Below are 56,599 nucleotides of genomic sequence, written 5' to 3'. Positions count from 1 at the left end.
AACTACGTCAATGACGCAGAGGTGCTGGTTCAACGGCGACAGACTGGCGGCTGGGAAGCGGGCTTTCAACACCGTGCGGTGTGGGGAGGCGCCGTCACCGATGTTGGCCTGAACTACCGACGTGGCACGGGTGCGTTCAACGCGCTGCCAGCGCCAGAAGAGGCTTCGGGCACTGGCACCTCCCGCATGGCCGTCATCCTGGCTGATGCGCAACTCAACCAGTCTTTTCGGTTGGGTGGCATGCCGCTGAGGCATCAGGCGGTGGCGCGCGTCCAGTGGAACCGCACCCCGCTGAGCTCACCGGATCGCTTCGGCATTGGCAGCCGCTACACCGTGCGTGGGTTCGATGGGGAATCTCAGTTGGCGGGCGAGCGTGGCTGGCTCGTGCGGCAGGACCTGGGCTGGGCGCCGACGCCTGCGCCGCATGAGGTCTATGTCGGCCTGGACCACGGCCGGGTGGGCGGCAATGTGTCGGGCTCTGCGCAAGGCCGAAGCCTCACCGGCGCAGCGTTCGGCCTACGCGGCGCAGTGGCTGGCATCGCCTATGACGTCTTCATGGCTTGGCCCCTCCGTGCCCCTCATGACGTTCGACCGCCAGGCAGCGTCGGCGGCTTCAGCCTTCAAGGCGCGTTCTGATCAGCGCCAGACCATTCAATCAGCAGAGGTTGGGAAATGAACAAGCATTGCCATCGCGTGGTCTTCAACGCGGCCCGAGGCGTCTACATGGCCGTGGCCGAGGTGGTCCGGGTCAACGCGGGGGGCAGCCCGAGCCGCAGCAGTCGGGGCCGAATCCGCGCGTCCGCGACTGCTTTCGCCCTGTCGGTGCTCGCAGGTAGCCTGGTTCAGGCGCAAATCGTGGCCGATCCCGCCGCGCCCACAGCACAGCGCCCGGTGGTGCGGTCTGCTGACAACGGCGTGCCGGTGGTCAACATCACCGCTCCGACGGTTGGTGGTGTGTCGCGCAACCAATATCAGCAACTGGACGTGACACGCAGCGGCGTGATCCTCAACAACAACCGCTCTGACTCGCTCACCCAACTCGGCGGTTGGGTCCAGGGCAACAATGCTCTGACCAGCGGTTCTGCTTCCGTCATCCTCAATGAGGTTACATCAGGCACTCCTAGCCAGCTGAGGGGCTTCATGGAAGTGGCCGGGCAGAAGGCCCAAGTGGTCGTAGCCAACCCCGCTGGCATCACCTGCGACGGTTGCGGCTTCATCAACGCATCGCGCGCCACCCTCACCACCGGCACGCCGCTGATGCTCAATGGGCATCTGGATGGCTACCTCGTGCGCGGCGGCGGGGTTCGCATCACGGGAGACGGCCTCAATGCGCTCAGTACGGATTTCACAGACATCCTGACACGTTCGCTGGAGGTGCGCGCCGGCATCTGGGCCAACCGGCTGAACGTCGTGACCGGCCAGAACCGCATCAGCGCCGATGCGGCTGTCGTGACGCCTGCGCCTACGCAGGACGCATCCGCAGGTGAGACGCCTGCGTTTGCCGTGGATACCGCCGAGCTTGGGGGCATGTACGCGGGGCACATCCGGCTTGTCGCTACCGAGTCAGGGGTCGGGGTGCGGCATCACGGTGGGATGCTGGCGACGGTGGGTGATGTGGTGATTGACGCAGCTGGCATGCTGACTTCTCAGGGTAGTGTGTACGCCAAGCACGACGTCGTTGTTTCCGCACAGTCACTTAGCAACACCAGCGGGGGGATGTTTGCCGAGGGGGGGCTGCACATCTCGGTCAGTGGTGATCTTGTCAATAGCTCCGGATGGCTGAGCGCCCTCAACGACGTATCGATCCGCGGTCATCACATTCTGAACAGGTTTGGCTCCATCTATGCCGGCGCCATGTTCCTGGACGACGTGGTTCGGGAAGGCAGTCTGCGAATTTTGATGGGGGGCGGACTGCTCAACGAGTTTGGCCTTCTGCAGGCGACACAAGACATCTCAATCAACGCATCGACCACCCGTGAGCCTTACGCGGTCCCATGGGACGGTTGGGTTGGCTACAAGCCGGATATTTATACCTTCGGTGGGTCCATGACTGCGGGGCGTCTGCTGCAGATCGGTGTGGGTGATGCCCCCGATCGGTGGCGAAGCCTGGAAGTCTCCGATGCGACCCTGAGTGCGGGCGCGGGTATGTCACTGCAGGTTGAAAGCTTGGTCAGTGGCCTGAAGAGATGGGGTTCACCTTACGACCCAGACCTTAACAAGAGCGGCAACGTGTACACAGGCGGTTCCCTGGATATTCGCGCCAGCCATCACATGGACTTTTCTGGAAGAATGATGGCTGGCCGAGATATCTCGCTGAGACTCGCCGACCCTACCGGTCCTGGGTCCTCATGGTATAGCCAATTCAACGGCGAAATGTACGCTGTAGGAAGCGTCACGATTCGCTCTGACAGTTCCTTTGAGCTCCAACGTGGTGCACAGGTTGTCGGAACGTCGGTTGCATTCGTTGGCGGAAGTCGTTTCACGAGCTTTGGCCACATCGAAGCCGACGATGTACACATCAGCCTTGACCGTGGTCGCGTCTTGGGCTACTGGATAGAGGTCGACGGAGAAGGTCCACAGTACTTTGAGGAAAAAATCCTGTCCCGGCTGGAGAACTTGGGCGGGGGCACCATTCTGGCCAATGCGATCACGCTTTCCGCAGATCACATCTGGAATAGCTATCCCAAAGGCGCGGACGTCGGCGGGCCCTACGCTGGCAGCATCATCGCCAGAGACAACCTCAGCATTGCAGCTGACCGTTTTGAGAACGGGCCAGCAGGTACGGCAATCAGCTATGGGGCGCTTGCCATCGGGGCGCGTATCTCAGAGGCGGGAGAGGTGGTCGGACGCTCGAAGTCCATTCTCAACGAGGGGGGGCTGATCGAGAGCGCGGGCGACATGCTCCTCAGCGCAGATCAGATCCTCAATGAGAATCCCTACTTCTTCGAGGGGTTGCTTCCTGTCGGAGACCCAGAAAGGCTATCGTTGATCCAGCCGAAAGGGAGCACGGCGCGGATACCCGTCCAGAACCTTCGGTGGCAGAGGTGGGAGCGGGCTGGGCAATATCGATACGACCTCTCGCCCGACCCGTATGAGGGTGTACCTGCGCGGCTCGGTCAAACCCCGGTTCCGCTTCCTGATCAGGTCGACTGCGACGACCCGGATGTGGAATCGACATGTCGTGCGGTTCCTGACGCGGCTTATCTCAGGGGTGATCCAGCATGGGCCTACTTCAATGTGGTGCAACCAGATCCAGAGCCAGAGCCGTTCGCGTTGCAGAGCCCGCAGGCTCCGACCCTAAGCGCCCCGGTCGATCCCGGCCCCGATGCTGAGCTGTCCTTACGCGAAGCGTTCAATGACGCCAAGCAGGCATTCGATGCCGCTTGGGCTGATTATCTGCAGCGGGTGGTGGCGTACGAGCACGCCCAGCAACAACATGCAGCGGCCGTGTCAGCGTGGCAAACGCAAACGTCACAGCGTTACGACGAACTAACCGACAGCATTCTGGCCTACAACGCGACCTTCGAAGACGATGTCATCCGCGAGTGGACACGCTATGACTTCACTCGAACCACGCTGCGCACGTCCGTACTCGGCAGCCGCCCCGGCCAGATCATTTCCGGCGGCAACATGGTCCTGGATGCTGCCGAAGTTGTGAACGACAAAAGCCGCATCGTGGCGGGCGGCTCTCTGGTGGCTGATCTGGATCGCCTGGATCATCGGCCTGCGACGGGCCTGCTCATCCTTCGGGATCAAGGCTCTGTACGCCAGTCTTACACCGAGCGGCGTAGAAACAGTGTTGTCAGCAAGAAAAGAACGTACCGGGAGTGGACAGAGGCCGCCACCTACGAGCCGCTGGACGATATCACCGAGATATCGCTCGGGGTCGGGGAGCTGCTTTATGGGCGTGCGTTCTCTCCGTCAGACGTTGAAGTTGCGGCGGCAGAGGTTCCAGCAGTCGTGCCAGTCGTGCCGCTTGAGGCGTTTCAGCTGAATGCCAGTGATCTGGCGCTGCTGCCGATCTTCAGCGTGGCGGCCAACCCCGACGCCCGCTACGTGCTCGAAACCAATCCTCGCTTCACCGAAAACAAGTCGTGGACCAGCAGCGACGTGTTGTTTGAAGCCATTCGCTTTGACGGCGACGCCACGCTGCGGCGCCTCGGTGATGGCTTTGCAGAGCAACGGTTGATGCGCGAGCAGGTTCTGGCGCTCACGGGCCAGCGCTATCTGGGTAACCACCGCGATGACGACAGCCAGTATCTGGCCTTATTGACTGCCGCGGCCACCTTCGCCACGCAGCATCAGCTGCGGCCCGGCGTTGCGCTGAGCGCACAGCAGATCGCCGCACTGACCACCGACATCGTGTGGCTGGAAGAGCAGCGCGTCACATTGCCTGATGGCCGCATCGTGGCTGCGTTGGTGCCGCGCGTTTATCTGGCTCCACGCAAGGGCGATCTGGCGGCCGATGGCGCCCTCTTTGGCAGTGCGCTTGTGGGCCGGACCGTCGATCTGCACGTCGCTGACCAACTCACCAATGGGGGCAGCATTGCGGGCCGCGACCTGACTGTGGTGCGGGCCGGCAACGTGTTGAACGATGGCGGCAACATTTCAGGCAAGGCCGTGTTCGTGTTGTCAGACCAGGACATCGTGAACCGAGGCGGCACCATTGCAGGCAAGGAGGCCGTCGTGCTGGAGGCTGGGCGTGACGTGGTGATCGAATCCACGACCCGGCATGATCAGAAAGAAACCACGACCGTGAAGCCGGTTCGCCAGTTGTCGATGATGGTGATGAGCGTGACGGGCCACGATGCGTCGGGGCAGGTTGGTGTGCCGCCCAAACCGGCGCCCAAGCTTGGCCCTACCGCCAGTTACGAACAAACCAGCATCGCACGGATGGCTGGCGTTTATGTAACCGGTCGAGATGGTGTACTCGTGGCCAGCGCAGGTCAGGACATCTCGGTGATTGGCGCCCGCATGCGCAGCCAGGGCGATCTCGTGATGGTGGCCGGGCGCGATGTGGATCTTGGCACGGTAGATACCAGTGGCAGCCAAACCATCCGTTGGGGTACCAAGCGCAGCTTGACCGAGTCGTGGAGCGAAGAGGTCGGCGCGAGCCTGCAGGCCCGCAACGACATCGTGATCCAGTCGGGGGGGCAGGTCAGCGCCCGTGGCGCAGAAATCCTGGCTGATCTGGGCTCGCTGGAGGCCACAGCCGCCGGCAACATTTCTCTGGAAGCGCGAGAAAGCACAGAGTTTTTCGATGAGCGCCGCCAGAAGACAGATCGCGGCCGGCTCAGCAAAACGCGCACGACCGAGCGCCTGACCTACAGCGCCACGCAAGCCCATGGCAGCACACTGAGCGGAGACGAAGTCTTGCTGCAGAGCGGTCAGGACGTGACCTTGGTGGGTTCATCGGTGGTCAGCACCCGAGGTGTGACGGTTCTCGCGCAAGGCGATGTGCGTCTTGATGCGGCAGCGGAATCGCTTGAGGAGTTGAGGCAGAAGGAGGTCAAAAAGTCTGGCGTGTCGTCAACGGGTGGGTTTGGCGTGTCGATTGGCACGCAGAAGCGCAGCGATCGCGCGTCTGAGGTGGGCGAACTGGCCGAAGCCAGTACCCTGGGTAGCCTCAGTGGCGATGTGACCGTCGTGGCCCGTGGCCGCTACAGTCAGACGGGGAGCGACGTGATCGCGCCCAGCGGCGATGTGCGCATCAGCGCGGCCGAGGTGGATGTGGTGGACGCGCGCCAGCTCAGCCGCAGCGAGCTGGAAACCCGCTTCAAGCAAAGCGGCTTGACGCTGAGCCTGAATAACGCCGTGGTGGATGGCGTACAAACCCACCAGCGTGTGCAAGACGCCCGGGGCCAGACCCAAGACAGCCGCACGCAGGCGCTGGCCACCATCACGCAAGTGCTCAATGCGGGCCAGATGCTCGATGCTTACCAGAAGGACAAAGCCACCGATGTGAGCGTGAGCCTGATGCTGGGTAGCAGCCAAAGCCAGAGCACCACGCGCAACACGGGCGACACCACACGGGGCTCGACCGTGGCGGCCGGGCAAGACATCAGCCTGCAGGCCACTGGGGTAGAGGGCCAGGCCGGCACTGGCGACCTGCTGGTACGCGGCAGCCGCATCGTGGCCCAAGGCGACGTGGTGCTGAGCGCCCAAGACGCGCTGACCCTGCAAGCCGCGCAAGACCGCTACAGCGAGCGCAGCGAGAACAAAAGCAGCAGCGCGGCCGTGGGCGTGAAGATTGGCAGCGAAGGGATGGGGTTCTCTGCCTCTGGCAGCGCGGGCCGAGGCCGGGGCGATGGCGACGACGTGGTGCAGGTCAACACCCAGGTGCAGGCCGGCCAGACGGTGGGCATGAGCTCAGGCGGCGACACCACGCTGCAAGGCGCGGTGGTGCAAGGCCAGCAGGTGCAGGCCCACGTGGGCGGCGACCTGACGGTGCAAAGCCTGCAAGACACCAGCACCTACAGCAGCCGCCAGCAAAACGTGAGCGGCAGCGTGACCATCGGATCCGGCGCAGGCTCGGGCGGCCAGGCCAGCTACAGCAGCAGCAAAGTCAACAGCGACTACGCCAGCGTGGTGCAACGCAGCGGCATTGAGGCGGGCGACGGCGGCTTCCAGGTGAACGTGCAAGGCCAGACCACGCTGCAAGGCGGCGTGATCGCCAGCACGGACAAAGCCGTGGACGAAGGCCGCAACAGCCTGAACACCCAAGGCCTGAGCCTGAGCGACATCGACAACCGCGCCAGCTACGAGGCCAAGGCCGTGAGCGTCAGCGTGGGCACCAGCGCCGGGCAAAACAGCGCGGGCATCGGCCAGGCCAGCGACAGCGCGGCCAGCACCACCACAGCGGGGGTGTCGGGCCTGGCGGGCGACCACAGCGTGCGCACGGGCGATGCCTCGCAAGGGCTGGACCGGATCTTTGATCGCGAGGGCGTGACGCAAGACGTGACGGCCCAGGCCACGGTGATGGCGGAGTTTGGGAAGCAGGCGAGTAAGGCCGCTGCTGACTACACGCAGCGCAAGCGCGAAACCCTCAAGCTGGAGGCATGGCAGGCCGAGCAAGCAGGCGACGACGCCAAAGCGGCCAGCCTGCGGGCCGATGCGGCACAGTGGGATGAAGGCGGCGACTACCACCTGCTGATGCAGGCCTTGGTGGGCGGGGCCTCGGGCGGGCTCAGCGCGGCGCTGGGGGCTGCCGCTGCAGCCAAGGCCGGCCCCTGGGTAGAGCAGATGACCTCAGAGCTGCCCTTGAGCGAGCCGCTGAAGGCCGTGGCGGGCATGGTGCTCAGCACGGCACTTGGATGGGCCGCCGGGCAAGACCTGGGGGCGGCTGCGGCATTCAACGTGGACACCAACAACCGTCGCCTGCACAGCAGCGAGAGGAAAATGGCGATCGAGTTGGCCAAGGCCAGTGGCGGGCGCTACACCGTGGCAGAGATCGAAGCACAACTGCGCCTGATGCCCAATCTGGCCCTGGGCGCTGCAGCCAAGCCAGAGGTCTACACCAACATGCAAAATCCCGAAACACAAGCGCGCTGGGCACAAGACCGCCAGCACGACGATGGCTTTGAGGTGACCGTGACGAACAACACCGTGGTCGAGAAAACCAGCGCAGCCCGGGGAGACGTGCAGGCCTTCATCGTGGGCGCCACCAGCATCCAGGGCGGCACCATGGACGGATGGTCGCCCTACCTGATGAGCAAAGAGGCGGCGGCAGACTTGCTGAAGCAAGCCGCGCAGAGCGCCACCCCCAGAGACGACGCAGGCCCGCGCCACCATGCCTGCGCCAGCACGGATTGCTTGCTGTACCAGGCCAATTACAACCCGAATCACCCGCAAAACCAGGCCGAGCTGAAACGCATGGAAGAGGCGCTGAAGGCTGCCGGGGTGGTGGTGGGCGCGCCCGCGCTGGCCTTGGCGCTGACCACGCCGGCCGGTCAGTTGGCCGTGAAGACTTTGCTGTGGAACCAAACCTCAGCCGTGTCGGGTTTGGCCGGGGGCTCGGTGAATGTGGGGGCGCAGCTGGTTAAAACAGGCGAGGTGGACCTGAAAGAGGCGGGCATGGCGACGGTGACGTCGATGGCGGGTGGGGGCGTCGTGGGCGCTTCAAAAACAGCTTTCGAGTCGGGCCGAACGATGCATGCCGTTGGTTTGACGGGTGTCTTGGCGGCCAATGCCGCTGGCGCGGTGGTGACGGGTAGTCCGCAGGGGGCGACGGCGGGTGGTGCTGTAGCGGGTTACGCAGCGGGGCAGTTGCCAGGCCCCATGGGTGTTCTCGGCGGTCCAGCAGCACAAGAGTTCGTGACTTGGGTGTTTTCGTTGATCGGCAGAAGTCCTCAGCAAAACGCAGGTTCAGGCAGATAAGGCTGATGACGGATATGCATTCGTTCGCAGATTTCTGGCGTGAGATTCGGCAGGATTACTTCCGTGGACTACTGAAATCTTTGGTCTACGCGTCTATAGCTGTTTTCGTAGTCATCGCCGTCTTGCTTGGTGGAGAGTGTCTTGGCTTGCTCTCCGAACTTGGGCTTAAAGAGTCAGCATGTGCAAACCTCCGGCAGCCTGCAGAATTGCTCTCGCGCTACTTGCTTGGATTGCCTGTGTTTTGGATGGTGTTGACGGCGTTGTCTACGGGCGTTATTTACCTTGAGTGGGACAAGTACAAGAAAGACAAGCCCTCCGGCTTCACGCATGACAAGGGTTGCGAGGGACCACCCGGCTATGTTCGCCGGCTAAAAGAGGTTGAAGCGGATTCATGGGTGCTTGAGGGCCGAGCCTGGCCGCTACAGCCCGTTGTCGAGGGGCGATACCGCTGCGAAGGCGACTACTCGGAAGAGGCCTTGGTCAAGCAGATCCGCAGCAAGTTTGTTCGACGTGAAAACAAGCCTGTGACGGATACGGAGCACGACACCTTGTGGCGCATACGCCAGAACAGCGGCACTGAGGTGCATGTGCATCTAAAGCGCGTGGCGGCTGAGCCTGGAGAGTTGCACATGCAGGTTCAGTTCTTTGAGTGGGCGGGACGCCGCCAACCGCCGGTGCTTGCGAAAGATGTTGTGTTGGAGTTCAAGCCATTGCGGTCTTGACCGCACCTGTTGTGCCGTTGGCCGTGAAGACCATGCTGTGGAGCCGGGCATCGGCGGTATCGGGCCCGGAGGCTCGACCCACTAAAGCAGCAAAGTCAACAGCGACTACGCCAGCGTGGTGCAACGCAGCGGCATTGAGGCGGGCGATGGCGGCTTCCAGGTGAACGTGCAAGGCCAGACCACGCTGCAAGGCGGCGTGATCGCCAGCACCGACAAAGCCGTCGACGAAGGCCGCAACAGCCTGAACACCCAAGGCCTGAGCCTGAGCGACATCGACAACCGCGCCAGCTAAGAGGCCAAGGCCGTGAGCGTCAGCGTGGGCACCAGTGCCGGGCAAAACAGCGCCGGCATCGGCCAGGCCAGCGACAGCGCGGCCAGCACCACCACAGCGGGGGTGTCGGGCCTGGCGGGCGACCACAGCGTGCGCACGGGCGATGCCTCGCAAGGGCTGGACCGGATCTTTGATCGCGAGGGCGTGACGCAAGACGTGACGGCCCAGGCCACGGTGATGGCGGAGTTTGGGAAGCAGGCGAGCAAGGCGGTGGGGGACTATGCGCAAAACCGCATGAAACCTGTCGATGAGGCGCGCGAGAGACTGGCGTTGGAGCAAGATCGCCAAAGAGGACAGCTCACGACTGAGCAGGCCCGACGCTTGGAGAAGCTGGACTCTCAGGGAATGACGGTCGATCAGGCCAACGCCAACCTCCAGGATGCGCAACTGTTGGCTGATCACGAGCAATGGAAAGAAGGCGGCAGCTACCGCGTAGCCCTGCACGCCGTGGTGGGAGGCCTGACCGGCGACCTGGGCGGGGCGCTGGGGGCCGGCGCCAGCGCAGCCGCGGCCCCTCGCATTGACGATCTGCAAGCCCAACTGCAAAGCAGCCTGCAGAAGGCTGGCTTGAGCGACAGCGTGGCCAAGGGCGTGGCCGGCCTGGCCGCCGGTGGCACCGCTGCCGTGCTGGGTGGGGCCGTGGGCGGCAGCGCCGGTGCGGCGGCGGGGTTTAACCAGGACACGAACAATCGGCAGTTGCATCCGAGTGAGAAGCAACGCATCCAGGAACTGGCCAGAAAGAAGGCGCAAGACACCTGCCGGGGTGATGCGTCGTGCCTGCAGCACGCCACCCTGTACTGGAGCGATATGCTTGAGCGTGTGGCCGAGGGCCGGGTAGACACCCAAGAGGCGATCAAGAACCAAGCCATGTACGAACAAATCATCGCGGCGGCAGGCCACAAGGGCAGCCAGGCCTCCATGGGCATGGCCGAGAGCTTCTTCGAGCACCTGGGTGAGGCCCGGCGCCTGTTGGCCGCTGACGCGGGCAAGCCGATCTTGGACGGCCGTGGTCGCGTGGTGTTGGGTACCGACGGGCAGCCGCAAACCTACTTCAGCGCCACGCAGGCCCAGCGAGACAACCCTTACGGCAACATCTTCCCCGGAGGCTCGCCCAGCAGCCAGGCGTCGGTGATGCCGGGCAAAGAGCGCCGAGAGCAAAGCCTGCTGGAGGGCATGAACGCCCGCAGCGGCCAAGCCACGCCTGACACCACGTTGGAGGAGTTGCTGATCGGGGTACGGGTGCCCGCCAGAGGCGCTGGCTCGGTGGTGAAAGTGACTGAGCGCAGCCCGGGAGGCGCCTTGCCCGGGACGGCCAAGGCGGCCGAAGAGGCGCTGTTGCGCTCAGGCGGGGCGTTCGACAAGGCAGGCAATCCGCTGCTGGACATGAGCAAGCTGACCAACGAACAAAAAAGGGTCATCAGCGAGCAGCTGTTTGCACCGAACACCGTCAGGCAGATCCTGCCTGACGGACAGCAGATTGCACGCGTGCAAGGCCAGGGCCACACCGGGATTGACGAGCTGTACAAGGTCAATCGCCCTGACGTGGACTATGTGAGTGTCGAGATCAAGTTTGTGGGACAAGACCACAAGACTGGGGCACAGGTGTTGAAAAACACGGATGATGGTAAGCAGGGAAGCACCAGCTGGATTGGGGGGTCTGGGCGGATTGAGAAGGCGGTTGGAGTTGAGCAATCTCGAGATGTTTACAACGCATTGAGGGCTGGGCGGGTAGAAAGCTGGGTGGTGACTGTTCGTCCTGATGGTTCAACCGCGGTGCAAGTGCTGGATTCGTTGGGGAAGCCAAAACTGATAGACGCATCAAAGATCTTGCCCCGGAGCCTGAATCCGTCGGGAGCGCAGAAATGATCCGATCGAAGCTAGGTGATCGGGATTACTGGAGCAAATGGATTCGAAAAGATGAAACGTGGTTGACTGAATCTATTCAACGAGTAAAAACAGAACCCACGAAGAATCCGATATACGAGCCGCAGTACGTATTCAACTTGGTGGTGGATTCGACTCGGATCATGCTGCGTCTCTACTCCTCCGGCGCCCCCATCCGCGACTTGCCCCAGCACTTCCCTGGCCTGCTGGACGCCTGGGAGCTGTCCAACCGCCTGAGCGACGAGGTCTGCCAAGCGCATGGTCTGCCAACCTGCCGAGACTGGGATTTCTCGCTGTCAAACCTGAACCACTACAACTGGTGCTTCTGGCTGGTTGGTTTGGCGCTGGCACTGGAGATACCCGATGAACAGTGGCAGCGCTTGATCGATCTGGTGGGCGGCGAAGGCGATGATGTGCTGCTGGATCGCGTGATCGCCAGCCGGACGCCATCGCGGCGCGTTGGCGCCAAGCTGCTGCATGCCAAGCCCTATGCGCGCCTGCTCACGGCGGTGGACGCCCCCGCAGATCAGCAGGCGGCCTTGTTGCGAGACTTCGTTGACCACTGGTACCCCGAACTCAAGCGCCCCGCCCCCAAGAACAAAAAGGCACCAACCATCGAGCCCTTTTGGTACATCTATGGCGACCCTGATCAACACCCGCTGGAGATGGGCAGCTACTTTGGTCGCTGGTGCATCGAAGCCGTGGCAGCAGTCAAGGCCTTTGGGCTGGACGACAGCCTGTGCCTGGGGCATGAGCACTATCCCGGCGACTTGCTGCGACCAGATGGCCCCAGCACCCATCCAGCTCGTGCAGACGAAAAGCGCGGCTGGTTGGCCCGGCTGCTTGGACGGGGCTGATGATCTGTGGCCCGTGGCCCAACGCAAGACCGCTACAGCGAGCGCAGCGAGAACAAGAGCAGCAGCGCGGCCGTGGGCGTGAAGATTGGCAGCGAAGGGTTTGGGTTCTCTGCCTCAGGCAGCGTGGGCCGAGGCCGGGGCGATGGCGACGACGTGGTGCAGGTCAACACCCAGGTGCAGGCCGGCCAGACGGTGGGCATGAGCTCAGGCGGCGACACCACGCTGCAAGGCGCGGTGGTGCAAGGCCAGCAGGTGCAGGCCAACGTGGGCGGCAACCTGACGGTTCAAAGCCTGCAAGACACCAGCACCTACAGCAGCCGCCAGCAGAACGTGAGCGGCAGCGTGACCATCGGGCCCGGCGCCGGCTCGGGCGGCCAGGCCAGCTACAGCAGCAGCAAAGTCAACAGCGACTACGCCAGCGTGGTGCAGCGCAGCGGCATTGAGGCGGGCGACGGCGGCTTCCAGGTGAACGTGCAAGGCCAGACCACGCTGCAAGGCGGCGTGATCGCCAGCACCGACAAGGCCGTCGACGAAGGCCGCAACAGCCTGAACACCCAGGGCCTGAGCCTGAGCGACATCGACAACCGCGCCAGCTACGAGGCCAAGGCCGTGAGCGTCAGCGTGGGCACCAGCGCCGGGCAAAACAGCGCTGGCATCGGCCAAGCCAGCGACAGCGCAGCCAGCACCACCACGGCCGGGGTGTCAGGCCTGGCGGGCGACCAAAGCGTGCGCACGGGCGATGCCTCACAAGGGCTGGATCGGATCTTTGATCGCGAGCGCGTGACGCAAGACGTGACGGCCCAGGCCACCGTGATGGCGGAGTTTGGGAAGCAGGCGAGCAAGCTGATTGGCGACGTGGCCGACGCCAAGCTCAAAGAATCGCTGGATCTGCGATCAAAGGCTTTGCAAGCCCGCGAGCAAGGCGATGCCGCCCGCGCTGATGCATTGGATGCGCAAGCCCAGGCCTTGGACGCTGCCTGGGGCGACCAAGGCACCATGCGATTGTTGGCACATACCGTGGTAGGCGGCCTGACGGGCAACGTTGCCGGGGCGGCAGGCGCAGCGGCCAGCACCGCGGGCAGCCCCCTGTTGTTGGATGCACTGGCCAACGCGGGCCTGGACCCTGATCTGGCGCGCGGCCTCGCAGCCCTGGCCAGCACCGCGCTGGGGGCGGCCGTGGGTGGCAGCACGGGCGCCATGGCCGCCTTCAACGAAGTCAGCAACAACTTCCTGAATCACCAGCAACAGCGGCAATACGCGCAAGCTCTGACGGCCTGCCGCACGGACAGCGAGTGCGAGCGACGCGTACACGAGCAGTATCAGCGCCTCAGCCTTCAGAACAACATGGCCTTGCTTAAAGCACAGGCCCTGTGCGAGAAGACAGGTGACTGCGAAGAGCGCGACCGACTGTACGCCAGAGGCACGGGCTGGGGCGAAGGGCTCAAGCAGGTGCAGACGGCGACAGATCCCGAGGCGGCCCTGGTCACCCCCGCTCTGGATCGCATCAACGCCAAGGAGGTAGAAGCGCTCGTCCTTAGGATGCTGACGCAAGAGGTCGTCCGCCTTGGCCCGGTGAGTACCTTTGATGCCTTGGGCAACGTCAGCATCGACCCGGCGCGTTACGTATCAGCCATAGATAACCGCAATGCGCTGACGGCGATGGGCGTGGCGATGGCGCCCACCCTGTTGTTGCCCGGGCCGGAAGACCTGGTGGTGGGCGCAGCACTGGCGACCAAGGCTGGGCAGAAGATTGCCGAAGTGGTGATGCAAAGCGGCCAGAAGGTCTGGCGCTTTGTGGATGGCAGCACGGCCAGGGTGGGCTCGCAAGAGGCTGAACAGATTGCCAGGGCGCGGGTGGAGAACAATGTGTTCAGAGATGGCTCCATCGCAGCGCCAGACAAGACCATGTCGCCCACGGGCCCGTGGAAGCCAGCACAATTGCTCAGCCCCGCCGAGGCGGATGCACGTGTTCAGTCTCTGTTGCCTCCAGGAGCGATCGTGACGAGCAAAGAAAGTGCAGATGCGCTGAATGCTGCTATTCTCAAGGAGAACCTTAACTTCAAGCCGCCGTATATTGCCAATACTGAAGCGGTGATTTTCAAAAATAGCCAGCCGACCGATTTTGTACGGGTGTACGTTGAGGGCGGACGATCTGGGCAGGCTGATACATGGGTGATGCCTGCGGCTGAAATCAAGGGTTTGAGTGCAGAACAAATTGCTAGCAAGTATGCTTTGCCACAAGTGCCCACACACATCACGGATGTGAAGGTGCCTGCTGGAGTGCAGATGCGTGCGACTTCGGCTGGTGTATCAACATCTTCCCCAGCAGCAGCTTGGGTGGCAACGGTGGAGGTGGCGGTGTGCAGTTTGAGGTGTTGAGCAAGCTGGAAAGCTGAGTGATTTTGAACGATGGTTTACCAATGCGAGGCCGCTGAAATGAAAGGAGAGGTGCTGCAGGACTTGCAGATTCAAATCTACCGAGAGGTCAGCATGCCAAATGGGGATCGAATTGTTCAAGCTGAACCGATACTCGATCATTGGGCCTCAATGGATTTGGCGAACCACAACATCTTTCGTCTGGATGCTCTCAATAGGGTGGTCTGGCGGGTGAAGCGGGTTGAGGATCAGTATGTGAACTGGGAGGTGCGTCATCAGCATGCGCGTGAAAAAGATCCTGGCTGCGAAGGCTACTTCGATCCCTTTTACAACATGAGCACGCGATATTTCGAGCGGCGTCTCTTGCCCGACAAGGGGCCCTTCCATCCGACGGAAGAGCTTGTTTGGTTCGATGACTATGCGCCTGGCCGCTTGCTTAGTATCATCACGCATTGGTGGGCGTACGATCTCGATCCGGTTACTGGTGTCGCCGTCTGCACAGGTGAGCAAGTGAAGTAGATCTACGACTGCATTGCAAATGCAGACTTGTTGTTAAGGTGACCTGACGGTGCAAAGCCTGCAAGACACCAGCACCTACAGCAGCCGCCAGCAAAACGTGGGCAGCAGCGTGACCGTAGGCGCTGGGGCCGGAGGCTCGGCCAGCTACAGCAGCAGCAAGGTCAACAGCGACTATGCCAGCGTGGTGCAGCGCAGCGGCATCGAAGCCGGCGACGGCGGCTTCCAGGTGAACGTCCAAGGCCAGACCACGCTGCAAGGTGGCGTGATCGCCAGCACGGACCAGGCGGTGGACGAAGGCCGCAACAGCCTGAACACCCAGGGCCTGAGCTTGAGCGACATCGACAACCGCGCCAGCTACGAGGCCAAGGCCGTGAGCGTCAGCGTGGGCACCAGCGCCGGGCAAAACAGCGCCGGCATCGGCCAAGCCAGCGACAGCGCCGCCAGCACCACCACGGCCGGGGTGTCAGGCCTGGCGGGCGACCAAAGCGTGCGCACGGGCGATGCCTCACAAGGGCTGGATCGGATCTTTGATCGCGAGGGTGTGACGCAAGACGTGACGGCCCAGGCCGCCGTGATGGCGGAGTTTGGGAAGCAGGCGAGCAAGGCGGTGGGGGACTATGCCGGGTTCAAAGAGCCGACATTTGTGGAGGGAACCCACAAGGTCGTGGCGGAGCGCCCATACGACCGGGGCGCGATCTGGACACCAGGGGAAGACGGACGACTGGTGCAGGTGATCCCCCCGCAGCCTTCGGCGGCATTGATGGCGTTCATTCAGGCCAACACCGGTGCGACCTACAGTTGGCCCTCGCCGACGCCAGCGCCTGCGTTGCCCCCGAACGCACCACGAGACAGACTGACGAACCTGCCGCTGGATGAGCAGGGCCGGTACAGCCGCACCGTGGTGTTGGATGGCAAGGCCTATGCGCCCAAGTACCATGCCTGTGCGACGGCACAATGCAGCGTGGACGGCGCCAACCTAGACATGACCGACCCGCAAACCCAGGCCTATGTGAAGGCGTTGGACAAGAAGTTGCTGAAGGACATCGGTACGGGTGCCACGCTTGGTTCGTTGGTGACGCCTGTGGGGGCGGGTGGGACTGCGTTAGCGGTTTTGGGGTGGCTCGCCTCAGGTGGCCAAGTTCTTCAGAGCGATACGCCGTTTGAGAGCGGTAGAGATGAGGTCTTGAAGGCTTTGTCAGAAAAGGGCGGGGAGAACTTCTTCCGCCATGTACTGGGACACACCCCAGCCAACGCCGCTCGCGCAGTCGCCCTTATCAATCTTTCCGGCGGGTGGGATGCCTTCGTGAACCGCGTGAAGATTGATTTATTGGAGATTAAGCCAGATGACACCAAAAAGTAAGGCGCTTTGGGTGGCTGGGGTCACTTGCGTATTGACTGCGCTGGTGACCGCTTTGCGTGAGTTCGAGCCGGGTAACGTCAAGGCCATATGGTTGATATGGGCAGGACTCTCGTGGAACTACTTCGCCTATGGCTTTGATAGAGGAATGATGCCGACGGTTTTTGTCGAGCTGGATGGCGGCGGCAAAGGCAATCCTGTCGCACGAGGCTTCGTCTTTTGGCTTACTGCTGTCATTTACCTTGCATTCATCGCCACGGCCGCTTTCGCTGACATTGGGTGATCCAGGCGCGAGGCTTACCTGGCATCTGCATACGGTTCCTCACCGCACCTCACCCCCCCGCCACCCCCTGCCGCCGCGACGCCGCCAGATACCCCAACAAGCGCCGCGCCTTTTCGTTGCCGATGGTGGCCTCGGCCAGCAGGAAGCCGCCCACCTCGCCGATGCCCACCACCAGGTCGGCGCCCGCGGCCTCGAGGTAGGGGCGCTGGGCCGGATCAAGCAGTTCGGCGATGACCCGCGCGTGCGGTGCGGCACGGCGCGCCACCAGGCAGTTCACCGCGGTGAGCGCATCGGCATGTTGCCGCTCGGCGTAGTTGGCCAGCACCACCACGGTGGCGGCCTGGGCGAGGCAGCTGCGTTCGATGGCCTCGCCGCGCACAGGGTAGGGCGCGCGCGTGAACATCAGCAGCGGGTCGTCCATGGGCTTGTGCTCCAGATCGGCCATCACGAGGATGGGGCTGTGAGCGTGGTCAGGGTCGTCTCGCAAGGTGCGCACGATTTGCGGGCCCTTGAGGTTCCACCCCATGATGACGATGTGCTGGTTCAGTCGGTGCATCTTCAACCCCATGTCTTCCTTGACCTTGCGTTCGATGAGCACAGCGGCCGCCAGCGCGCAGAGCAGGGCAGTCAGCAGTTTGGAGACGATCACGGCCAGCCCCATGACCATGCGGCCACCAGCGGTGGCGGGCTGGACGCTGGCGTCGCCCGACGTGGTCATGGTCACCAGCAGCGCATACACCGCGTCGCCGACGCTGTGCACGCGGGGGCTGTGGCCCACTTCGAAGGCATAGACCAGTAGCGCGCAGGCCAGCCAGAACACGACGAACCAGGTCGTGAGCTCGGCGATGAAGCGGTAGCGGGCCACCGACATCAGGCGGATGAAGGTCATCAGCCATCCTGAGCGCGTCGCCAGCATGCTGGCCTCCTGCGTCACGTCACGATGGCTTCAGTCTATGCCTGCGCGGTGCTGCTGGGGTGCGAATTAATACACCTCGGGCACGATCATCGAGCCCGGCACGGGTTGTCGGAAGTAATCGGGCTGGCGCTGCCGTTCGGGCAGCGTCACCGACTCATGCGGGATCTCGTGATAGGGCAGTTGCGACAGCAGGTGATGGATGCAATTGAGTCGCGCGCGCTTCTTGTCCACAGCCTGCACCACCCACCAGGGCGCCTCAGGGATGTGGGTGCGCTCGAGCATCACTTCTTTGGCTCGGGTGTAGGCTTCCCAGCGGCGACGGCTTTCCAGGTCCATCGGGCTGAGCTTCCATTGCTTGAGCGGGTCGTTGATGCGCGAGAGGAAGCGGGCGGCCTGCTCTTCGTCCGAGATCGAGAACCAGTACTTGATGACGCGGATGCCGCTGCGCACCAGCATCTTCTCGAACTCGGGAACCGAGCGGAAGAACTCTTCGTAATCCGCGTCGCTGCAAAAGCCCATCACGCGCTCGACACCAGCTCGGTTGTACCAGCTGCGGTCGAACAAGACGATCTCGCCAGCGGCCGGCAGGTGGGCCACATAGCGCTGGAAGTACCACTGGGTCTTTTCTCGGTCGTTGGGCGCTGGCAGCGCTGCGACCCGGCAAACGCGCGGGTTGAGCCGCTGCGTGATGCGCTTGATCGCGCCACCCTTGCCGGCGGCGTCGCGCCCCTCGAACAGCACGACGATGCGCTCGCCGGTGTGCACGACCCAGTCCTGTAGCTTGACCAGCTCGCCCTGCAGCCGGAACAGCTCGCGGAAGTACAACCGCCGCATGTCCTGCGTTTCAGGTGGGCGGCCGGCCTGCAGGTCGAAGAACCGGTCGTCGAGCTCTTGCTCAAGCTCTTCGTCGTAGCTGTCCAGCAGGTCATCCTGCAGCCGGCGCAGCAGGTCGGGGTCGATGTCGTAAAGCGGTTTGTCCATGTCGCGCGCGCCATCGGCGCAATGAGCCAGTTGATCAGCTTGTGCTGACCGTGTGACGGCGCGATGACAAAGGCGCGAACGGCTCAGGCCAGCATCAGGATCTCGGATGGAGGCAAGTGCCGTGCCCAGTCCTGCCTTGGGGCCGCGCCGACGATCTGCCGCCCACACGCGCGCGTGGTGCGGCAGCGCACCAGTTCGGCCAGCGGCGCGCCTTGGCGGTCGCTGAGCAGCACCACGTCGGGCGCACTGGGATCGACCGATCGGCGCACGACGACGGCCTGCTCGCCGGTGTACAGCGCCACCAGGCAGCCCGGCGGATACAACCCGAGTTCGCGGATGATGGTGGCACCGAAGTAGCCGGCGCTGCGCTGGCGGAAGATTTCGGCAGCCGCCCGCGGTGTGAGCAGGCCTGTGCGGCCGGCGCGGGGGCTGATCTTGGCGCCAAACACATCGCAGGTGCGCAGCGCATCGGCCAGCTGATGCGGCTGGTTCAGCCCCTGTGGGTAGCCGCTGCCGTCGGCCTGCTCGTGGTGCTGGGCGACGGCAATCAGCCAGTCTTCGTCCGTCACGCCGAGCTGACGCAGCATCTGCCAGCTGGCCAGCGGGTGCGCATGGATGGCGGCTTGTTGCGCATCCGTCAGCGGGCTGGTTTGCAAGGCCAACTCGGTCTGCAACTCGGTGATGGAGAGGTTCATGGTCAGCGCGGCCTGGACGCCGCTGAGCGTACGGGCGTCGCCCCAGTCCTTGCGCAGCCCCACCAGTGCCATCAGCATCGCCACGTGCATGGCGTGCAGCACGCTGTAGCGGTGCACCTTGTCGTCGGTGGCGTGCACCATGTGAAAGATGCCGATGTCGGGATCTTGCCGGGTCAGTTGCATGACCTGGCTTGCGGCCACACGGATGTCGTGCAGAAAGCCGCTGCACCCAAGGGGGTCCTGCAGCACGGGCGCCAGTTCGTCGGCCAGTTCTTGCCACAGCGCCCACCGATGACATGCCGCGGTCGAAGGTGGCTGTACCTCTTGCTGTGACGGCAAGAGCGGGTCGGAGGCAACGGAGGGCATGGTGGCGGCCTGCATGGGGACTCCTGGTGCGCGGGCCTTCTGCCGGGATGGGCCGATGTGCCACGTCGTGTGTTTACCTTACGTGGCTGTGGCAGGACCGCAAGAGGGGTGCCACCGGGCCGTCTGTGGGCGGCGTGACGGTGTGCACATCCGGGCGTCTCTCATGATTGCTGCACATCTGTGCACATAATCGCGCCTTGTTGTTTCCGCTGGCCGCGCGCCCATCACATCATGAAAGCCATCAAGGCCGTCTTCGCCTGTCTGGTGCTGGTTCTCAACATTCTGGTCCACATCTCCTTGCTGCTGCCGGTTGCGCTGATCAAGCTGCTGTTGCCATGGCGCCCCGTGCGCCGGGTGGTGGACGCGGTGCTGGGCGCCATTGCCGAGAGCTGGATCGGGGTCAACAAGTTCTGGATGTGGGCGGTCGGCCGCACGCGCTGGCAGATTCAGGGAGCCGACGGCCTGCGTGCCAAGGGCTGGTATCTGGTGAGCTGCAACCACCAGAGCTGGGTCGACATCCTGGTGCTGCAATGGGTGTTCAACCGCAAGATCCCGCTGCTCAAGTTCTTCATCAAGCATGAGCTGATCTATGTGCCCATCATGGGCCTGGCCTGGTGGGCGCTCGATTTTCCGTTCATGAAGCGCCGCGGCGGCGCCTCGGCCCAGAAGGATCTGGAGACGGCGCGCAAGGCCTGCGAGAAGTTCAAGGTCATCCCCACCTCGGTGATCTCGTTCATGGAAGGCACGCGTTTCACGCCCGCCAAGCATGACCAGCAGCACTCGCCTTTCCGCAACCTGCTCAAACCCAAGACGGGCGGGGTGGGCATGTCGCTGGAGACCATGGGCGACCTGTTCGATGGCCTGCTGGACGTGACCATCGTCTACCCCAAAGGCGTGCCGACCTTTGTCGACCTGCTGACGGGCTCGATCGACGAGGTGATCGTGACGGCGCGCCTGCGGCCGATCCCGCCGGAGCTGCTGAGTGCGGCCCGTGGTCAGGGCATCGACCGCACGCAGTTGCAGAACTGGGTCAATGCCTTGTGGGAAGAAAAGGACGCCGAGATCGACGCGCTCAAGGCGTCGGCGCTGACGCGGCCGGCGCGCTGAGCAACGGCGCGCGCAGGCGCGCGTCGAATTCGGCTGGTGCCACGTACTGCAGCAGCTCCTTGCCCTTGGCCGACAGGGCGATGTCGAGCCCCTTATCGGGGTAGAGGAAGTGCTCCAGGTCGTCGTTGACGCGACGGCGCTCCGCAGCAGGCCCGAAGCGGTTGGCGATGATCTGCTCGTCCAGATTGGCCTGTGGGATGAAGCCCAGGCTGGTGATGGGGGCGTCCAGGGCCGCGGTCAGGTCGGCTGCCGACAGCGTGAACTGCCGTGTGGTGCTGTCCATGAATTCGACCTTGGCTGCGCGGGCTTTCATGGCCTGGATCTGGTCGGCTGGCAGGCTGGCGGTGATGACCAGTTTGCCTGTGATGAAACCGGCTTGCAGCGGGTCGACAAAGGCCTCCAGCGTGCCGGTCTCGTTGGGCGCGGCGATGATGGCCACGGTCATCTTGTCGCCCCAGCGCGCACGTGCATCGCCCAGGCGGCTACCGTGGCCGTCGGGGCCCAAGGTCAAGCCCATCACGCGGCTGCTGCCGTCGGCCTGCACCTCAATCTGCCAGGGCAGGTCGGCCGGTCCGGCCGATGCGGCGTCCGGCGCATCGGTCATCAGGTTGTGGGTGAGCACCAGCACGGCGCTCAATGCGAGTGCGCCGCCCACCAGGGCAGCCAGGGCAGGCAGCGTCTTCATGCGGCCTCCTGCTCGGTCTGAAACAGCCCGCCAAACTGCGCGCGCAGCAGGTTCTTCTGCACCTTGCCCATGGCGTTGCGCGGTAGTTCGGCCACCGTGAGGATGCGCTTGGGCACCTTGTAGCCGGCCAGGGTGGCCTTGAGTTGGGCGATGGCGCCGTGCTCGTCCAGCGTCTGCCCGCTATGGGTGACGACCACGGCCACCACGCCTTCGCCGAAGTCCGGGTGGGGCGCACCCACCACGGCCGATTCCTGCACATCGGGCAGGCGATCGATCAGGCCTTCCACTTCGGCGGGGTACACATTGAAGCCGCCGCTGATGATGAGGTCCTTGGCGCGACCCACCAGGTGCAGGTAGCCATCGGCATCGAGGCGGCCGACGTCGCCCGTGCGGAACCAGCCGTCGTCGGTGAACGACTCGGCCGTCTTGTCTGGAAGCCCGAGGTAGCCCACGAACACGTTGGGCCCGCTGACCTCGACCTGGCCGGCCTGCTCTGCGGGCAGCACCGCGCCCGACTCGTTGACCACGCGCACGCCCACGCCGGGCAGCGCACGGCCCACGCTGCCGATGCGGCGGTCGCCTTCGGCGGGGCGGCAGGGGTTGGAACACAGCATGCCGGTTTCGCTCATGCCGTAGCGTTCGAGGATGGTGTGGCCCGTGCGCTGTGCGAAGGCCTCGCCTGTGGCAGGCAGCAAGGGCGCCGATCCCGAGATGAACAGCCGCATGCGCGCAGCCGCCTCGGGCGTCAGTCCGCCTTCGGCCAGCAGGCGCACGTACATGGTCGGCACGCCCATGAACACGGTGGCCGGTGGGCCGGCTTCAGCCTGCATCTGCGCCAGCACCTGGGCCGCGTCGAAACGCTGCAGCCAGCGCATGGGCGTGCCGGCCAGCAGGCTGCAATGCACAGCCACGAACAGCCCGTGGATGTGGAAGATGGGCAGCGCGTGGATCAGGCAGTCATCCTGCCGCCAGTCCCAGTGTTGCAGCAGCGTGCGCGCGTTGCTCCACAGGTTGCCGTGGGTGAGCATGGCGCCCTTGCTGCGCCCGGTGGTGCCCGAGGTGTAGAGGATGGCCGCCAGATCGCTGCCGCGGCGCGCCACGGTGTCGTGCACATCGCTGTGCAGCGCGGCGTGCCCCAGCAGGCTGCCCGTGCGTGCCTGGCCCAGCGTGAACAGGTGCTCGACGCCGCCATGGGCCGCCAGGGGGATCACCCACTCCTGATCTTCTGGTCGACACACCAGCACCGAGGGCTGTGCGTCGGTGATGAAGTGCTCCAGCTCGCTGGCGCGATAGGCCGGGTTCAGCGGCAGGTAGACGCAGCCGGCGCGCAGCGCAGCCAGGTACAGCATCAGCGCCTCGACCGATTTGTCCACGTGCGCGGCGACCACAGGCGGTCGGTCGTCCACCCCTTGCAGGTGCAGGCTGCCCAACAGGTTGGCCAGCATGGCGGTGCCGCGATCCAGGTCGCGCCAGGTGTAGGTCAGGCCATCGTCGGTGACGATGGCCGCGTCATCTCGGTGTGCAGGCCAGGCAGCCTGCAGAGCAGCAAACAGGTTCATCCCATAACGGTAACTCAAGCTGCGTCGTTTGCTGCGCGCAGCGTGGTTGGCGGTGCATCATCTGCGCCCGGCAGGTCATGGTGGTAGAGCTGCACGCGGTTGCGTCCGGCCCGCTTGGCGGCATACAGCGCGGCATCGGCATGGGCCAGCATGGCGTCCACATCGAAATGCGCGGGGTTCCACTGCACGGCGCCAATGCTGACGGTGGCCGCAATCCGCTGTCCTCCGACCACGATCGGGTTGTCCTGCAGCGTCTGGCGAATGCGCTCGAGCGCGGTGAGCGCTTCCACCAGCGGCGTCGAGGTCAGCAGCACGGCGAACTCTTCACCGCCGATGCGTGCAGGGGTGTCCGAGTCCCGCAAGCTGCAGTGCAGGACCTCTGCAAACGCCTTGAGCACAGCATCGCCGGCCGCGTGGCCATGGGTGTCGTTGATGTGCTTGAAGTGGTCCAGATCCAGCAGCGCCACCGTCATGGGGCTGCCATAGCGCCGTGTCTGCGCGAGCACCGCCTCGGCCACCTCGAAAAACTGGCGCCGGTTGACCAGACCGGTGAGCGCGTCGCGCGAGGCCAGTCGCACCAGCTCTTCTTCGGCCTTGACGCGTGCGGCCTCCAGCTCGCGGGCATGGAACAGCGTGCCCAGCGACACCACCAGCGGCTCCAGCAGCTGCACAAGCTGCTCGTCGAAGCCGTCAGCGCGGTTGCCCAGCCCGATCATGCCCACGACACGGTTGTCAAAGCGGATGGGCAGGCCGAGAAAGTTTTGCAGCGCGGGAAAGCCCGCCGGCAAGGCGTTCGAGCCATGCCGCGCCGGCGGGTGGTTGGCTGTGAACTGCTGGTTGTCGCGCACCACCTGACCAAAGAGGTTGTTCAGATCTGGCAGTTCGCTGACGGACGGATCGACATCGTCGGACACGCTGGGCAGGGACAGGCCGATCTGACCATCCGGTCGCTGCTGCACGATGCCGATGAAACCGAAGCTGCATTCGCTGATGCGCAGCAGCGGGCGGAACAGCGCCTCGCAGGCGTCGTGCGCATTGCGCTTGAGCAAGAAGGCGGTCTGGGCCTGATTGAGCAGGTCCAGCAGCTGACGTTGCCGGTGGCGCACGGTCTCTTGCTGCTTGGCATCGGTGATGTCGATCAGCGTGCCCACGACGCGGCGCGGGCGCCCGTTGACGTCGCGCTCGAGTGTGCGCCCGAAGCTCTGCACCCAGATGTAGTGGCCGCGCTTGTGGCGGATGCGGTACTCGGTGGCGATGACGTCGGTGCGGCCCTCTCGGTAGGCCTGGATGGCCTCGTCGATCTTGGGACGGTCATAAGGGTGGACGTTGTCCAGCCACGTGACGTTGTTGTGCTCCAGTTCGTCTTCGCGCAGACCCAGGATGGCCGCAGCGCGCGTGTTGATGGTGCGTTCCTGGGTGGCGTAGTTCAGGTCCCAGGTGCCCATGCGCGCCGATTCCAGCGCGAGGTACAGCCGCTCCCGCGTGGCCTCGACCACCGACTCGGCCTGCTTGTGTCGGCTCACGTCGAACACATAGCCACGAACCCGCTGCAGCTGTCCAAAGGTGTCGCGCTCGGCATGCGTGATCTGCTGGATCCAGCGCGGTCGATGGCCCTCGGTAACTAGACGGTACTGCAGGTCCAGTCGATCGACACCGCCATGCAGGTGGCTGCTCAGTCCCGTGTGCACCGTGTCTGCGTCGTCCGGGTGCACCAGCGAGGCCAGGCTTTGCCCAGCCCGCAGCGCGGCCACCCGGCTCTCGCCCAACACCCCGTCAAGGTTGGCCGACAGGGTGTCGATCTGCAGGCCATCGCGCCCGACCTGCCAGGTCAGCGCCCCCATGGGCGCATCACGCAACAGCGCGCCCTCCTGTGCGCCTTGACGCGCGGCCAGTCGCGCCTGCAGCAGGTCGCCCACCAGGGCGCTGAAATGCATCAGCAGCGCGAGCCGGGCCGCGTCGAAGTCAGGGCGAGGGCGTTGGTCCATCACGCACAGCGTCGCGATGACCTGGCTTTGCACACGAATCGGGGCGCCTGCATAGAAGCGCAAGGGCGGCAGGTGGCTCACCACCCGCTCGTTGTCGGCAAAGCGTTCGTCCAGCCGCAAGTCGGTGGCGACCACAGGCAAGCCCGATGACACCACGTGGGCGCAGAAGCTTTGCGCCCGCGGCCAGGGTGCGGCGTCCAGCCCGCAGCGGCCCGGGAACCAGATCTCGGACTCGCCCACGGCAGAGACCAGACAGATGGGCACGCCCAGCACCGTGCCGGCCAGATGCGTGAGGCGTTGCAGGGCGGGGTCGGTGGTCTGCTCGGGCAGATCCAGGTCACGCAGCACGGACAGACGGGCGAGTTCGTCCGGCGGGAGGGGGGCAGCGGGCATGCAGTCGGGCTCCGAACAGCGGGCGGCGGTTGATTTTCTGCCTCGCCGGGCGTGTGGCCCGAGTGGGTGCCTTCTCACGTGGAGCACGGAACAATATGTTACATGTCCCGACCCGAAAGTTGTGTGTCCGTTGCGTGACCGGGGAACATCCTCCGATCACGCCGTTCGGCTCACCCGGCCGCGATCAGACGTCGATGGCCTGGGCCGAGCCCGCCTTCTTGCGCAACTCGAACTTCTGGATCTTGCCGGTCGACGTCTTGGGCAGCTCGCCGAAGACCACCGCGCGCGGGATCTTGAAGCCGGCCATGTGCTGGCGGCAGTGTGCAATGATGTCTTCGGCGGTGACTTGGGCGCCGGCTTTCAGCTCGATGAAGGCGCAAGGCGTTTCGCCCCACTTGGCATCGGGCTTGGCCACGACTGCGGCGGCCATCACAGCCGGGTGGCGGTACAGCACGTCTTCCACCTCGATGGACGAGATGTTCTCGCCGCCCGAGATGATGATGTCCTTGCTGCGGTCCTTGATCTTCACGTAGCCATCGGGGTAGAGCACGCCCAGATCGCCAGTGTGGAACCAGCCGCCTGCGAAGGCCTCCTGGGTGGCCTTGGCGTTCTTGAGGTAACCCTTCATCGCGATGTTGCCGCGGAACATGATCTCGCCCATGGTCTCGCCGTCGGCCGGCACGGGCTGCATCGTGATCGGATCCAGCACGGTCACGGCCTGCTGCAGGTGATAGGGCACGCCCTGGCGGGCGTTCAGCCGGGCCCGCTCGCCAATGTCCAGTGCATCCCATTCCGGGTGTTTGGCGCAGGCCGCTGCCGGGCCGTAGACCTCGGTCAGACCGTAGACATGGGTGAGGTCGAAGCCCATCTGCTCCATGCCTTCGATCATCGACGCCGGTGGCGCCGCACCCGCCACCATGGCCTTGATGCCGCGCGGTATGCCATGGCGGAAGTCGGCTGGCGCGGCCAGCAGTGACGCGTGCACGATGGGTGCGCCGCAGTAGTGGGTCACGCCGTGTTCGCGGATGGCATCGAAAATGGCCTTGGGGTCGACCCGACGCAGGCAGACGTTGACACCGGCCCGCGCGGCCACCGTCCAGGGGAAGCACCAGCCATTGCAGTGGAACATCGGCAGCGTCCACAGGTAGGTGGCGTGCTTGGGCATGTCCCACTCCAGGATGTTGGAGGTGGCGTTCATGGCCGCGCCGCGGTGGTGGTAGACCACCCCCTTGGGGTTGCCAGTGGTGCCCGAGGTGTAGTTCAGGCTGATGGCCTGCCATTCGTCGGCCGGCATCTGCCATGCGAAATCGGGCGCGCCGCTGCCGAGCAGTTCCTCGTAGGTCAGCGTGCCGATGCGCTGCGGCTCGCCGCTGTAGAGCGCGTCCTCGGCGTCGATCACCAGCACGGGTTCGGTGCGCGTGCGCAGGCTCAGGGCTTTGGCCATGACCTTGGCAAACTCCGGGTCCACGATCACGGCCTTGGCCTCGCCATGGTCGAGCATGAAGGCGATTGCCTCGGCATCGAGCCGGGTGTTCAGCGTGTTGAGCACGGCGCCGGCCATGGGCACGCCGAAGTGCGCTTCGACCATGGGCGGCGTGTTGGGCAGCATCACTGCCACCGTGTCGCCTAGCCCGATGCCGCGCTGCTGCAGCGCGTGGGCCAGTTGCCGACAACGGGCGTAGGTCTGGCCCCAGGTCTGGCGCAGGCTGCCGTGCACGACGGCCAGGCGGTTGGGGTAGACCAGTGCCGCCCGTTCCAGGAAGGACAGGGGGCTGATGGCAACGTGGTTGGCGGGGTTCTTGGGCAGGTCCTGCTCGTAGATGTTCATGGCGGGGGCTCCGGGTAGACACGCCCTTGTGGGGCGCGGGGTCATGCTGCCCGAGAAAACCCTGAGTCTGAATGGGTCAATCCCTGTGTCAATTTGGTGCAACTTCGACCTGGATGACCTGACCCTGGCACACCACGGTCTGGCCCGCGCGAATCTTGGCTGTCTTGCGCGTTTCGATCTGGCCGTCGACCGTGACCAGGCCGTCAGCGACCATCAGCTTGGCGATGCCGCCGCTGTCGGCCAGGCCGCAGGCCTTGAGCAGCTTGTCGAGGGTGATGAACTCGCCCCGCAGGGCGAACGGCATGGCGGCAGGCTGGGACATGATTGGATTGACAGGCAAAAGGTGGCGTTGCTCAATGGACGGCAGGCGAGCAGCAAACGCCCGACCGGTGCACAATCGCGGTATTGTGAATAAGCGCGTCGTCAGATATTGTCTGTGACGCCGCGATGGGGCCGGATTGTCCCCAGGATAGCAACGGAGACCCAGCATGAACCGTCCCATGATGCACGTGGTGGACCACCAGACCGGTGAGTCCGATCCTGCCGAGATCCGGCGCGTCTTTGACGCCCAGCTTGCCACGGCCCTGGCCTGGCGTGAATCCACCGTGGCCGAGCGCATCGCGCGCCTCAAGAAGCTGCGCGAAGCCATGCTCGCACGCCGCGAGGATTTCTATGCGGCCTTTGCCAAGGATTACCGCAAACCCAGCGCCGAGGTCGAAGGCACCGAGTTCATGCCGGTGCTTGACGAAATCCGCCACGCGATTGCCAATCTGAAGAAGTGGGCGCAGCCCCGCCGCGTGAGCGCGACGGTCACGACCATGGGCACCCAGGCCTGGATCGAGTACCAGCCGCGTGGCCGTGTGCTGATCGTGGCGCCGTGGAACTTCCCGCTCAACCTGTGCTTTGGCCCGCTCGTGTCGGCTCTGGCTGCGGGCAACACGGCCATCCTCAAACCGTCGGAGATGACGCCCGCCGTCAGCGCCGTGATGGCCGAGGTGATTGCCAAGGTGTTCTCGCCCAACGAGGTGGCGCTGTTCGAAGGCTCGCTGCCCACCTCGACGGCATTGCTGGAACTGCCTTTCGATCACATCTTCTTCACCGGCTCGCCGGCTGTGGGCAAGGTGGTGATGGCTGCCGCCGCCAAGCACCTGACCAGCGTCACGCTCGAGTTGGGTGGCAAGTCGCCCGTCATTGTTGACGAGACGGCCAACATCAAGCTCGCCGCTGAGACGCTGATGTGGGGCAAGTTCACCAACTGCGGTCAGATCTGCGTCGCGCCCGATCACTTGTATGTGCATGAATCGGTCAAGGACCGTTTCGTGGCCGAATGCCGCAAGGCGCTGGAGGCCCGCTACGGCAACACGGCCCAGGCCCAGCGCAGCAGCCCCGATCTGACCCGCGTGATCAACCAGCGTCACACCCAGCGCATTGCCGGCCTGCTCGATGACGCCCGCCAGAAGGGCGCCCGCGTGCTGATGGGCGGTGAGGTGGATGTGTCGAGCTGCTACATTGCGCCCACCCTGATCGACCAGGTCGCGCCCGACGCCAGCATCATGAGCGAGGAGATCTTCGGCCCGGTGCTGCCGGTGCTGAGCTATCGCAACCTCGATGACGTGGTGCGCGAGATCAACGCCCAGCCCAAGCCGCTGGCGCTGTACATCTTCAGCACCGACAACGCACGCACGCGCCGCATCCTGGCCCAGACCAGCTCGGGTGGCGTGGCCATCAACCATTGCGTGTTGCACTACGCCCATGGCAACCTGCCGTTTGGCGGCGTCAACAACTCAGGGATCGGCAGCGCCCACGGCGAGTTCGGCTTCAAGGCCTTCTCGCACGAGCGCGCTGTGCTCAAGTCGGGCCCCATCATGGTGGCCAAGCTGTTCTTCCCGCCCTACACCGGCTTCAAGCAAAAGCTCATCCGCTGGACAGTGGATTCCCTGAGACTGCCCTCTCTGTGACGAGCGGGCGGTCTGGATGACCGATAATCCGGGCGCCTGATCTTCCACGGCCCGCCGACTGGCTTGACCACTTGGCGGGCTTTTTGCATCCGTTGCGGTCATGGACGTCTTCATCCAACAACTCATCAACGGCCTGGTGCTGGGCAGCATGTATGCGCTCGTCGCCCTGGGCTACACGATGGTCTACGGCATCATCAACCTCATCAACTTCGCCCATGGCGAGATATTGATGGTGGGTGCCCTCGTGAGCTGGACGGTGGTCACCCTGCTGGGCGACACGGGCTGGCCGGGGTGGATGCTGCTGAGCCTCTCGCTGCTGGCGGCCATGGCCGTGTGCATGACGCTCAGTGTGGTGATCGAGCGCCTGGCCTACCGGCCCCTGCGCAACGCGCCACGCCTGGCGCCGCTGATCACGGCCATGGGCATCTCGCTGCTGCTGCAGACGCTGGCCATGATCATCTGGAAGCCCGACTACAAACCCTATCCCATCCTGTTGGACGACGAGCCTTACGAGGTCATGGGCGCGACGATCAATCTGGTTCAGATCCTGATCATCGGTGTGACGGCCATGACGCTGGCTGGCCTGATGCTGCTGATCAACGGCACACGGCTGGGCCGGGCGATGCGGGCCACGGCCGAGAACCCGCGTGTGGCGCAGCTCATGGGCGTGCGGCCCGATCTGGTGATCGCAGCCACCTTTGCCATTGGCGCGGCGCTGGCGGCGCTGGCCGGCGTGATGTGGGCCGCCAACTATGGCTCGGTGCAGCACACCATGGGTTTCCTGCCAGGCATCAAGGCCTTCACGGCCGCAGTGTTCGGCGGCATCGGCAACTTGCCCGGGGCCATGCTGGGCGGCGTGCTGCTGGGCATCATCGAAGCCATGGGCGCGGGCTACATCGGCGACCTGACCGGCGGCGTGCTGGGCAGCCACTATCAGGACATCTTCGCCTTTGCCGTGCTCATCCTCATCCTCACGCTGCGCCCCCAGGGCCTGCTGGGTGAGCGTGTGGCCGACCGTGCCTGAGGAGCCCGCGCATGAACCGCAACATGGCTGCTCAGAAACTGCCCGTGTTCATCGCCAGCGCTGCGGGGCTGCTGGTGCTGCCGCTGCTGATGCAGGTGGCCGGCGTCGGCGAAGCGTGGATCCGCATCCTCGACATTGCGCTGCTCTACATCCTGCTGGCGCTGGGGCTGAACATCGTCGTGGGCTTTGCCGGCCTGCTCGACCTCGGCTACATCGCCTTCTACGCCGTGGGCGCCTACCTGTTTGCGCTGCTGGCCTCGCCGCATCTGGTCGAGAACTTTCCGGCCATTGCCGCGGCCTTCCCGGATGGGCTGCACACGCCGGTGTGGCTGGTCATCCCGCTGGGTGCCGGGCTGGCGGCGCTCGCCGGCGTGCTGCTGGGCACGCCCACGCTCAAGCTGCGCGGCGATTACCTGGCCATCGTCACGCTCGGCTTTGGCGAGATCATCCGCGTCTTCCTCAATAACCTGGACGCCCCGGTCAACATCACCAACGGCCCCAAGGGGGTCAGCCAGATCGAGCCCATCTCGATCGCCGGTGTCAGCCTGGGCGAGCCCTGGCACATCGGCGGCTTCACGCTGCCTTCGGTCACGCTCTATTACTACCTGTTCCTGGCCGTGGTGGTGGTGGCCGTGGTGATCTGCCAGCGCCTGCAGGACTCTCGGCTGGGCCGGGCCTGGATGGCCGTGCGCGAAGACGAGATCGCCGCCAAGGCCATGGGGCTGAACACGCGCAATATCAAGCTGTTGGCTTTCGGCCTCGGTGCCACGTTCGGCGGGGTGTCGGGCGTGCTGTTCGCGTCGTTCCAGGGCTTTGTCTCGCCTGAATCCTTCAGCCTGCATGAGTCCATCATGGTCGTGGCCATGGTGGTGCTGGGCGGCCTGGGCCACATTCCCGGGGTGATCCTTGGCGCCTTCCTGCTGGCTGCGCTGCCCGAGGTGTTGCGCCATGTGGCCGGGCCGCTGCAGGCCATGACCGATGGCCGCCTGGATGCCGCCATCCTGCGCCAGTTGCTGGTGGCCAGCGCCATGATCCTCATCATGCTGTGGCGCCCGACAGGCCTGTGGCCCGCGCCCGCCTCGCGCAAGCAGGTGCCGCCCACCGCCCAGACCACCGGAGGGGGCGCATGAGCGCGCCGCTGTTGCAGGTCACGGGCGTGGCCAAGCGCTTCGGGGGCGTCCAGGCACTGCAAGGTGTGTCGCTCGCCGTGCAGCCGGGTCAGATCCATGGCCTCATCGGGCCCAATGGCGCGGGCAAGACCACGTTCTTCAACATGATCACGGGGCTGGTGCCGTCAGACGAGGGCCGCTTCGTGCTCGATGGCCGGCCCTATCGGCCCACGGCCGTGCATCAGGTGGCGCGCGCCGGTATCGCGCGCACCTTCCAGAACATCCGCCTGTTCCCCGACATGACGGTGCTTGACAACGTGCGCGTGGGGCGCCATGTGCGCACCCGTGTGGGCTGGTGGCAGGCGGTGTTCCGCACCCGCGCGTTTCAGCACGAAGAGCTGCTGATCACCAACAAGGCCGAAGAGCTGCTGGCCTTCGTGGGCCTGGCAGGCCGTGGCCACCTGACCGCCCGCACCCTCAGCTATGGCGACCAGCGGCGGTTGGAGATCGCACGGGCGCTGGCCACCGAGCCCAAGCTGCTCGCACTCGACGAGCCGGCAGCCGGCATGAACGGCACCGAAAAAATCCAGTTGCGCGAACTGATCGAACGCATCCGCGCCCAGGGGCGTGCGGTGCTGCTGATCGAGCACGACGTCAAGCTCGTCATGGGCCTGTGTGACGAGGTGACCGTGCTGGACCAGGGCCGCTGCATCGCCGCCGGCCTGCCAGCCGAGGTGCAACGTGATCCCAAGGTGATCGCCGCCTACCTGGGCACCCGGCAGGGCGTCGCATGAACCCTCGCTCCGACATGGCTTCCACCTCGACTTCTCCGCTGCTGGCCGTGCGCGACCTTCGGGTGGCCTATGGCGGCATCCAGGCCGTCAAGGGCCTGACCCTGCATCTGGATGCGGGCGAACTCGTCTGCCTGATCGGCGCCAATGGCGCAGGCAAGACCACCACGCTCAAGGCTATCAGCGGCCTGCTGGCACCCCAGAGCGGCGACATCGTCTACCAGGGACGCAGCGTCGTCGGGCAGGGCGCCTGGCGCCTGCCCGAGCAAGGCCTGGTCATGGTGCCCGAGGGGCGTGGCATCTTCACGCGCATGTCCATCGACGAGAACCTGCGCATGGGCGCCTACCTGCGGCGAGACCGCGAGGTTGAATCCGACATCGAGGCGGTGTACCAGCGCTTTCCGCGTCTTAAAGAGCGCATGACGCAACTGGCCGGCACGCTCTCGGGTGGCGAGCAGCAGATGCTGGCCATGGGCCGCGCGCTGATGGCCCGTCCCAAACTGCTGTTGCTCGATGAGCCCTCGATGGGCCTGTCGCCCATCATGGTCGACGCCATCTTCGACGTCATCCGCGACATTGCCCGCCAGGGCGTCACCGTGCTGCTGGTCGAGCAGAACGCCCACCGGGCGCTGGAGATGGCCGACCGCGGCTACGTGCTCGAATCCGGCGAACTGGTGCTCACCGGGCCAGCCAGCGAGCTGCTGGGCAACCCGCAGGTGCAGGCGGCGTATCTGGGGGTGTGAGGGTTTGCGGCGTGCTCGGCCTTGAATTATCATGAACCGTCAAGATAAATCATGATGGAGCGGGCCATGAGTACCGTCGTCCGAGAAAAGTTCTCTTCTCAGGCCGCGCCCGAGGTGCTGGCGGCCTTGCGTCAGATTGCTGAAAGCCAGGGACGCCAGTTCCAGGCTGTGCTGGACGAGGCGCTGCGTGATTACATTGACCGCCAGCAGAAGGAGCGGCCCCGCCGTCACGTGATGGCCTCGTTCGCCTCCAGTCTGGATGAGTTTGATCATCTGTACCGCGAACTGGCCAAGTAAGTCGTGGCGCACGACTACCTCACTGCGGCCGACGTGCTCGGCATGCATGCGGTGCTGATGCAGCGGTATGGGGGAGCCTCTGGGCTGCGTGACCCCGGGGCCCTGGAGGCAGCCTTGTTCCGGCCTCAAACGGGCTACTACGACGACATCGTTGCCGAAGCGGCCTCCTTGATGGAAAGCCTGGCCATCAATCACCCATTCGTGGATGGCAACAAACGCATCGCCTTCGCAGCGACCGACGTTTTTCTTCGCATCAATGGTTGGCGCCTGAAGCGTGCGCCGGCGCAGATTTACTCAGAGATGATGCAGCTGTTCGAGTCGGGCCACTTCGACATGGCCCATCTTGAACCGTGGTTGCGTGGCTTCGCCGTGCCGGATGGGGTTTGAGCCCGCCGCCATCGCCTTGGTCCGGCCTCAACCCAACGCCGCCCGGATCTTCTCTGCCACCGCCTGCAAGTGCGCCATGTCGGCCATCACGCTGGCGTGCGGGTTGCGCAGCTCGGCGATCGAGCCCGGGATGCTGTGGATGTGAAAGTGCGGCACGGTCTGGCCTGCTGCTGCACCGTTGAGTTGCATCAGCACGATGCCTTCAGCGCCCAGGCCTTTCTTCTGCGCGAGCCCGATGCGGCGCACCGTGGCCATGCAGGCGGCGGCGGCTTCATCCGAGAGTTCGAACAGCGTGATGGCCGGCTCTTTCGGGATCACCAGGGCGTGGCCTTCGGCCTGCGGCATGATGTCCATGAAGGCCAGCGTGTGCGCATCTTCGTACAGCTTGATGCAGGGGATCTCGCCGCGCAGGATCTTCGCGAAGATGTTGTTCGTGTCGTAGGCCATGGTGTTCCTCGGGTCAAACGGGGACGGGCAGGATCAAGCGTGCTTGTCGGCTTCGCTGGTGAAGGCATCAGCATAGAAGAACTCGTCGGGCAGACCGGCCTGCCCAACAAAATCCTTGCGCGCGGACGACACCATCACCGGTGCCCCGCAAGCGTACACCTCATGCCGCGACAGATCCGGCAGGTCGGCCAGCACGGCCTGGTGCACGAAGCCGGTGCGGCCCGTCCAGGCGTCGCCCACGCGGGCTTCTGACAACACGGGCACGTACGTCAGCCAGGGCAGCTCGGCCGCCTGCTCTTCGGCCCAGGCGTGCAGGTACAGATCGGCCTTGGCGCGACAGCCCCAGTACAGCGTGGTAGGCCGCGTGATGCCCTTGTGGCGCATGTGTTCGATGATGGCCTTGATGGGCGCGAAGCCCGTGCCCGAGGCCAGCAGCACAATGGGGCGTTCGGAATCCTCGCGCAGGAAGAAGGTGCCCTGGGGGCCCTCGACGCGCAGGATGTCCTTGACCTTCATCTCGCTGAACACGTGGTCGGTGAACAGGCCGCCGGGCATGTGGCGGATGTGCAGCTCGATGCCGTTGACGGCCGGATCCTTGACGGTGTGCGGCGCGTTGGCCATCGAGTAGCTTCGGCGGTAGCCGTCCTTGAGGATGAACTCGATGTACTGGCCGGCGCGCCAGCCGAAGTTGTGGGTGGCCGGCAGCTGCAGTCGCACGATCATCACGTCGTCGGCCGCGCGCTCCAGGCTGGTGACCCGCGTGGGCAGCTTCACCACGGGGAAGTCGTCCAGCCCCACCACCTGCCGGCACTCGATGACCAGGTCGGTCTGCGGCGTGGCGCAGCAACTGAGCATGTAGCCCGCGGCCTCCTCGGCGTCGCTCAGCGCCTTGGTCTGGTGGGCGCCATGGATGACACGGCCCTCGACCAGCTTGCACTTGCACGAACCGCAGGCCCCGTCCTTACAGCCGTAGGGCAGGCCCACGCCAGCGTACAGCGCAGCGCTGAGCACCGTCTCATCCCGCTGCATGCTGAATGCGCGGCCGCTGGGCTCGATCCGGACTTCGAAACTCATGGTGACAACCTCTGTGCAAAATCGGGGTTCGGCCCCGCCGTGATCCGAACCTGCGATTTTCGCTCAGACCCACTCCCGTGTTGCCATGATCCCCATCAGCCGTCCCGCCCGTTTTCGCCGCACCCGTGTGCTGATCGTGGGCTGCGGCGATGTGGGGCTGCGCGCGCTGCCTGGGCTGCGCCACACGGTGGTGCGGGCGCTCACCTCGTCGCCCGAGCGCGCGCCGGCGCTGCGCGCCCGCGGGGTGACCCCGTTGGTCGGCAACCTCGACGACGCCGCCTCGCTGGGCCGGCTGGCCGGGCTGGCCACGCGTGTGCTGCATCTCGCGCCGCCGCCTGGGCAAGGGCGCACCGACCCGCGTACGGCGCGACTGCTGGCCGCCCTGGCGCGGCGCGGTGCGGTGGACACGCTGGTCTATGGCAGCACCAGCGGGGTGTATGGCGATGCGGGGGGGGCGCTGTTTGACGAGACCCGCGCGGTGAACCCCACCACCGACCGCGCGCATCGACGCGTCGACGCCGAGGCCCGCGTGCGCTGGTGGGGGCGGCGCATGGCGCTGCTGGCGGGCACGCGCGCCTGCACGCTGCGCATTCCTGGCATCTATGCGCTTGATAGGGAGGGCGGTGACCCGCGTGATCGCATCCGCCGCGGCGCGCCGTTGCTGGCGGCGCCGGACGACGTCTACACCAACCACATTCATGCCGACGACCTGGCGCGGGCCTGCGTGGCAGCGCTGTGGCGCGCGCGGCCGGGCCGGGTGCTGCACGTGTGTGATGACACCCATCTGGCCATGGGTGACTACTTCGACCTTGTGGCAGATGGCTTTGGTCTGGCGCGGCTGCCGCGGCTGCCGCGCGAGGCGGTTCAGGCAGCTGTCAGCCCGATGCAGTGGTCTTTCATGAGCGAGTCGCGCCGGCTGGTCAATGCCCGCATGAAGCACGAGCTGCGCCTGGTGTTGCGCCATCCCACCATCGAGCAAGGGCTGGGCCTGGCGTCGCGGGCGGTGTGACGCCCCCCCGAAGAGGGGGAGGGTTCAGGCACGGTGGTGCCGGTGGTATGGTGTCGGCCGAATTTCATCATTCAGGAGCACCCCATGGCCATTCGCCACGCCCTTGCCGCCGCGCTGGTCGCTGGTTTTGCCAGCTTGTCCGCGACGTCCGCCCAGGCCTACAGCCAGATCATCGTTTTCGGTGACAGCCTGTCCGACACTGGCAACGCCTCTGCGCGCCTGGGTGGCCTGGCCCCTGCCTCGCCGTATGTCGATGGCCGCTTCTCCAATGGCCCGGTGGCCGTCGAGGTGATGGCCCAGCAGCTGGGCCTGCCGCTGGTGAGCTACGCTTTCGGTGGCGCCCAGACCGGCAACTTCAACCAGTTTCAGGCCTTCCCCGTGCCGCAGGTCGCTGCGGCCATGGCTGGCACCGGCATGGCCGATCAGGTGGCCACCTACACAGGGCTGCTGGCCTTGCAAGGGCAGCAGGCTGACGCCCAGGCCCTGCACGTCGTCTGGGGTGGCGGCAACGATTTCCTGGCCGCGCTGAGCGCGGACGACCTGGCCGCGTTGCCGCAGGCCGCCGCCACAGCGGTGGGCAACCTGGCGAGCCACGTTCAGTCTTTGTATGGCGCGGGCGCCCGCAGCTTCCTCGTGCCCTTGATGCCCGATTTCGCGACCAGCTACTTTGGAACCAGCAATCCCGCGTTGGCACCGGCGCTCAGCCAGCTGACGCTGTCGTTCAACCAGGCGCTGTCCGGTGTGATGCAGGGCCTGCAGGGCCAGCTTGCGGGCGCTGACATCATCGTCTTCGACACGCCTTCCGTGCTGGCTGCCGTGCGCGGCGAGATCGTGGCCGAGGGTGGCAACGTGGTCGCCCGCTGCTGGGCCGGCAACTACCTGGGCCAGGGCGCTTCGGTGTGCGCCAACCCGGATCAGTACTTCCTGTTCGACAGCGTGCACCCCACCGCCCGCGTGCATGCGGCCGTCGGCACGGCCATGGCCGCTGCGGTGCCCGAACCGTCGACCTGGCTGATGCTGGTCGTTGGCCTGGTGTGCGTCGGTCTGGTCATCTGGCGCCGTCAGCCGCACGCCTGATCGCGCTGGGCGCGCCCGACTGGCGCGTCAGGCCAGCGTGTCAAGCCGGTGCGGCCGTCTTGGGGCTGAACCGGCACTGCTCACGCACCGCACATTCCCAGCAGCGCGGCTTGCGCGCCTGGCACACATAGCGCCCGTGCAGGATCAGCCAGTGGTGCGCGTGCACCAGATACGGCGGCGGCACGCGCTTGAGCAACTGAAGCTCGACCGCCAGCGGCGTCTTGCCTGGCGCCAGCCCCGTGCGGTTGCCTACGCGAAAGATGTGCGTGTCCACCGCCATGGTGGGCTCGCCAAAAGCGACGTTGAGCACCACATTGGCCGTCTTGCGGCCCACGCCGGGCAGGGCCTCCAGCGCCTCGCGTGAACGCGGCACCTCGCCGCCATGCTGCTCGATCAGGATGCGGCAGGTTTCCAGCAGGTGTTTGGCCTTGCTTTTGTACAGCCCGATCGTCTTGATGTAGTCGCATAGGCCGTCCATGCCCAGCGCCAGAATGGCCTGCGGCGTGTTGGCCACCGGGAACAGCTTGCGGGTCGCCTTGTTCACGCCCACATCGGTCGCCTGGGCCGACAGCAGCACAGCCGTCAGCAACTCGAACGGCGTCGTGTATTCGAGTTCGGTTTCAGGGTGGGGGTTGGCGGCCTGGAACGTGGCGAACATCTGTTCGATGTTCGCGCGGGTCATCGGTCGGGTCATAGCAGCACGACGCTGTCGGGCAGTTCATTCGGACGCCGATTGTGCGCCATCGCCGGATGGTGCTGCCGCAGCAGTTCACACACCCGCGCAATCGCCTTTTGCAGGCCGGCCTCGATGCTGTCATGCCGGATCGATGTGCTGAGTTCGTCGACCAGTGCCCGCCACTGTGCCTCGGGCACCTGCCGTGACAGCCCCCGGTCTGCCAGCACTTCGATGCGTCGGTCTGCCAGCAGCAGGTAGATCAGCACGCCGTTGTTGTGCTCGGTGTCCCACACGCCCAGTTGGCTGAAGAGGGTCAGGGCGCGCTGACGGGCGTCCACGCCGCGCCAGAGGTCTGCCGCATCCAGCCCCGCCTCGATGCACACGCGCAGCTCTCCCAGATGGCGTGCTTCGCTGTTGCGCACGGCTTGCTCCAGTCGGCTCAGACCGTCGTCGGTGAGCTGACGGCGCGTGTCGGCTGCGTCCAGCCAGAGGTGTCGGATCCAGCGAGTCAGGGACATGGTGCTTGTGTGTTGTGCAAGGGGGCGCGCGTGGCGTACGGTCAATCAGGTCACCAGCGGCCTGACGCGCCGCCGCCGCCGAACGAGCCACCGCCGCCCGATGAGAAGCCGCCACCCCCGCCGAAGCCGCCGCCGCCCCAGCCGCCTCCGCGCGGCGGCCCGCCCCAGCCGCCATGTCGACCGCCACTGTGCCCCATGGCCAACGCCAGCACGAAGGCCAGCGCTGCGCCCACTGCGCCCATCAACAGGCTCGTGGTGACCACCCACACGAGGCCGCCGCCGAGTGCGCCCGTGGCCGCGGCGCCCAGCTTGCGGCCCAGCATGGCGCCCAGCACGCCCGACACGATGGGCACGCCGAACAACCCGAAAACGAGCAACTGGTTGAGGTCGATGTCGCCAGCTGGCCGGTCAGAAGCCGTGGGCGGCGGCAGCGCCTCACCAGCGATCAGTTTGCCGATCTGTTCGACGCCAGCCTGCAGGCCGCCTGCGAAATCCCCTTCGCGAAACCGCGGGGTGATTGCGCCTTCGATGATGCGGCTGGCGGCCAGATCGGGAATGGCGCCTTCGAGCGTCCTGGCCACTTCGATGCGGACGGTGCGGTCGTTCTTGGCCACGATCAGCAGCACACCATCCCCCACGGTCTTGCGGCCGATCTTCCAGGCGTCCGCGACGCGCCAGGCGTAGGCGGCGATGTCTTCTGGCTGGGTGGTGGGCACGAGCAAGACCACCACCTGAGACCCATGCTGCTGCTCTATGGCGGCGAGTTGGGCCACCAGCGCCTGACGCTGCGCGGCGTCCAGCGTCTGGGTCTGGTCGATCACGCGGTCGCTGAGGGCGGGCACAGGCAACACCCCGCCCGTGCGGTCGGCTTGCGCCCAGGCGGCGACCGGGCTGCTCACCAGCATCAGCCCGATCACGAGCCAGACACCGAGGGCGAGCAAGGGCCCGAGAGGCCACGAACGCCGCATCCGACGCACCAGCATGGTCAGCGTGTGCCGAAGTCGACGGTCGGGGGCGCACTGATCTGCGCCTCGTTCTGCACCGTGAAGTTCGGTTTGGGTTCGTAGCTGAAGACCATGGCCGTGAGGTTGGTCGGAAAGCTGCGCGCCAGCACGTTGTACGCCTGTACCGACTGGATGTAACGGTTACGGGCAACGGTGATCCGGTTTTCGGTGCCTTCGAGCTGCACGCGCAGGTCCTGAAAGCCTTGATTGGCCCTCAGGTTGGGATAGTTCTCGGTGACCATCATCAGTCGCGACAGCGCGCTGGAGAGCTCGCCCTGGGCCTGCTGAAAGCGGTTGAAGGCCTGGGGATCGTTGATCAGTTCGGGCGTGGCCTGGATGCTGGTGGCACGGGCGCGGGCCTCGACCACGCGGGTGAGCGTTTCCTGCTCGAAGTTGGCCTCGCCCTTGACGGTGGCCACGATGTTGGGGATGAGGTCTGCGCGGCGCTGATACTGGTTGAGCACCTCGGACCAGGCTGCCTTGTTCTCTTCGTCGAGCCGCTGGAAGTCGTTGTAGCCGCAGCCGCTGAGGGCCAGGGTGGCGCCCAGGGCGCTGGCCAGCGTCAGCCGGCGAATCAGGAGAGCGGCGGGGCGGGTGGCAGACATCGGTGATCCTCGCTGTGGTGATGGGGCACGCCCATGTGGGCACACCGCCACAGCATAAATCAGGCCGCCGTCTCCGCTTTCAAGGGGGCGTTGCCCCCATCCCTCAGGCGGGCTGCAGGTTGACGCAGGACAGGATCTCGTGCGCCTTGGACGAGGGATAGCGGTCGCGCACGATCCGGATCGCGCCCATGGGCGTATCGGCCATCACCTTGAGCACGCGCTTGACCGCCTGCTGGGACGGCTTGATGACCACGACGGTCGAGACTTCGAACAGTTTGAGGGCCGGCTCGATGGCCAGGTTCATCAGGGCACGCATGGGCATCTCCACTTCATGACGAACAGCGTCGGGGCTCGTCACGCCATGAGCATGCATTTTGCGGGCCAGGCGTGACAGCGGAATGACCCTGGCTGCCCCGTGAAGTTCTGTAATGTCCCCACCTTGCGAAAAATCAAGGTCGTGTGGGGCGCGGGAAACAGGGTTGTCCCGCGCCCCTGGCGGTGTCACTGCCGCAGGTCGCGCGAGGCCACGAAGGCGCCAGCGCGTACGCCGCGCAGGGTCGCCAGTGCGCGTGCGGCAGCCGGGCCCTGGGTGCCATCGGCATCGAAGCGCACCTCCAGGCCCTGTGCGGTGTCCACCAGCACGATGTGGCCCGAGGCGAGCAGGTCACTCGAGGCCACCTGCGCCCGCAGTGCGCTCACATCCACCTGGTCTTCGCCCGGGGTGAAGTCACTGATGGTGTCTCCGCCATCGCGCGCGCTCAGGTAGACGAACAGGTCGCGGCCTGGGCCGCCGGTGATGCTGTCCGCGCCGGCCAGACCAGCGATCCAGTCATCGCCCGCGGTGCCTGAGAGCGTGTCGCGGCCGGCCGTGCCCAGAATGCGCTTGCGCAGGTCGAGGCCGACGATCACGGGGTCGTGGTCCGACGAGCGGTAGGGTGTCGCGCTGTAGTAGTCGGGCCCGCAGGCGGGGCAGGCAGGCTGCTTGAATTCGAGGTTGTAGTCGATCACCGAAGGCTCGTCGGCGTTGATGGCCCACGCGTGCGCGCCCGTGACGCGCTCGGCCAGCGCAGCGGTGGCCTGCGCGTGGTCGAGATAGCCTTGCTCGCCGTCGAACACATACGTGGCGGCAGCCTCACCCATGCTGCGCGCCAGCAGATCGACGTAGCCAGCCGCAGCAAGCGTCAGGATCGGGTCTTCCTTGCCGTAGGCGTTGAGGTCGCCGATCACGAGGGCGTGGGCGTGCTGGTCCTGGGCCAGCACGTCCTGCACGAAGCCGGTCAGTGCCTGGGCCTGCGCCACGCGGGTGGCGTTGTAGCAGCCCTGGCCGTCGCCTGCATCCTGGTCCGCACCGGCGGCACCGCCGCAACTCTTGGATTTGAAGTGGTTGACCACCACGGTCAGACGCTCGCCATTGGGCTGCGTGAACGTCTGCGCCAGCGGCGGGCGGTTGTGCACGCTGCGTGTGTCGCTGCGGGCCTCGCCCAGCGGGCTGACTTTGGCGGGCTTGTGGATGAAGGCGACCTTGATCTCGTCCGTGCCCGTGCCGTTGGCGACGCTGGGCGGCGGGGTGATCGCGTAAGCCTCGTGGCCCAGCGCGGTGTTCAGGCCCTGGACCAGATCGGCGATGGCACTGCGGGGGCCCACGCCATCGTTCTCGATTTCCATCAGGCCCACGATGTCGGCATCGATGGCCTTGAGCGCTGCAATGATCTTGGCGCGTTGACGCGCAAACTCGGCCGGCGTGCTCGCGCCGCGCGAGGTGGGGAAGCCAGCGCCCAGCCCGTCGCCGTTGAAGTAGTTCAATACGTTGAAGCTGGCCACCTTGAGGTTGCCGCCCACATCGGCCGGCGCAGCCGTGCGCGGGTTGCTGCGCGTGAAGTGCACCGGCTCGGTCGGGTGGATGCGGTAGTCCGCCAGACCGGTGTTGCTGGCAGTGGCCAGGCCGTAGTCGACGACGCCGACCAGCCCGCTGATGGTGTCGCCTGCGCGGTGGGTGTTGTCTTCACCGATATAGGGCGTCGGGTGGGGGTTCTGGCGGGTGCTGCCGTCATCCAGAATGACGCGGCGGCGGGCATTGCTGTCGGCCAGCGCCTGCGCGTCTGCGCTGCCGGCAGGGTGCAGATTGGTGGGCTTGCGCAGCCGGCCCTCTGCCGACAGGGTGATCTGGCCATAGCGTCCCAGGAAGTAGTTCTGGCTGGCCGTCAGCGTGGTGTCAATGCGCACCAGCATGCCCTCGACCTGCTCGAGGTCCCCCTCGGTCAGCTCCGGAAAGACGATGGGTGTGGGCGCGATGACGTGGCCGCTGCCCAGGGTCTGCAGGTCGGTGACATTGCGCAGTTGGGTCACGGGATTGGCGGCTGTCAGCGTGTTGCTGGCCGCCCCGGTGTTGAACTCGTCCACCAGACCAGTGAGGCGCACGAGTTGGGTGGGGGACACGGTGGGCGCCGTGCTGGTGAAGACGAAAATGCCTTCTGAGGTGGCGGGGTCGTTGTCTGGGGTCAGCGACTGCATGAAGAAGCCGTTGTGGGTCACCAGTGTGACCACGCCTTCGGTGCGTACCGTCTGGCCCTGCAGCGGACTGACGATGCCCGCGCCCTGGATCTGGTGGATGGGCACAAGGGTCGCCACAGGCGGTGGGGCGATCGTGCAGGTGGCCGCGGCCGTGGCGCTGTTGCGCGGGGCGGGCGTGTCGGCACGGAAGTCGGCCGCGTTGTCGTTGGTGTCGGTGCAGCCTTGTGCGGCCCGCCATGCGGCGGTGGTGCTGCTCAGCGCCGGGGCGGGGCCGCTGCCTTCGTGCAGATTGGCTGCGCCATAGCCAACCAGATCACGCAACTGGGCGCTTTGCGCGGCGCTGCAGGCGGTGCCGCCGCCACAGTTGAGCGCGGCGGTGCCCTGTACCAGCGCCACCTTGCCGGCGGTGGCCGACAGGGTGAGGTTGCCGCTGGCATCCAGTGCGGGCAGGGTGGCGCCCAGCGTGCCGCTCGATACACCGACGAGGAAGTAACGCCGGGGTGCCACGCTGGCATCAGGCAAGGCCATCACATTGCTGCTGACGCTACCGATGTTGCCAGTGGCCGAGCCGTATTGCAGCGACAGGCCGGCCAGCGGGACGGGGGTTTCGCCCGCGTTGAACAGTTCGATGTAGTCCTGACGGTAGCTGGGGCTGCCAGATGTGGCGCCGCCACCGCCATAAACCTGGCTGATGACGAGTTGGGCATGCGCCGGCGGTGCGGTGATGCTCAGGCTGGCCAGGGCAGCCAGGACAGAAAGGGACAGTCGATTCGGGGACAAGGCCATGTGACACCTCGGTTGGAGATGCCGGGCAGTGTGGGCGGCCGATGTGTCAGCGTGATGGGCCCGGTGCCCGTGTTCATGGGCCTTTCGAGCCATCCCCACGTCGTGCGCGGGCGCGGGCCAGGGCGGCCTCGATCACGGCGCGCTTGCGGTCGAGTTCGGCCGGGTCGGTCAGCTTTGAGGCTTCGGCCAGGTTGGCCAGCTTGGCCTCTGCCTTGGCCTGCAGTCGCGCCTCGTTCTCGGCCTGACTGCGGGCCTGACGGGCCTTGTGCGCATGAAAGCGCACGCGCGCCTCGCGGGCCTGCTCGGCAGACCAGGCTTGCCAGCCCGTGGGCATGGTGTCGGCGTCGGCATGCGCTGGCACGAGGCTGATGCAGTCGACCGGGCACACAGGGATGCACAACTCGCAGCCGGTGCAAAGGGATTCGATGACCGTGTGCATGCGCTTGTTGGCGCCCAGGATGCTGTCGACGGGGCAGGCCTGCAGGCACAGCGTGCAGCCGATGCACCAGGTTTCATCGATCACGGCAAGCTGGCGCGGGCCTTCCTCGCCGTGCGCCGGGTTCAGTGGCAACGCGGGGCGCCCGGTGAGCGCGGCCAGCCGGGCCACCCCCTCCTGGCCACCGGGCGGGCACTGGTTGATCTCAGCCTCGCCGGCCGCGATGGCGTCCGCGTAGGCGCGGCAATCCGGGTAGCCGCAGCGTGTGCACTGCGTCTGCGGCAAGAGGGCGTCGATCTGCATTGCGTCCACCATGATGGGGACGCAGTGTAGCCGCCTCAAGCCGCCTTGGTCAGCTTCACGCAGCTGCAGTCGCTGCGTCCTTGCGGCGTGCGGGCGGCTTCATCGGGGCCTGGTGGCTCAGGATGAAGTCACGGATGCGCGGGTAGGCCATCTCACGCCAGCGTCGGCCCGAGAAGATGCCGTAGTGGCCGGCGCCGATCACGTCGTAGTGCTCGCGGCGGTTGGCCGGGATGCCGGTGCACAGGTCGTGCGCCGCGCGGGTCTGACCCGCGCCCGAAATGTCGTCCAGCTCGCCTTCGACCGTCAGCAAGGCGGTCGTGCGGATGTCCTGCGGACGGACCAGCTCGGGCTCGCCTTCCGGGTTGCGCACCATCCACGTGCCGTTGACCAGTGCAAAGTCCTGGAACACGGTCTTGATGGTGTCCAGGTAATACTCGGCCGGCATGTCGAGCACGGCGTTGTACTCGTCGTAGAACTGCCGGTGCGCCTCGGCGCTGTCGCCGTCACCGCGCACCAGGTCGAGAAAGTAATCGTAGTGCGAGGTGGCGTGCCGGTCGGGGTTCATGGCCACGAAGCCCGTGTGCTGCAGGAAGCCCGGATACACGCGGCGGCTGGCGCCCGGGTAGTTGGGCGGCACACGGTAGATCACGTTGGCCTCGAACCATTCGAAGCTCTTGTTCATGGCCAGGTTGTTGACCGCCGTGGGCGACTTGCGGGCGTCAATGGGGCCACCCATCATCGTCATCGTGCGTGGCGTGGCCTCGCCGCGGCTGGCCATCAGCGAGACGGCCGCCAGCACCGGCACTGTCGGCTGGCACACCGAGATCACATGCACCTCGGGCCCAACCTTGCGAATGAATTCCTGGACGTAGTTCACGTAGTCATCCAGGTGGAAGGCGCCCTCTTCGAGCGGCACCATGCGCGCATCGATCCAGTCGGTGATGTAGACCTTGTGGTCCTGCAACAGGGTGCGCACGGTATCGCGCAGCAGCGTGGAGTGGTGGCCCGACAGCGGCGCGACCACCAGCACCGAGGGCTGGTCGCGCATCTTTTCGAGCAGCGCCGCGTCATCGGTGAAGCGCTTGAAGCGGATGAGCTTGCAGAACGGCTTGGCGTCGACAACCTGCTCCTGGATGACCACATCGGTGCCGTGGACGTTGACCTTGGTGATGCCGAACTCGGGCTTCTCGTACTCCTTGGTCAGGCGGTGCATCAGGTCGAAGCCTGCGGCCATGCGGTGGGCCGACGGAATGTGGGCAAACGGCGAGAGCGGGTTGCTGTACAGCTTGGACGTGGCGCTGGCGAATTCGGAAAAGGGGCTCAGCCACGCACGGTGCGTTTCGTAGAGCTGATAAAGCATGGGACACCTCTGGAATGGGTTTGCTGCACTGCAGCATAAAGAGTTTTTTTCATCTTTGCACGGTCACACGTCACATGAGGGGCAGATAAGGCGGGCCAAGACCAGCTATTCGGACAACCGTTTGGCGTGTGACCTGCATCACACAGTTGTCACATCCGATGCCTAACCTGCGCGGCGAGCAGATCCCCAACCGGCGCCCTTGCGCCCCCGCAGGAGTAAACACGATGTCCAGCTGCATGCACCCCGACAACGACCAGACGATCAACCCGTCGGGCAACACCTCCATCCGCGACGTGATGGCCGCCTACACTGGCCGCCGCAACTTCCTCAAGGGCTCGCTGGGCGCCGCTGCCGTGATGACCCTGGGCGGCTTTGGTCGCGATGCCATGGCTTACACCACGCCGTCGTCGTCGCCCGCCATCACCTTCACCGGCGTGCCCGCCAACCTGGCCGCCACCTTTACTGACAAGATCACCGTGCCGGCCGGGTACACCGCCAAAGTGCTGATCGGCTGGGGCGATGCCATTGGTCGGACCGGTCCGGCTGCCAATGCCCACTGGGATGCTTCTGGTGCCATGACCGAAGCCGTGCAGTTGACCACCTTTGGCGCGCACAACGACGGCATGCACTTCTTCCCGTTCCCGGCGGTGGGCGCGCAAGGCGAGTCCAACGACCGCGGCTTGTTGGTGGTGAACCACGAATACGTGGACCCCGGTCTGGTGCACAACACCACCTCCTACAGCACCGACACCATCACCAAGGCCATGGTCGACACCCAGCTGGCCGCGCACGGCGTCTCGGTGATCGAGGTGCGCAAGAACAAGGGCGAGATGCAGGTGCAGCGTCCTTCCGCCTTCGCCCGCCGCATCACCGGCAAGACGCCTTGCCGCATCAGCGGCCCGGCCGCCGGCCATGCGCTGATGAAGACCGCCGCCGACCCGAGTGGCTCGGTCGTGCTGGGCACGCTCAACAACTGCGCCCACGGTTACACCCCCTGGGGCACCTATCTGACGTGTGAAGAAAACTTCAACGGCTACTTCGGCACCACCCCTGCCCAGCTGGCCAGTGCCCCGCTGACCAATCTGGAGCGCCGTTATGGCCTGTCGGCCGGCGGCTTCGGCTACCGCTGGCATGAAGCCGATCCGCGCTTCGACCTGCGCGCCACGCCGAATGAAGCCAACCGCTTTGGCTGGGTGGTCGAGATCGATCCGTGGAACCCCAATGCCATCCCCGTTAAGCGCACCGCGCTGGGCCGCTTCAAGCATGAGAGCGCCGGCTACGCCGTGGGCGATGACAACACCGTGGCCGTCTACATGGGCGACGACGAGCGCAACGAGTACGTCTACAAGTTTGTTTGCGCCAACAAGTACAACCCGCGCAACCGCGCCGCCAACCGCGACCTGCTCGACAGCGGCACGCTGTACGTGGCCCGCTTCAATGCCGATGGCACTGGCGTGTGGCTGCCCCTGGTGTTCGGCCAGAACGGCCTGACCCCGGCCAACGGCTTCAGCAGCCAGGCCGATGTGCTGATCAACACCCGCGCGGCCGCTGACCGCGTGGGCGCCACCATGATGGACCGCCCGGAGTGGGTCGCCGTGCACCCCACGACGCGCGAGGTGTACATCACGCTGACCAACAACAACCGTCGCGGCACTTCGCCGGCCTCGGTCAACGCGGCGGACGGCAGCACGACGGCCGCCTCCGCCCGCCCGCCGGTGGACGCGTCCAACCCGCGTCGCGACAACCGCTACGGCCACATCCTGCGCTGGAAAGAAGCCAACAACGACGTGGGCGCCACGACGTTCGAGTGGGACATCTTCGTTGAGTGCGGCGACAAGCTGGCCACCGCTCCGCACCTGCAAGGCAACATCATCGGTGACGACCTGGGCGCACCGGACGGCCTGTGGTTCGACCAGGATGGCCGTCTGTGGATCCAGACCGACCAGCAAGGCGATGGGCTGGGCGACTGGGCCAACATCGGCGGCAACGTGATGTCGTGTGCCGACCCGGTCACGCGCCGCATCACGCGCTTCATGACCAGTCCGCGCAACTGCGAGGTCACCGGCGTGATCAGCACGCCCGACGGCAAGACCATGTTCGTTGGCATCCAGCACCCCGGCGAAGACTGGTCCGGCAGCTTCACGGCCCGCAGCACCTGGCCCGACAGCGGCGTCAACGGCGCCACCACACAAAAGACCGTCGCCAAGCCCCGCTCGTCGGTGGTGGTGATCACCAAGGACGATGGCGGCGTCATCGGCACCTGATGCGATCTACCGTTTCAACAAGGAGTTCAAGCATGAAACACATTCCTTCCCTGCTGGCCGTGGCCGCCGCCCTGGTGGGCGCCTCCGCGCAGGCCGCCCCTGTGATCCTGGCCGATGGCAGCGTCATTCCTGACGCAGTCGTCGTTGACTTTGAAGACTTCGATGGCTTCATCACCGGCGGGCCGGTGGCGGTCGGCTCGGGCGTTACCTTCACTGGCAACGATGAGTCGGTGGTCGGTGCCTTTGTGGCCGATCTGGGCGCCAACGGCATCTGGGGCCTGGGCAACCATTTCGTGGCCAGCACGGCTCCCGGCACGCTGACCTTCACGTTCGACGGGCTGACCAGCGCAGCCGCCGCGTTCGTGAACCACTACGCCCCTTCGCTGGGCAAGGGCAACATCACGGTGTCGGCTTACGGCGCCAGCAACAACCTGCTGGAGTCGTTCACCTTCCCGCTGGTGACGGGCCCGTTTAGCATCAGCGGTGGCTTCTACCTGGGCTTCATGCGCGACACGGCCGACATCCGCTCGATCGCGTTCAGCGGCAATGCCGTGGTGGTCGACAACCTGACCTTCACGACCCCGGTGCCTGAGCCCACCTCGCTGGTCCTGGCCGTCGCCGGCTTGGCCGCTGTGGGCCTGGTGGCACGCCGCCGCCGCGGCTGACGGCGCGGGGGCTGCAGCTGTCGCAACGCGAGATCGTCCGGGCGGCGGGGCAGACGTCCGGGCTTCAAGGTGGGCGGTTCAGCCTCAAGGGCTGAACTTCCCTGCGATGCTCGCCGTGGGCTTGTGCCGTGGAACTCGCTACGTGGCCTTGGGCCACTTCGCTCAGACAGCCACGGCAAGCATGACGAGGCGGCGCGCTGACGCGCGCTTCAAGCCCACGGCTGCGCGTCTCGGCGCCCCCCAGGCGCCCGGCCGCCCGCCCCGCCGCCCCCCCTGAAGCCATGACGGTGGGCCATGTCGCCACAGCCCGCCCGACATGAGCACGCCACAAAAAAGCCCGGCCAAAGGCCGGGCTTTTTTCTTGGAGGCTCAGCCTCCGATCACATCACGGCCTTGATGGCGTCGGCCACGTACTTGATGTTGCCGCTGTTGAGCGCGGCCACGCAGATGCGGCCAGAGTCGACACCATACACACCGAACTCGCTGCGCAGGCGCTGCATCTGGGTGGCGTTCAGGCCCGAGTAGCTGAACATGCCCTTCTGGCGGGTGATGTAGCTCAGGTCGCCATCCACGCCGGCCTTTTTCAGCTCTTCGACCAGCGCGCCGCGCATGACCTTGATGCGGTCACGCATCTCGGCCAGCTCGTCTTCCCACATCTGACGCAGGGCCGGGGTGGTCAGCACGGTGGCCACCACCTGGGCGCCGTGCGTCGGCGGGTTGGAGTAGTTGGTGCGGATCACGCGCTTGAGCTGGCTCAGCACGCGGGCGCACTCTTCGGCTGTTTCGCTCACGATGCTCAGGGCACCCACGCGCTCGCCGTACAGCGAGAAGCTCTTGGAGAAGCTGGTCGACACGAAGTAGCTCAGGCCGGCGTCCAGGAACTTGATGACCACGGCGCCGTCCTCGGCGATGCCGTTGCCAAAGCCTTGGTAGGCCATGTCCAGGAAGGGCACCAGACCGCCGGCCTTGCACACGGCGATGACCTCGTCCCACTGGGCGTCGGTCATGTCGTAGCCGGTCGGGTTGTGGCAGCAGGCGTGCAGCAGCACGATGGTGCCAGGCGCAGCGGCCTTCAGCTTGGCGATCAGGCCGTCGAAGTTGATGCCGCGCTTGTCAGCGTCGTAGTAGGGGTAGGTGTCGACGGGGAAACCGGCCGATTCGAACAGGGCGCGGTGGTTCTCCCAGCTCGGGTCGCTGATCAGCACCTGGGCGTTGGGGTTCAGGCGCTTGAGGAAGTCGGCGCCCAGCTTCAAGCCGCCCGTGCCGCCGATGGCCTGGGCCGTGGCGATGCGGCCACCCTTGACCGCGGGATGTTCGGCGCCGAAGACCAAGCCTTGCACCGCCTTGTCATAGGCCACGATCCCGTCGATGGGCAGGTAGCCGCGGGCCTTGGGGGCTTCGAGCATCTGCTTTTCAGCGGCGGCCACGCACTTGAGCAGGGGCAGCTTGCCCTGATCGTCGGTGTACACCCCCACGCCCAGATTGACCTTCTTGGGGTTGGGGTCGGCATTGAATTGTTCGTTGAGGCCCAGGATGGGGTCACGGGGGGCCATTTCAACGGAAGCGAACAGCGAGGCCATGCAAGCAGTCTCCGGACGGTTGGGATAAGCTGAAAGATTCGATGGGGCGCTTTTGACGCCCCGAAGCCATCGGGCAAACCCTTTATTCTAGCCAAGCGCCGTCCGGATGTCTGAGCCGATTTCACGCCCCGCCGCCCCCGCCCCTGTTGACACCCCCGCGCCCGCTGCGGCAGAGGGTGAATTCGTGCATTTTCCGGATTCACCGTTCGAACTCTTCCAGCCCTACCCGCCAGCGGGCGACCAGCCCACGGCGATCGACCAACTCGTGGAAGGGGTGCAGGATGGCCTGAGCTACCAGACCTTGCTGGGTGTGACTGGCTCGGGCAAAACCTTCACCATGGCCAACACCATCGCCCGCCTGGGGCGCCCGGCCATCGTGTTCGCGCCCAACAAGACCCTGGCCGCGCAGCTGTATGCCGAGTTCCGCGAGTTCTTCCCCAAGAACGCGGTCGAGTACTTCGTCAGCTACTACGACTACTACCAGCCTGAGGCCTACGTACCGCAGCGTGACCTGTTCATCGAGAAGGACAGCGCCATCAACGAGGCCATTGAGCAGATGCGGCTGAGCGCCACCAAGAGCCTGCTGGAACGCCGCGACGTGGTCATCGTGGCCACCGTGTCGGCCATCTACGGCATCGGCAAGCCCGAGGACTACATGCAGATGGTGCTGATCGCCCGCGTGGGCGACAAGCTCGGCCAGCGCGACGTGATCGCGCAGCTCATTCGCATGCAGTACAAGCGCAACGACATGGACTTCGGGCGCGGCACCTTCCGCGTACGCGGCGACACCATCGACGTCTTCCCGGCGGAGCACAGCGAGCTGGCCGTGCGCATCGAGCTGTTCGACGATGAGATCGATTCCATCCAGCTCTTCGACCCGCTGACCGGCCGCATCCGCCAGAAGATTCCGCGCTTCACCATCTACCCCAGCAGCCATTACGTGACCCCGCGCGAGCGCGTGCTCGTGGCCATCGAGGGCATCAAGGAGGAGCTCAACCAGCGCGTCAAGCAATTGGTGGGCGAGGGCAAGCTGGTCGAGGCGCAGCGCCTGGAACAGCGCACCCGGTTTGACCTCGAAATGTTGCAAGAGGTCGGACACTGCAAGGGCATCGAGAACTACACCCGGCATCTGTCGGGAGCGCGCCCGGGCGACCCGCCGCCCACGCTGGTCGATTACCTCCCGCCTGATGCCTTGATGTTCCTGGACGAAAGCCACGTGATGATCGGCCAGCTGGGGGGCATGTACAACGGCGACCGCTCACGCAAGACGACGCTGGTCGAGTATGGCTTTCGCCTGCCCAGCGCGCTGGACAACCGGCCGCTGAAGTTCGACGAGTTCGAAGGCAAGATGCGCCAGGTGATTTTTGTGTCGGCCACCCCGGGTGACTGGGAAAAGGCCCATACCGGCAACGTGGTCGAGCAGGTGGTGCGGCCCACTGGCCTGGTCGATCCGGTGGTGGAGGTGCGCCCGGCCACGCACCAGGTCGACGACGTGCTGCAGGAGATCCGCATCCGTGTGGACAAGAACGAGCGCGTGCTCATCACCACACTCACCAAGCGCATGGCCGAGCAGCTCACCGACTACCTGACGGACAACGGCGTGAAGGTGCGTTACCTGCATTCCGACATCGACACGGTCGAGCGCGTCGAGATCCTGCGCGATCTGCGCCTGGGCACCTTTGACGTGCTGGTGGGCATCAACCTGCTGCGCGAAGGGCTGGACATCCCCGAGGTGTCGCTGGTGGCCATTCTGGATGCTGACAAGGAAGGCTTCCTGCGGGCTGAGCGCAGCCTCATTCAGACCATCGGCCGGGCCGCGCGCAACCAGAACGGCATGGCCATTCTGTATGCCGACAAGATCACCGATTCGATGCGCCGGGCGATCGACGAAACCGAGCGCCGTCGCGCCAAGCAGATCGCCCACAACGAGGCCCACGGCATCACGCCGCGCACCGTGCGCAAGCAGGTCAAGGAGCTGATCGACGGGGTCATGTCCAACGCCGCGAAGGACGATCTCAAGGCGGCCGAGGCCCTGGCCCGGTCGATGGCCGGCAGCGAGGCGCTGTCCGAGAAAGATCTGGGCAGACGCATCAAGCAGCTCGAGAAAGACATGCTGGAAGCCGCCCGCAACCTGGAGTTCGAAAAGGCCGCGCGCCTGCGCGATCAGCTCGCCATCCTCAAGGAGCAGGCCTTTGGTGCAGCGGGGCATGATGCCGTGGTCGTGCCCATTCAGGCCGGGCGCCGGTGAGACATCACGGGGGCGGACAGCCGGGCGGCTTGCTGTGTGCGGGGCAGGCGCGCACAATCGGTTTGCGCCTGCCTGTGGGCGGGCCGCTGACGAAGGAGCCCACCATGGACAAGCAACTTCACTTGCTGGAGACGTTTCGTGCGCAAGACGCTGCAGGCGCCCTGCGCACCGTGCGCGCCTACGAGCACCTCGTGCGCGTGATGCCAACGGTCGATCCCCTCGGTCAATGGGAACCCACCGGGGTGGTGGAGTATCGGCTGGACGACGGACGGCCACTGATGATGGCGCGTGATGGGGCCTTCCACGCCCTGGACACCGACGAACGCGTGGTACCGCTCAGTGGGCGGGCCTGATCGTCTGCCGCCGCCCGGCACCCTGCGGGTCCTCATGGTTTGCATGGGGAACATTTGCCGAAGCCCCACGGCAGAGGCGGTGCTGCGCCGCAAACTGGAAGAGGCGGAACTGCAGGGCTGGGTGACGGTGGATTCAGCTGGTACCCACGCCTACCACGTGGGCAATCCGCCAGACGAGCGGGCGCAAGCGCACGCGGCGCGACGCGGCTATGACCTGGCCCCATTGCGTGCACGCCAGGTGGCCGAGGCCGACTTCATGCAGCACGACCTGTTGCTGGCCATGGACTGGGACAACCTGGCGCTGCTTGAGGCCGAATGCCCTGACGACCCGGCCGTGTTGCGCAAGCTGCGGCGCCTGGCCGAGTTCATCCCTGCCGACGCCTCCCACGCCGGCGTGGAGGTGGTGCCCGACCCCTATTACGGGGGCGCTCAGGGCTTCGAGCACGTGCTCGACGTGGTCGAGCAGGCTTGTGACGGCCTGGTGCTTCACCTGCGCGCGCGCCTCTCCCAGGCCCAGGGGCTGACCCCGCAGTGAGCGCCCAGCGCTGAGGAAGGGGCGACGCGCCGGCTCAGGGGCTTCCCGCAAGTCCCTCGATTGGGCATGCCTATTGCCGCGATAGCTCACTTCTCAGGGAACACCCGCATTGGAAGTTGATCAAATCAGTGGGTTTCCCTATAATTGACTTAATCGCTCGGGAATAACGCTCCGGGAAACCCCGGAGCAGGCCGAGCCTCTGATAAGGAGTGAGCCATGCGACTGACCACCAAAGGCCGTTTCGCCGTCACCGCGATGATTGACTTGGCCTTGCGCGAGCATACGGGCCCGGTGGCCTTGGCCGCCATCAGCCAGCGCCAACAGATCTCGCTGTCGTATCTGGAGCAGCTGTTCGGTAAGCTGCGCCGCCATGAACTGGTCGAGAGCACCCGGGGCCCGGGGGGCGGTTACTCGCTCGGCCGCAAGGCGGAGGACATCACCGTGGCTGACATCATCGTGGCGGTCGATGAGCCGATCGATGCCACCGGCTGCGGCGGCAAGGAGAATTGCATGGGCGAAGACGGCGGGCGTTGCATGACGCACGACCTCTGGACCAGCCTGAACGCGAAGATGATCGAGTACCTTGATTCGATCAGCCTGAAGAAGCTGGTCGACGACCAGCTCGCCAAGGGGATCTCGGTCGAGGCCCAGCCGGTCAAGCGAGCGATTTCGACGCAGCCGGTTGTCAAGCCGATCAAGGTCACGGCCCCCAACTCGGTCTTCGCGCTGGGCACCGCCCTGACGAAGTGAGTTCTTGTCGCCAGGCTGGCCGTCCCTTCGGTCACCCTTGCGGCAAAAGTGTTGCAAAGGGGTGTGCGCCCGCACGAGCCGGCGCCCACCGATAATTCGTAGTTTTGCCCGGTAGGCAAATGATGGACATGACGCCCCACTTCCCGATCTACATGGACTACGGTGCCACCACCCCGGTGGACCCCCGTGTCGTCGACGCGATGATTCCCTGGCTGCGCGAGCACTTCGGCAACCCGGCATCGCGCACCCACGCCTATGGCTGGGAGGCGGAAGAAGCCGTTGAGAACGCACGCAAGCAAGTCGCAGACCTGATCGGCGCGGACCCGCGCGAGATCGTCTGGACGTCGGGCGCCACCGAGTCCAACAACCTCGCGCTCAAGGGCGCGGCCCATTTCTACCAGTCGCGAGGCAAGCACATCATCACGGTCAAGACCGAGCACAAGGCGGTGCTCGACACCGTGCGCGAGCTCGAGCGCCAGGGCTTTGAGGCGACCTACCTCGACGTCAAGGAAGACGGCCTGCTGGACATGGATGTGCTCAAGGCCGCCATTCGTCCGGACACCATCCTGATCTCGGTCATGTACGTGAACAACGAGATCGGCGTCATCCAGGACATCCCGGCCATTGGCGCGCTGTGTCGCGAGAAGGGCATCGTCTTCCACGTGGACGCGGCCCAGGCCACCGGCAAGATCGACATCGATCTGGCCACGCTGCCCGTCGACCTGATGAGCCTGGCCTCGCACAAGACCTACGGCCCCAAGGGCATCGGCGCGCTGTACGTGCGCCGCAAGCCCCGTGTGCGCCTGGAAGCCCAGATGCATGGCGGTGGCCATGAGCGCGGCATGCGCTCGGGCACGTTGCCCACGCACCAGTGCGTCGGCATGGGCGAGGCCTTCCGCATTGCCAAGGAAGAAATGCACGCCGAGAACGAGCGTATCCGTGCACTGCAGCAGCGCCTGCTGGCCGGCCTGCAAGGCATCGAGCAGATCTTCGTCAACGGCGATCTGGAGCGCCGCATTCCGCACAACCTCAACGTGTCTTTCAACTATGTCGAGGGTGAGTCCCTGATCATGGGCATCAAGGGCATTGCGGTGTCCTCTGGCTCGGCCTGTACCTCGGCCAGCCTGGAGCCCAGCTATGTGCTGCGCGCCCTGGGCCGCAGCGACGAGCTGGCGCACAGCTCGCTGCGCATGACGATCGGCCGTTTCACGACCGAAGAAGAAGTCGATTTCGTGATCACCACCTTGAAGGATCGTGTGGCCAAGCTGCGCGAGCTGTCGCCCCTGTGGGACATGTACAAGGAAGGCATCGACCTGAGCACCATTCAATGGGCCGCTCACTGAATCTGGAGAACTGACATGGCATACAGCGACAAGGTCATCGACCACTACGAAAACCCCCGCAACGTCGGCTCGTTCGAAAAAGGCGATGAGACGGTTGGCACCGGCATGGTTGGCGCACCAGCCTGCGGCGACGTGATGAAGCTGCAGATCAAGGTCAACCCCAGCACCGGCGTGATCGAAGACGCACGCTTCAAGACCTACGGGTGCGGCTCGGCCATTGCTTCGAGCTCGCTGGTGACCGAGTGGGTGCGCGGCAAGACGCTCGACGAGGCGCTGTCGATCAAGAACACCCAGATCGCGGAAGAGCTGGCCTTGCCCCCGGTCAAGATCCACTGCTCCATCCTGGCGGAAGATGCCATCAAGGCAGCCGTCAACGACTACAAGGCCAAACATGCAGCCTGACATCGCTTCGTGCACCAGCGGGCCCGGCAACGGCCCGTTGCCCGAACTCGCCGGTGAGACCGCGGCCATGCGCGTCGAGCTCAGCGAGGCCGCGGCACGGCACATCACCCGTTACCTCGCGCGTCGCGGCAAGGGCGTGGGCGTGCGGCTGGGCGTGAAGACGACCGGCTGCTCGGGCCTGGCTTACAAGATCGAGTACGCCGATGAAGTGGGCTCGGAAGACGTGGTCTTCGAGCAGCACGGCGTGAAGATCCTGGTCGACCCCAAGAGCCTGCCCTACATCGACGGCACCGAACTGGACTTCGTGCGCGAGGGCCTCAACGAAGGCTTCAAGTTCAACAACCCCAACGAACGCGATCGCTGCGGCTGCGGCGAATCCTTCCGGGTCTGAGACGGCGTTTCGGCCTCAACTGGTGCGTCTCGCCCCGCCTCTGGTGGGGCTTGCCTTTTCTGATACATGAACATCGAAGCCGACGACTTCACGCTGCTGGGTCTCAAGCACGCCTTTCAGCTCGAGCGCGCACAGCTGGATGCGGCGTGGAAGACGCTGCAGGCGCGCGTGCACCCCGACCGCTTTGCCGCGGAGGGCGCTGCGGCGCAGCGCGTGGCCATGCAGTGGGCCGTGCGTGTCAACGAGGCCTATCAGCGGCTGAAGGATCCGCTCAAGCGCGCGGCCTATCTGTGCGAGTTGGCGGGCGTGCCGGTGCAGTCCGAGAGCAACACCGCGATGCCGGCCGACTTCCTCATGCAGCAGATGCAGTGGCGCGAAGCCCTTGAAGACGCGGCCGCCCAGCGCGATGTCGAGCAACTGGCCGACGAAGTGCAGGCCGACCGCCGCACCCGGCTCGCCCGCGTCACCCGCCTGCTGGATGTTGAGGCCAACGCCCATTCGGCGGCCCAGGAAGTGCGCGCCCTCATGTTCATCGATCGCCTGCTTGAAGAGATCGATGCCCGACTCGAACAGTACGAAGACGGGGCCTGACCCCGCCCACCCACATGGCCCTGCTGCAGATTTCCGAACCCGGACAGACCCCGGATCCCCACCAGCGTCGCATTGCCGTCGGCATTGACCTCGGCACCACGCATTCGCTCGTGGCCTCGGTGCGCCACGGCGTGGCCGAGTG

General features: G+C 65.4%; 51 protein-coding genes (2 of these 51 cut by a window edge). 31 read left to right on the top strand and 20 right to left on the bottom strand.

Translation table 11 applies throughout. The annotated features are described in order from the left end of the window. The 4 genes from GTZ97_RS06490 to GTZ97_RS06475 all read left to right on the top strand — a co-directional run. Positions 1–636: the end of a ShlB/FhaC/HecB family hemolysin secretion/activation protein gene (locus GTZ97_RS06490; RefSeq protein WP_161649757.1), read on the top strand. It extends 1,119 nt beyond the left edge of the window; the window shows 636 of its 1,755 coding nt (coding positions 1,120–1,755); the start codon falls outside the window, past its left edge; it ends in the stop codon at positions 634–636. A 36-nt stretch (positions 637–672) separates the two neighbouring features. Beyond that, positions 673–8,376, top strand: a complete 7,704-nt coding sequence (locus GTZ97_RS06485) for a two-partner secretion domain-containing protein (RefSeq protein ID WP_161649756.1) — start codon at positions 673–675, stop codon at positions 8,374–8,376. A gap of 14 nt (positions 8,377–8,390) precedes the next feature. After that, positions 8,391–9,098 (top strand): hypothetical protein, encoded by a 708-nt coding sequence (locus tag GTZ97_RS06480; protein ID WP_161649755.1) that lies wholly within the window; start codon positions 8,391–8,393, stop codon positions 9,096–9,098. 115 nt (positions 9,099–9,213) lie between these two features. Then, positions 9,214–9,390, top strand: coding sequence for a hypothetical protein (locus tag GTZ97_RS06475; protein WP_161649754.1), 177 nt, complete (start codon positions 9,214–9,216; stop codon positions 9,388–9,390). Here GTZ97_RS06475 and GTZ97_RS06470 read toward each other — a convergent pair. Then, positions 9,387–9,527 carry a hypothetical protein gene (locus GTZ97_RS06470; RefSeq protein WP_161649753.1) on the bottom strand — a complete coding sequence of 47 codons (141 nt, stop codon included), beginning with the start codon at positions 9,525–9,527 and terminating at the stop codon, positions 9,387–9,389. The two genes, GTZ97_RS06475 and GTZ97_RS06470, sit on opposite strands and share 4 nt — an antisense overlap. A 46-nt stretch (positions 9,528–9,573) precedes the next feature. On the opposite strand from GTZ97_RS06470, the gene GTZ97_RS06465 reads away from it, so the two are divergent. From GTZ97_RS06465 to GTZ97_RS06440, 6 genes are all read left to right on the top strand, one after another. Then, a complete protein-coding gene (locus tag GTZ97_RS06465; RefSeq protein ID WP_161649752.1) occupies positions 9,574–11,295 on the top strand; it encodes a hypothetical protein in 1,722 nt (573 codons plus the stop codon). Beyond that, positions 11,292–12,170: a PoNe immunity protein domain-containing protein gene (locus tag GTZ97_RS06460; protein ID WP_161649751.1), complete on the top strand. Its 879-nt coding sequence runs from the start codon at positions 11,292–11,294 to the stop codon at positions 12,168–12,170. Before GTZ97_RS06465 ends, GTZ97_RS06460 begins: the two co-directional genes overlap by 4 nt. 6 nt (positions 12,171–12,176) lie before the next feature. Further along, the gene (locus GTZ97_RS06455) at positions 12,177–14,549 is read left to right on the top strand and encodes a hemagglutinin repeat-containing protein (protein WP_161649750.1); all 2,373 of its coding nucleotides are present in this window, start codon (positions 12,177–12,179) and stop codon (positions 14,547–14,549) included. Positions 14,550–14,606: 57 nt separating this feature from the next. Further along, a complete protein-coding gene (locus GTZ97_RS06450; protein WP_161649749.1) occupies positions 14,607–15,065 on the top strand; it encodes a hypothetical protein in 459 nt (152 codons plus the stop codon). Between the two features lie 181 nt (positions 15,066–15,246). Then, positions 15,247–16,425: a hypothetical protein gene (locus GTZ97_RS06445; RefSeq protein WP_161649748.1), complete on the top strand. Its 1,179-nt coding sequence runs from the start codon at positions 15,247–15,249 to the stop codon at positions 16,423–16,425. A gap of 43 nt (positions 16,426–16,468) precedes the next feature. Then, on the top strand, positions 16,469–16,705 hold the full coding sequence (locus GTZ97_RS06440) for a hypothetical protein (protein WP_161649747.1): 237 nt from the start codon (positions 16,469–16,471) through the stop codon (positions 16,703–16,705). A gap of 49 nt (positions 16,706–16,754) precedes the next feature. Here GTZ97_RS06440 and GTZ97_RS06435 read toward each other — a convergent pair whose 3' ends face one another. The 3 genes from GTZ97_RS06435 to GTZ97_RS06425 form a co-directional block, all read right to left on the bottom strand. Further along, positions 16,755–17,621, bottom strand: coding sequence for an ion channel (locus tag GTZ97_RS06435; RefSeq protein WP_161649746.1), 867 nt, complete (start codon positions 17,619–17,621; stop codon positions 16,755–16,757). 66 nt (positions 17,622–17,687) lie between these two features. Further along, entirely contained in the window at positions 17,688–18,602 is a 915-nt protein-coding gene (ppk2, locus tag GTZ97_RS06430; protein WP_161649745.1) for a polyphosphate kinase 2, read from the bottom strand. 83 nt (positions 18,603–18,685) lie between these two features. Next, entirely contained in the window at positions 18,686–19,678 is a 993-nt protein-coding gene (locus GTZ97_RS06425; RefSeq protein WP_161649744.1) for an HD-GYP domain-containing protein, read from the bottom strand. 216 nt (positions 19,679–19,894) lie between these two features. Between GTZ97_RS06425 and yihG the strand changes: the two genes are divergently transcribed. After that, positions 19,895–20,770 carry a 1-acylglycerol-3-phosphate O-acyltransferase, YihG family gene (yihG, locus tag GTZ97_RS06420; protein WP_161649743.1) on the top strand — a complete coding sequence of 292 codons (876 nt, stop codon included), beginning with the start codon at positions 19,895–19,897 and terminating at the stop codon, positions 20,768–20,770. Here the strand turns inward: yihG and GTZ97_RS06415 are convergent. The 5 genes from GTZ97_RS06415 to GTZ97_RS06395 all read right to left on the bottom strand — a co-directional run bounded on the left by GTZ97_RS06415 (position 20,736) and on the right by GTZ97_RS06395 (position 27,542). After that, a complete protein-coding gene (locus tag GTZ97_RS06415; RefSeq protein WP_161649742.1) occupies positions 20,736–21,455 on the bottom strand; it encodes a hypothetical protein in 720 nt (239 codons plus the stop codon). The two genes, yihG and GTZ97_RS06415, sit on opposite strands and share 35 nt — an antisense overlap. Beyond that, positions 21,452–23,014: a malonate--CoA ligase gene (locus GTZ97_RS06410; RefSeq protein ID WP_161649741.1), complete on the bottom strand. Its 1,563-nt coding sequence runs from the start codon at positions 23,012–23,014 to the stop codon at positions 21,452–21,454. Before GTZ97_RS06410 ends, GTZ97_RS06415 begins: the two co-directional genes overlap by 4 nt. A 14-nt stretch (positions 23,015–23,028) precedes the next feature. Further along, a complete protein-coding gene (locus tag GTZ97_RS06405) occupies positions 23,029–25,392 on the bottom strand; it encodes a sensor domain-containing diguanylate cyclase (protein WP_161649740.1) in 2,364 nt (787 codons plus the stop codon). 184 nt (positions 25,393–25,576) lie between these two features. Continuing rightward, complete coding sequence (locus tag GTZ97_RS06400; RefSeq protein WP_161649739.1) at positions 25,577–27,220, bottom strand: acyl-CoA synthetase; 1,644 nt, start codon at positions 27,218–27,220, stop codon at positions 25,577–25,579. A gap of 88 nt (positions 27,221–27,308) precedes the next feature. Then, positions 27,309–27,542, bottom strand: coding sequence for an RNA-binding S4 domain-containing protein (locus GTZ97_RS06395; protein ID WP_407926733.1), 234 nt, complete (start codon positions 27,540–27,542; stop codon positions 27,309–27,311). 166 nt (positions 27,543–27,708) lie between these two features. Between GTZ97_RS06395 and GTZ97_RS06390 the strand changes: the two genes are divergently transcribed. The 7 genes from GTZ97_RS06390 (at position 27,709) to GTZ97_RS06360 (ending at position 33,529) form a co-directional block, all read left to right on the top strand. Further along, a complete protein-coding gene (locus GTZ97_RS06390) occupies positions 27,709–29,178 on the top strand; it encodes an aldehyde dehydrogenase family protein (protein ID WP_161649738.1) in 1,470 nt (489 codons plus the stop codon). Between the two features lie 100 nt (positions 29,179–29,278). Further along, positions 29,279–30,202, top strand: a complete 924-nt coding sequence (locus tag GTZ97_RS06385; RefSeq protein WP_161649737.1) for a branched-chain amino acid ABC transporter permease — start codon at positions 29,279–29,281, stop codon at positions 30,200–30,202. 23 nt (positions 30,203–30,225) lie between these two features. Then, positions 30,226–31,332: a branched-chain amino acid ABC transporter permease gene (locus GTZ97_RS06380; protein ID WP_161649845.1), complete on the top strand. Its 1,107-nt coding sequence runs from the start codon at positions 30,226–30,228 to the stop codon at positions 31,330–31,332. Further along, the gene (locus tag GTZ97_RS06375; RefSeq protein ID WP_161649736.1) at positions 31,329–32,105 is read left to right on the top strand and encodes an ABC transporter ATP-binding protein; all 777 of its coding nucleotides are present in this window, start codon (positions 31,329–31,331) and stop codon (positions 32,103–32,105) included. The genes GTZ97_RS06380 and GTZ97_RS06375 overlap by 4 nt, the downstream gene beginning before the upstream one ends. Beyond that, complete coding sequence (locus GTZ97_RS06370; protein WP_407926732.1) at positions 32,102–32,845, top strand: ABC transporter ATP-binding protein; 744 nt, start codon at positions 32,102–32,104, stop codon at positions 32,843–32,845. The genes GTZ97_RS06375 and GTZ97_RS06370 overlap by 4 nt, the downstream gene beginning before the upstream one ends. A gap of 66 nt (positions 32,846–32,911) precedes the next feature. Next, the gene (locus GTZ97_RS06365; RefSeq protein ID WP_161649735.1) at positions 32,912–33,142 is read left to right on the top strand and encodes a hypothetical protein; all 231 of its coding nucleotides are present in this window, start codon (positions 32,912–32,914) and stop codon (positions 33,140–33,142) included. A 3-nt stretch (positions 33,143–33,145) separates the two neighbouring features. Further along, positions 33,146–33,529, top strand: a complete 384-nt coding sequence (locus GTZ97_RS06360) for a type II toxin-antitoxin system death-on-curing family toxin (protein WP_161649734.1) — start codon at positions 33,146–33,148, stop codon at positions 33,527–33,529. Between the two features lie 27 nt (positions 33,530–33,556). On the opposite strand, the gene GTZ97_RS06355 is transcribed toward GTZ97_RS06360, so the two are convergent. Both GTZ97_RS06355 and GTZ97_RS06350 read right to left on the bottom strand, forming a co-directional pair. Next, positions 33,557–33,976 carry an HIT family protein gene (locus tag GTZ97_RS06355; protein ID WP_161649733.1) on the bottom strand — a complete coding sequence of 140 codons (420 nt, stop codon included), beginning with the start codon at positions 33,974–33,976 and terminating at the stop codon, positions 33,557–33,559. A 33-nt stretch (positions 33,977–34,009) separates the two neighbouring features. Beyond that, positions 34,010–35,050 carry a CDP-6-deoxy-delta-3,4-glucoseen reductase gene (locus tag GTZ97_RS06350; RefSeq protein WP_161649732.1) on the bottom strand — a complete coding sequence of 347 codons (1,041 nt, stop codon included), beginning with the start codon at positions 35,048–35,050 and terminating at the stop codon, positions 34,010–34,012. An 85-nt stretch (positions 35,051–35,135) separates the two neighbouring features. Between GTZ97_RS06350 and GTZ97_RS06345 the strand changes: the two genes are divergently transcribed. Both GTZ97_RS06345 and GTZ97_RS06340 read left to right on the top strand, forming a co-directional pair. Then, entirely contained in the window at positions 35,136–36,059 is a 924-nt protein-coding gene (locus GTZ97_RS06345) for an NAD-dependent epimerase/dehydratase family protein (protein ID WP_161649731.1), read from the top strand. An 84-nt stretch (positions 36,060–36,143) separates the two neighbouring features. Further along, complete coding sequence (locus GTZ97_RS06340) at positions 36,144–37,136, top strand: SGNH/GDSL hydrolase family protein (protein WP_161649843.1); 993 nt, start codon at positions 36,144–36,146, stop codon at positions 37,134–37,136. Positions 37,137–37,176: 40 nt separating this feature from the next. On the opposite strand, the gene nth is transcribed toward GTZ97_RS06340, so the two are convergent. The 8 genes from nth to GTZ97_RS06300 form a co-directional block, all read right to left on the bottom strand. Continuing rightward, on the bottom strand, positions 37,177–37,818 hold the full coding sequence (gene nth / locus GTZ97_RS06335) for an endonuclease III (protein WP_161649730.1): 642 nt from the start codon (positions 37,816–37,818) through the stop codon (positions 37,177–37,179). Between the two features lie 8 nt (positions 37,819–37,826). Continuing rightward, positions 37,827–38,330, bottom strand: a complete 504-nt coding sequence (locus GTZ97_RS06330; RefSeq protein ID WP_161649729.1) for a TPM domain-containing protein — start codon at positions 38,328–38,330, stop codon at positions 37,827–37,829. Between the two features lie 50 nt (positions 38,331–38,380). Continuing rightward, a complete protein-coding gene (locus GTZ97_RS06325) occupies positions 38,381–39,298 on the bottom strand; it encodes a TPM domain-containing protein (RefSeq protein WP_161649728.1) in 918 nt (305 codons plus the stop codon). Positions 39,299–39,315: 17 nt separating this feature from the next. Further along, positions 39,316–39,939: a LemA family protein gene (locus GTZ97_RS06320; RefSeq protein ID WP_161649727.1), complete on the bottom strand. Its 624-nt coding sequence runs from the start codon at positions 39,937–39,939 to the stop codon at positions 39,316–39,318. Positions 39,940–40,042: 103 nt separating this feature from the next. Next, positions 40,043–40,255, bottom strand: coding sequence for a hypothetical protein (locus tag GTZ97_RS06315; RefSeq protein WP_161649726.1), 213 nt, complete (start codon positions 40,253–40,255; stop codon positions 40,043–40,045). A 185-nt stretch (positions 40,256–40,440) separates the two neighbouring features. Further along, positions 40,441–43,236 (bottom strand): ExeM/NucH family extracellular endonuclease, encoded by a 2,796-nt coding sequence (locus GTZ97_RS06310; RefSeq protein WP_161649725.1) that lies wholly within the window; start codon positions 43,234–43,236, stop codon positions 40,441–40,443. A gap of 73 nt (positions 43,237–43,309) precedes the next feature. After that, positions 43,310–43,987 (bottom strand): electron transport complex subunit RsxB, encoded by a 678-nt coding sequence (gene rsxB, locus GTZ97_RS06305; protein WP_161649724.1) that lies wholly within the window; start codon positions 43,985–43,987, stop codon positions 43,310–43,312. 43 nt (positions 43,988–44,030) lie between these two features. Continuing rightward, on the bottom strand, positions 44,031–45,335 hold the full coding sequence (locus GTZ97_RS06300) for a polyhydroxyalkanoate depolymerase (RefSeq protein ID WP_161649723.1): 1,305 nt from the start codon (positions 45,333–45,335) through the stop codon (positions 44,031–44,033). Between the two features lie 224 nt (positions 45,336–45,559). On the opposite strand from GTZ97_RS06300, the gene GTZ97_RS06295 reads away from it, so the two are divergent. Next, positions 45,560–47,599 carry a PhoX family protein gene (locus GTZ97_RS06295; protein WP_161649722.1) on the top strand — a complete coding sequence of 680 codons (2,040 nt, stop codon included), beginning with the start codon at positions 45,560–45,562 and terminating at the stop codon, positions 47,597–47,599. A gap of 32 nt (positions 47,600–47,631) precedes the next feature. Next, positions 47,632–48,264 (top strand): PEP-CTERM sorting domain-containing protein, encoded by a 633-nt coding sequence (locus GTZ97_RS06290; RefSeq protein WP_161649721.1) that lies wholly within the window; start codon positions 47,632–47,634, stop codon positions 48,262–48,264. Positions 48,265–48,644: 380 nt separating this feature from the next. Here the strand turns inward: GTZ97_RS06290 and GTZ97_RS06285 are convergent, their stop codons facing one another. Further along, positions 48,645–49,844, bottom strand: coding sequence for an amino acid aminotransferase (locus tag GTZ97_RS06285; protein ID WP_161649720.1), 1,200 nt, complete (start codon positions 49,842–49,844; stop codon positions 48,645–48,647). A 106-nt stretch (positions 49,845–49,950) separates the two neighbouring features. On the opposite strand from GTZ97_RS06285, the gene uvrB reads away from it, so the two are divergent. The 9 genes from uvrB to hscA all read left to right on the top strand — a co-directional run. After that, complete coding sequence (gene uvrB / locus GTZ97_RS06280; RefSeq protein WP_161649719.1) at positions 49,951–52,092, top strand: excinuclease ABC subunit UvrB; 2,142 nt, start codon at positions 49,951–49,953, stop codon at positions 52,090–52,092. Positions 52,093–52,196: 104 nt separating this feature from the next. Then, positions 52,197–52,445, top strand: a complete 249-nt coding sequence (locus GTZ97_RS06275; RefSeq protein ID WP_161649718.1) for a hypothetical protein — start codon at positions 52,197–52,199, stop codon at positions 52,443–52,445. 34 nt (positions 52,446–52,479) lie between these two features. Continuing rightward, positions 52,480–52,980, top strand: a complete 501-nt coding sequence (locus GTZ97_RS06270) for a low molecular weight protein-tyrosine-phosphatase (RefSeq protein ID WP_236651050.1) — start codon at positions 52,480–52,482, stop codon at positions 52,978–52,980. Positions 52,981–53,196: 216 nt separating this feature from the next. Beyond that, positions 53,197–53,730, top strand: a complete 534-nt coding sequence (gene iscR / locus GTZ97_RS06265; RefSeq protein WP_161649716.1) for a Fe-S cluster assembly transcriptional regulator IscR — start codon at positions 53,197–53,199, stop codon at positions 53,728–53,730. 122 nt (positions 53,731–53,852) lie between these two features. Then, on the top strand, positions 53,853–55,073 hold the full coding sequence (locus tag GTZ97_RS06260; protein WP_161649842.1) for an IscS subfamily cysteine desulfurase: 1,221 nt from the start codon (positions 53,853–53,855) through the stop codon (positions 55,071–55,073). Between the two features lie 15 nt (positions 55,074–55,088). Further along, on the top strand, positions 55,089–55,475 hold the full coding sequence (iscU, locus tag GTZ97_RS06255; protein WP_161649715.1) for a Fe-S cluster assembly scaffold IscU: 387 nt from the start codon (positions 55,089–55,091) through the stop codon (positions 55,473–55,475). 67 nt (positions 55,476–55,542) lie between these two features. Next, positions 55,543–55,866 carry an iron-sulfur cluster assembly protein IscA gene (gene iscA, locus GTZ97_RS06250; protein ID WP_161649841.1) on the top strand — a complete coding sequence of 108 codons (324 nt, stop codon included), beginning with the start codon at positions 55,543–55,545 and terminating at the stop codon, positions 55,864–55,866. A gap of 66 nt (positions 55,867–55,932) precedes the next feature. Further along, entirely contained in the window at positions 55,933–56,457 is a 525-nt protein-coding gene (gene hscB / locus GTZ97_RS06245; protein WP_161649714.1) for a Fe-S protein assembly co-chaperone HscB, read from the top strand. 14 nt (positions 56,458–56,471) lie between these two features. Then, positions 56,472–56,599, top strand: partial view of a Fe-S protein assembly chaperone HscA gene (hscA, locus tag GTZ97_RS06240; protein ID WP_161649713.1) — the 5' portion only. The gene runs 1,741 nt beyond the window's last position; the window shows 128 of its 1,869 coding nt (coding positions 1–128); the start codon lies at positions 56,472–56,474; the stop codon falls past the right edge of the window.

Origin of the sequence: Aquabacterium fontiphilum (genome assembly GCF_009909205.1) — a bacterium.
Taxonomy (GTDB): domain Bacteria; phylum Pseudomonadota; class Gammaproteobacteria; order Burkholderiales; family Burkholderiaceae_C; genus Aquabacterium; species Aquabacterium fontiphilum.
The sequence above is the reverse complement of the archived record's forward strand: the minus strand, read 5'-3'. Positions and strand labels throughout refer to the sequence as shown.

Excerpts from the sequence above, each read along its gene's own strand:
- iscA (WP_161649841.1), top strand. The coding sequence starts at position 55,543 with ATGCGCGTCGAGCTCAGCGAGGCCGCGGCACGGCACATCACCCGTTAC.
- GTZ97_RS06275 (WP_161649718.1), top strand. The coding sequence starts at position 52,197 with ATGGACAAGCAACTTCACTTGCTGGAGACGTTTCGTGCGCAAGACGCT.
- GTZ97_RS06380 (WP_161649845.1), top strand. The coding sequence starts at position 30,226 with ATGGCTGCTCAGAAACTGCCCGTGTTCATCGCCAGCGCTGCGGGGCTG.
- GTZ97_RS06340 (WP_161649843.1), top strand. The coding sequence starts at position 36,144 with ATGGCCATTCGCCACGCCCTTGCCGCCGCGCTGGTCGCTGGTTTTGCC.
- rsxB (WP_161649724.1), bottom strand. The coding sequence starts at position 43,987 with ATGGTGGACGCAATGCAGATCGACGCCCTCTTGCCGCAGACGCAGTGC.
- yihG (WP_161649743.1), top strand. The coding sequence starts at position 19,895 with ATGAAAGCCATCAAGGCCGTCTTCGCCTGTCTGGTGCTGGTTCTCAAC.
- GTZ97_RS06435 (WP_161649746.1), bottom strand. The coding sequence starts at position 17,621 with ATGCTGGCGACGCGCTCAGGATGGCTGATGACCTTCATCCGCCTGATG.
- GTZ97_RS06260 (WP_161649842.1), top strand. The coding sequence starts at position 53,853 with ATGGACATGACGCCCCACTTCCCGATCTACATGGACTACGGTGCCACC.
- GTZ97_RS06325 (WP_161649728.1), bottom strand. The coding sequence starts at position 39,298 with ATGCGGCGTTCGTGGCCTCTCGGGCCCTTGCTCGCCCTCGGTGTCTGG.
- GTZ97_RS06395 (WP_407926733.1), bottom strand. The coding sequence starts at position 27,542 with ATGTCCCAGCCTGCCGCCATGCCGTTCGCCCTGCGGGGCGAGTTCATC.
- GTZ97_RS06350 (WP_161649732.1), bottom strand. The coding sequence starts at position 35,050 with ATGAGTTTCGAAGTCCGGATCGAGCCCAGCGGCCGCGCATTCAGCATG.
- GTZ97_RS06330 (WP_161649729.1), bottom strand. The coding sequence starts at position 38,330 with ATGTCCCTGACTCGCTGGATCCGACACCTCTGGCTGGACGCAGCCGAC.
- GTZ97_RS06365 (WP_161649735.1), top strand. The coding sequence starts at position 32,912 with ATGAGTACCGTCGTCCGAGAAAAGTTCTCTTCTCAGGCCGCGCCCGAG.
- GTZ97_RS06320 (WP_161649727.1), bottom strand. The coding sequence starts at position 39,939 with ATGTCTGCCACCCGCCCCGCCGCTCTCCTGATTCGCCGGCTGACGCTG.
- GTZ97_RS06375 (WP_161649736.1), top strand. The coding sequence starts at position 31,329 with ATGAGCGCGCCGCTGTTGCAGGTCACGGGCGTGGCCAAGCGCTTCGGG.
- GTZ97_RS06425 (WP_161649744.1), bottom strand. The coding sequence starts at position 19,678 with ATGCAGGCCGCCACCATGCCCTCCGTTGCCTCCGACCCGCTCTTGCCG.
- hscB (WP_161649714.1), top strand. The coding sequence starts at position 55,933 with ATGAACATCGAAGCCGACGACTTCACGCTGCTGGGTCTCAAGCACGCC.
- GTZ97_RS06405 (WP_161649740.1), bottom strand. The coding sequence starts at position 25,392 with ATGCCCGCTGCCCCCCTCCCGCCGGACGAACTCGCCCGTCTGTCCGTG.
- iscU (WP_161649715.1), top strand. The coding sequence starts at position 55,089 with ATGGCATACAGCGACAAGGTCATCGACCACTACGAAAACCCCCGCAAC.
- GTZ97_RS06290 (WP_161649721.1), top strand. The coding sequence starts at position 47,632 with ATGAAACACATTCCTTCCCTGCTGGCCGTGGCCGCCGCCCTGGTGGGC.
- GTZ97_RS06285 (WP_161649720.1), bottom strand. The coding sequence starts at position 49,844 with ATGGCCTCGCTGTTCGCTTCCGTTGAAATGGCCCCCCGTGACCCCATC.
- GTZ97_RS06485 (WP_161649756.1), top strand. The coding sequence starts at position 673 with ATGAACAAGCATTGCCATCGCGTGGTCTTCAACGCGGCCCGAGGCGTC.
- ppk2 (WP_161649745.1), bottom strand. The coding sequence starts at position 18,602 with ATGGACAAACCGCTTTACGACATCGACCCCGACCTGCTGCGCCGGCTG.
- GTZ97_RS06415 (WP_161649742.1), bottom strand. The coding sequence starts at position 21,455 with ATGAAGACGCTGCCTGCCCTGGCTGCCCTGGTGGGCGGCGCACTCGCA.
- GTZ97_RS06390 (WP_161649738.1), top strand. The coding sequence starts at position 27,709 with ATGAACCGTCCCATGATGCACGTGGTGGACCACCAGACCGGTGAGTCC.
- GTZ97_RS06345 (WP_161649731.1), top strand. The coding sequence starts at position 35,136 with ATGATCCCCATCAGCCGTCCCGCCCGTTTTCGCCGCACCCGTGTGCTG.
- iscR (WP_161649716.1), top strand. The coding sequence starts at position 53,197 with ATGCGACTGACCACCAAAGGCCGTTTCGCCGTCACCGCGATGATTGAC.
- nth (WP_161649730.1), bottom strand. The coding sequence starts at position 37,818 with ATGACCCGCGCGAACATCGAACAGATGTTCGCCACGTTCCAGGCCGCC.
- GTZ97_RS06480 (WP_161649755.1), top strand. The coding sequence starts at position 8,391 with ATGCATTCGTTCGCAGATTTCTGGCGTGAGATTCGGCAGGATTACTTC.
- GTZ97_RS06400 (WP_161649739.1), bottom strand. The coding sequence starts at position 27,220 with ATGAACATCTACGAGCAGGACCTGCCCAAGAACCCCGCCAACCACGTT.
- GTZ97_RS06450 (WP_161649749.1), top strand. The coding sequence starts at position 14,607 with ATGAAAGGAGAGGTGCTGCAGGACTTGCAGATTCAAATCTACCGAGAG.
- uvrB (WP_161649719.1), top strand. The coding sequence starts at position 49,951 with ATGTCTGAGCCGATTTCACGCCCCGCCGCCCCCGCCCCTGTTGACACC.
- GTZ97_RS06410 (WP_161649741.1), bottom strand. The coding sequence starts at position 23,014 with ATGAACCTGTTTGCTGCTCTGCAGGCTGCCTGGCCTGCACACCGAGAT.
- GTZ97_RS06295 (WP_161649722.1), top strand. The coding sequence starts at position 45,560 with ATGTCCAGCTGCATGCACCCCGACAACGACCAGACGATCAACCCGTCG.
- GTZ97_RS06300 (WP_161649723.1), bottom strand. The coding sequence starts at position 45,335 with ATGCTTTATCAGCTCTACGAAACGCACCGTGCGTGGCTGAGCCCCTTT.
- GTZ97_RS06385 (WP_161649737.1), top strand. The coding sequence starts at position 29,279 with ATGGACGTCTTCATCCAACAACTCATCAACGGCCTGGTGCTGGGCAGC.
- GTZ97_RS06315 (WP_161649726.1), bottom strand. The coding sequence starts at position 40,255 with ATGCGTGCCCTGATGAACCTGGCCATCGAGCCGGCCCTCAAACTGTTC.
- GTZ97_RS06355 (WP_161649733.1), bottom strand. The coding sequence starts at position 33,976 with ATGGCCTACGACACGAACAACATCTTCGCGAAGATCCTGCGCGGCGAG.
- GTZ97_RS06310 (WP_161649725.1), bottom strand. The coding sequence starts at position 43,236 with ATGGCCTTGTCCCCGAATCGACTGTCCCTTTCTGTCCTGGCTGCCCTG.
- GTZ97_RS06460 (WP_161649751.1), top strand. The coding sequence starts at position 11,292 with ATGATCCGATCGAAGCTAGGTGATCGGGATTACTGGAGCAAATGGATT.
- GTZ97_RS06370 (WP_407926732.1), top strand. The coding sequence starts at position 32,102 with ATGAACCCTCGCTCCGACATGGCTTCCACCTCGACTTCTCCGCTGCTG.
- GTZ97_RS06270 (WP_236651050.1), top strand. The coding sequence starts at position 52,480 with ATGGTTTGCATGGGGAACATTTGCCGAAGCCCCACGGCAGAGGCGGTG.